Annotated in this window: 53 protein-coding genes (1 of these 53 cut by a window edge); 25 read left to right on the top strand and 28 right to left on the bottom strand. The window is 70.6% G+C overall.

All coding sequences use genetic code 11. From position 1 onward, the window contains the following. Positions 1-44: 44 nt before the first annotated feature. The 3 genes from manB to rfbD all read right to left on the bottom strand — a co-directional run bounded on the left by manB (position 45) and on the right by rfbD (position 3089). The gene (manB, locus tag B140_RS0106175; RefSeq protein WP_018118485.1) at positions 45-1124 is read right to left on the bottom strand and encodes a mannose-1-phosphate guanylyltransferase; all 1080 of its coding nucleotides are present in this window, start codon (positions 1122-1124) and stop codon (positions 45-47) included. A 181-nt stretch (positions 1125-1305) separates the two neighbouring features. Continuing rightward, entirely contained in the window at positions 1306-2214 is a 909-nt protein-coding gene (locus B140_RS0106170; RefSeq protein WP_051069264.1) for a glycosyltransferase family 2 protein, read from the bottom strand. Positions 2215-2219: 5 nt separating this feature from the next. Further along, complete coding sequence (gene rfbD, locus B140_RS0106165) at positions 2220-3089, bottom strand: dTDP-4-dehydrorhamnose reductase (protein WP_018118483.1); 870 nt, start codon at positions 3087-3089, stop codon at positions 2220-2222. A gap of 108 nt (positions 3090-3197) precedes the next feature. On the opposite strand from rfbD, the gene B140_RS0106160 reads away from it, so the two are divergent. Both B140_RS0106160 and B140_RS0106155 read left to right on the top strand, forming a co-directional pair. Continuing rightward, entirely contained in the window at positions 3198-4859 is a 1662-nt protein-coding gene (locus tag B140_RS0106160; protein WP_018118482.1) for an LCP family protein, read from the top strand. A gap of 49 nt (positions 4860-4908) precedes the next feature. After that, a complete protein-coding gene (locus tag B140_RS0106155; protein ID WP_018118481.1) occupies positions 4909-5562 on the top strand; it encodes a TIGR03089 family protein in 654 nt (217 codons plus the stop codon). 64 nt (positions 5563-5626) lie between these two features. Here B140_RS0106155 and B140_RS0106150 read toward each other — a convergent pair whose 3' ends face one another. The 3 genes from B140_RS0106150 to B140_RS12115 are packed head-to-tail and all read right to left on the bottom strand — an operon-like array spanning position 5627 to position 7903. Further along, positions 5627-6091: a YdcF family protein gene (locus tag B140_RS0106150; protein ID WP_026166060.1), complete on the bottom strand. Its 465-nt coding sequence runs from the start codon at positions 6089-6091 to the stop codon at positions 5627-5629. Between the two features lie 5 nt (positions 6092-6096). Further along, on the bottom strand, positions 6097-6597 hold the full coding sequence (gene purE / locus B140_RS0106145) for a 5-(carboxyamino)imidazole ribonucleotide mutase (protein WP_018118479.1): 501 nt from the start codon (positions 6595-6597) through the stop codon (positions 6097-6099). A 28-nt stretch (positions 6598-6625) separates the two neighbouring features. Beyond that, positions 6626-7903: a 5-(carboxyamino)imidazole ribonucleotide synthase gene (locus B140_RS12115; protein WP_083912253.1), complete on the bottom strand. Its 1278-nt coding sequence runs from the start codon at positions 7901-7903 to the stop codon at positions 6626-6628. An 85-nt stretch (positions 7904-7988) separates the two neighbouring features. On the opposite strand from B140_RS12115, the gene B140_RS0106135 reads away from it, so the two are divergent. Together B140_RS0106135 and B140_RS0106130 are read left to right on the top strand one after the other, a co-directional pair. After that, entirely contained in the window at positions 7989-9707 is a 1719-nt protein-coding gene (locus tag B140_RS0106135) for an ABC transporter ATP-binding protein (RefSeq protein WP_018118477.1), read from the top strand. A gap of 2 nt (positions 9708-9709) precedes the next feature. Further along, a complete protein-coding gene (locus B140_RS0106130; protein ID WP_083912252.1) occupies positions 9710-11749 on the top strand; it encodes an ABC transporter ATP-binding protein in 2040 nt (679 codons plus the stop codon). A gap of 36 nt (positions 11750-11785) precedes the next feature. Here B140_RS0106130 and B140_RS0106125 read toward each other — a convergent pair whose 3' ends face one another. Both B140_RS0106125 and B140_RS0106120 read right to left on the bottom strand, forming a co-directional pair. Next, positions 11786-12244, bottom strand: a complete 459-nt coding sequence (locus B140_RS0106125; RefSeq protein ID WP_026166059.1) for a hypothetical protein — start codon at positions 12242-12244, stop codon at positions 11786-11788. Between the two features lie 11 nt (positions 12245-12255). After that, positions 12256-13011: a biotin--[acetyl-CoA-carboxylase] ligase gene (locus tag B140_RS0106120; RefSeq protein WP_018118474.1), complete on the bottom strand. Its 756-nt coding sequence runs from the start codon at positions 13009-13011 to the stop codon at positions 12256-12258. Between the two features lie 93 nt (positions 13012-13104). On the opposite strand from B140_RS0106120, the gene B140_RS0106115 reads away from it, so the two are divergent. Genes B140_RS0106115 through B140_RS0106095 form a run of 5 tightly spaced genes read left to right on the top strand, consistent with a single transcriptional unit; the run spans position 13105 to position 17173 of the window. Then, positions 13105-14679: an acyl-CoA carboxylase subunit beta gene (locus B140_RS0106115; RefSeq protein ID WP_018118473.1), complete on the top strand. Its 1575-nt coding sequence runs from the start codon at positions 13105-13107 to the stop codon at positions 14677-14679. Positions 14680-14688: 9 nt separating this feature from the next. After that, a complete protein-coding gene (locus B140_RS0106110; RefSeq protein ID WP_018118472.1) occupies positions 14689-14898 on the top strand; it encodes an acyl-CoA carboxylase epsilon subunit in 210 nt (69 codons plus the stop codon). Between the two features lie 28 nt (positions 14899-14926). Continuing rightward, the gene (locus B140_RS0106105) at positions 14927-15526 is read left to right on the top strand and encodes a Maf family protein (RefSeq protein WP_018118471.1); all 600 of its coding nucleotides are present in this window, start codon (positions 14927-14929) and stop codon (positions 15524-15526) included. A 7-nt stretch (positions 15527-15533) separates the two neighbouring features. Further along, on the top strand, positions 15534-16742 hold the full coding sequence (locus B140_RS0106100; RefSeq protein ID WP_018118470.1) for a DUF418 domain-containing protein: 1209 nt from the start codon (positions 15534-15536) through the stop codon (positions 16740-16742). 20 nt (positions 16743-16762) lie between these two features. Beyond that, positions 16763-17173 carry a DUF3151 domain-containing protein gene (locus B140_RS0106095; protein ID WP_026166057.1) on the top strand — a complete coding sequence of 137 codons (411 nt, stop codon included), beginning with the start codon at positions 16763-16765 and terminating at the stop codon, positions 17171-17173. Between the two features lie 78 nt (positions 17174-17251). Here B140_RS0106095 and B140_RS0106090 read toward each other — a convergent pair whose 3' ends face one another. After that, a complete protein-coding gene (locus B140_RS0106090) occupies positions 17252-18307 on the bottom strand; it encodes a Cj0069 family protein (RefSeq protein ID WP_026166056.1) in 1056 nt (351 codons plus the stop codon). A gap of 263 nt (positions 18308-18570) precedes the next feature. On the opposite strand from B140_RS0106090, the gene B140_RS0106085 reads away from it, so the two are divergent. Beyond that, positions 18571-19458: a sulfurtransferase gene (locus B140_RS0106085; protein ID WP_018118467.1), complete on the top strand. Its 888-nt coding sequence runs from the start codon at positions 18571-18573 to the stop codon at positions 19456-19458. A 200-nt stretch (positions 19459-19658) separates the two neighbouring features. Then, positions 19659-21413 (top strand): acetyl/propionyl/methylcrotonyl-CoA carboxylase subunit alpha, encoded by a 1755-nt coding sequence (locus tag B140_RS0106080; protein WP_026166055.1) that lies wholly within the window; start codon positions 19659-19661, stop codon positions 21411-21413. Positions 21414-21434: 21 nt separating this feature from the next. On the opposite strand, the gene B140_RS12110 is transcribed toward B140_RS0106080, so the two are convergent. The 9 genes from B140_RS12110 to upp all read right to left on the bottom strand — a co-directional run bounded on the left by B140_RS12110 (position 21435) and on the right by upp (position 33685). Continuing rightward, the gene (locus B140_RS12110; RefSeq protein ID WP_051069259.1) at positions 21435-22130 is read right to left on the bottom strand and encodes an NYN domain-containing protein; all 696 of its coding nucleotides are present in this window, start codon (positions 22128-22130) and stop codon (positions 21435-21437) included. 189 nt (positions 22131-22319) lie between these two features. After that, the gene (locus tag B140_RS0106070; protein ID WP_018118464.1) at positions 22320-25727 is read right to left on the bottom strand and encodes a pyruvate carboxylase; all 3408 of its coding nucleotides are present in this window, start codon (positions 25725-25727) and stop codon (positions 22320-22322) included. 126 nt (positions 25728-25853) lie between these two features. Then, the gene (locus B140_RS0106065; protein ID WP_018118463.1) at positions 25854-26996 is read right to left on the bottom strand and encodes a bifunctional 2-methylcitrate synthase/citrate synthase; all 1143 of its coding nucleotides are present in this window, start codon (positions 26994-26996) and stop codon (positions 25854-25856) included. After that, positions 26989-27942 (bottom strand): methylisocitrate lyase, encoded by a 954-nt coding sequence (prpB, locus tag B140_RS0106060; protein ID WP_018118462.1) that lies wholly within the window; start codon positions 27940-27942, stop codon positions 26989-26991. The genes B140_RS0106065 and prpB overlap by 8 nt, the downstream gene beginning before the upstream one ends. Then, positions 27943-29457: a 2-methylcitrate dehydratase PrpD gene (prpD, locus tag B140_RS0106055; RefSeq protein ID WP_018118461.1), complete on the bottom strand. Its 1515-nt coding sequence runs from the start codon at positions 29455-29457 to the stop codon at positions 27943-27945. A 107-nt stretch (positions 29458-29564) separates the two neighbouring features. Then, on the bottom strand, positions 29565-30974 hold the full coding sequence (locus B140_RS0106050; protein WP_018118460.1) for an NAD(P)H-quinone dehydrogenase: 1410 nt from the start codon (positions 30972-30974) through the stop codon (positions 29565-29567). Positions 30975-31122: 148 nt separating this feature from the next. Further along, on the bottom strand, positions 31123-32295 hold the full coding sequence (locus B140_RS0106045; RefSeq protein ID WP_018118459.1) for an amidohydrolase: 1173 nt from the start codon (positions 32293-32295) through the stop codon (positions 31123-31125). Positions 32296-32418: 123 nt separating this feature from the next. After that, complete coding sequence (locus B140_RS12105; protein ID WP_083912251.1) at positions 32419-32871, bottom strand: helix-turn-helix domain-containing protein; 453 nt, start codon at positions 32869-32871, stop codon at positions 32419-32421. A gap of 178 nt (positions 32872-33049) precedes the next feature. Beyond that, a complete protein-coding gene (upp, locus tag B140_RS0106035) occupies positions 33050-33685 on the bottom strand; it encodes a uracil phosphoribosyltransferase (RefSeq protein WP_018118457.1) in 636 nt (211 codons plus the stop codon). A gap of 208 nt (positions 33686-33893) precedes the next feature. Between upp and B140_RS0106030 the strand changes: the two genes are divergently transcribed. The 4 genes from B140_RS0106030 to B140_RS0106015 all read left to right on the top strand — a co-directional run bounded on the left by B140_RS0106030 (position 33894) and on the right by B140_RS0106015 (position 37838). Further along, positions 33894-34187, top strand: coding sequence for a hypothetical protein (locus B140_RS0106030; protein ID WP_018118456.1), 294 nt, complete (start codon positions 33894-33896; stop codon positions 34185-34187). Continuing rightward, complete coding sequence (locus tag B140_RS14335) at positions 34184-35107, top strand: C40 family peptidase (protein WP_018118455.1); 924 nt, start codon at positions 34184-34186, stop codon at positions 35105-35107. The genes B140_RS0106030 and B140_RS14335 overlap by 4 nt, the downstream gene beginning before the upstream one ends. Before the next feature lie 22 nt (positions 35108-35129). Further along, a complete protein-coding gene (locus tag B140_RS0106020; RefSeq protein ID WP_018118454.1) occupies positions 35130-36359 on the top strand; it encodes a hypothetical protein in 1230 nt (409 codons plus the stop codon). 81 nt (positions 36360-36440) lie between these two features. Further along, positions 36441-37838 (top strand): D-alanyl-D-alanine carboxypeptidase family protein, encoded by a 1398-nt coding sequence (locus tag B140_RS0106015; protein WP_018118453.1) that lies wholly within the window; start codon positions 36441-36443, stop codon positions 37836-37838. A 10-nt stretch (positions 37839-37848) separates the two neighbouring features. Here B140_RS0106015 and B140_RS0106010 read toward each other — a convergent pair whose 3' ends face one another. Both B140_RS0106010 and trpS read right to left on the bottom strand, forming a co-directional pair. After that, a complete protein-coding gene (locus B140_RS0106010) occupies positions 37849-38916 on the bottom strand; it encodes a YhjD/YihY/BrkB family envelope integrity protein (RefSeq protein ID WP_018118452.1) in 1068 nt (355 codons plus the stop codon). 90 nt (positions 38917-39006) lie between these two features. After that, on the bottom strand, positions 39007-40050 hold the full coding sequence (gene trpS / locus B140_RS0106005; protein ID WP_018118451.1) for a tryptophan--tRNA ligase: 1044 nt from the start codon (positions 40048-40050) through the stop codon (positions 39007-39009). 103 nt (positions 40051-40153) lie between these two features. Here trpS and B140_RS0106000 point away from each other — a divergent pair, with 103 nt between their 5' ends. From B140_RS0106000 to B140_RS0105990, 3 genes are read left to right on the top strand one after another with little or no spacing between them, the layout of a single operon-like run. After that, positions 40154-40525, top strand: a complete 372-nt coding sequence (locus B140_RS0106000; protein ID WP_018118450.1) for a GntR family transcriptional regulator — start codon at positions 40154-40156, stop codon at positions 40523-40525. Beyond that, on the top strand, positions 40512-41327 hold the full coding sequence (locus B140_RS12100) for an AAA family ATPase (RefSeq protein ID WP_018118449.1): 816 nt from the start codon (positions 40512-40514) through the stop codon (positions 41325-41327). Before B140_RS0106000 ends, B140_RS12100 begins: the two co-directional genes overlap by 14 nt. A 2-nt stretch (positions 41328-41329) precedes the next feature. Then, positions 41330-41971 carry a hypothetical protein gene (locus tag B140_RS0105990; RefSeq protein WP_018118448.1) on the top strand — a complete coding sequence of 214 codons (642 nt, stop codon included), beginning with the start codon at positions 41330-41332 and terminating at the stop codon, positions 41969-41971. A 67-nt stretch (positions 41972-42038) separates the two neighbouring features. Here B140_RS0105990 and B140_RS0105985 read toward each other — a convergent pair whose 3' ends face one another. From B140_RS0105985 to B140_RS0105975, 3 genes are read right to left on the bottom strand one after another with little or no spacing between them, the layout of a single operon-like run. After that, positions 42039-42227, bottom strand: a complete 189-nt coding sequence (locus tag B140_RS0105985; RefSeq protein WP_018118447.1) for a hypothetical protein — start codon at positions 42225-42227, stop codon at positions 42039-42041. A 60-nt stretch (positions 42228-42287) separates the two neighbouring features. Further along, positions 42288-43175, bottom strand: a complete 888-nt coding sequence (locus B140_RS12095) for a trimeric intracellular cation channel family protein (protein WP_018118446.1) — start codon at positions 43173-43175, stop codon at positions 42288-42290. Next, positions 43175-44086 (bottom strand): exodeoxyribonuclease III, encoded by a 912-nt coding sequence (locus B140_RS0105975; protein WP_026166052.1) that lies wholly within the window; start codon positions 44084-44086, stop codon positions 43175-43177. The genes B140_RS12095 and B140_RS0105975 overlap by 1 nt, the downstream gene beginning before the upstream one ends. 205 nt (positions 44087-44291) lie before the next feature. On the opposite strand from B140_RS0105975, the gene B140_RS0105970 reads away from it, so the two are divergent. Further along, complete coding sequence (locus tag B140_RS0105970; RefSeq protein WP_026166051.1) at positions 44292-45221, top strand: siderophore-interacting protein; 930 nt, start codon at positions 44292-44294, stop codon at positions 45219-45221. 101 nt (positions 45222-45322) lie between these two features. Continuing rightward, positions 45323-47542, top strand: coding sequence for an NADP-dependent isocitrate dehydrogenase (locus B140_RS0105965; RefSeq protein WP_018118443.1), 2220 nt, complete (start codon positions 45323-45325; stop codon positions 47540-47542). A gap of 58 nt (positions 47543-47600) precedes the next feature. On the opposite strand, the gene B140_RS14125 is transcribed toward B140_RS0105965, so the two are convergent. Genes B140_RS14125 through B140_RS12090 form a run of 3 tightly spaced genes read right to left on the bottom strand, consistent with a single transcriptional unit; the run spans position 47601 to position 50523 of the window. Further along, positions 47601-48077: a type II toxin-antitoxin system Phd/YefM family antitoxin gene (locus B140_RS14125; RefSeq protein WP_169332531.1), complete on the bottom strand. Its 477-nt coding sequence runs from the start codon at positions 48075-48077 to the stop codon at positions 47601-47603. Positions 48078-48136: 59 nt separating this feature from the next. Continuing rightward, complete coding sequence (locus B140_RS0105960) at positions 48137-48319, bottom strand: YbdD/YjiX family protein (protein WP_018118442.1); 183 nt, start codon at positions 48317-48319, stop codon at positions 48137-48139. Continuing rightward, complete coding sequence (locus B140_RS12090; protein ID WP_018118441.1) at positions 48316-50523, bottom strand: carbon starvation CstA family protein; 2208 nt, start codon at positions 50521-50523, stop codon at positions 48316-48318. Before B140_RS12090 ends, B140_RS0105960 begins: the two co-directional genes overlap by 4 nt. 229 nt (positions 50524-50752) lie before the next feature. Here B140_RS12090 and B140_RS0105950 point away from each other — a divergent pair, with 229 nt between their 5' ends. The 3 genes from B140_RS0105950 (at position 50753) to metX (ending at position 53843) form a co-directional block, all read left to right on the top strand. Beyond that, positions 50753-52069, top strand: coding sequence for an O-acetylhomoserine/O-acetylserine sulfhydrylase (locus B140_RS0105950; RefSeq protein ID WP_018118440.1), 1317 nt, complete (start codon positions 50753-50755; stop codon positions 52067-52069). A 112-nt stretch (positions 52070-52181) separates the two neighbouring features. Next, positions 52182-52634, top strand: coding sequence for a PaaI family thioesterase (locus tag B140_RS0105945; RefSeq protein ID WP_018118439.1), 453 nt, complete (start codon positions 52182-52184; stop codon positions 52632-52634). Between the two features lie 69 nt (positions 52635-52703). Then, complete coding sequence (gene metX / locus B140_RS0105940) at positions 52704-53843, top strand: homoserine O-acetyltransferase MetX (RefSeq protein WP_018118438.1); 1140 nt, start codon at positions 52704-52706, stop codon at positions 53841-53843. A gap of 34 nt (positions 53844-53877) precedes the next feature. On the opposite strand, the gene B140_RS0105935 is transcribed toward metX, so the two are convergent. Both B140_RS0105935 and B140_RS0105930 read right to left on the bottom strand, forming a co-directional pair. Beyond that, positions 53878-54204, bottom strand: a complete 327-nt coding sequence (locus tag B140_RS0105935; RefSeq protein WP_018118437.1) for a DUF3017 domain-containing protein — start codon at positions 54202-54204, stop codon at positions 53878-53880. Further along, the gene (locus B140_RS0105930; protein ID WP_026166049.1) at positions 54194-55051 is read right to left on the bottom strand and encodes a bifunctional methylenetetrahydrofolate dehydrogenase/methenyltetrahydrofolate cyclohydrolase; all 858 of its coding nucleotides are present in this window, start codon (positions 55049-55051) and stop codon (positions 54194-54196) included. The genes B140_RS0105935 and B140_RS0105930 overlap by 11 nt, the downstream gene beginning before the upstream one ends. A 34-nt stretch (positions 55052-55085) precedes the next feature. Here B140_RS0105930 and B140_RS0105925 point away from each other — a divergent pair, with 34 nt between their 5' ends. Then, entirely contained in the window at positions 55086-55559 is a 474-nt protein-coding gene (locus B140_RS0105925) for a tRNA (cytidine(34)-2'-O)-methyltransferase (RefSeq protein ID WP_018118435.1), read from the top strand. Positions 55560-55705: 146 nt separating this feature from the next. After that, positions 55706-56377 carry the 5' portion of a MetQ/NlpA family ABC transporter substrate-binding protein gene (locus tag B140_RS0105920; RefSeq protein WP_018118434.1) on the top strand. It continues 189 nt past the right edge of the window, so the window shows 672 of its 861 coding nt (coding positions 1-672); it begins with the start codon at positions 55706-55708; the stop codon falls past the right edge of the window.

Genomic DNA, 56377 nt, shown 5'->3' with positions numbered 1-56377 from the left:
AGAAAAGCCCTCCGGGCGGCCCTTGCCCCGCCGCCCGGGCGGCGCTAGGCGTCGGTGGAAAAGCGGATTCCCCCGTCCGGGATGACCACCCCGGGCCACACCCGCATGCCGTCGAGAAGCTCGCAGCGCGCCCCCACCTGAGCGCCCTCGCCGATCACGCAGCCCTTGATCCGGGCGTTGGCCCCCACGCGGGCGCCGGAGGCGATGATCGAGTCCTCGACCACCGCGCCCGGCTCCACCGTCACTCCGTCAAAGACCACCGTGTCGTCGATCCGGCAGCCCGCGCCGATCTCGCTGCCGCGCCCCACCACGGTGCCGCCCACCAGGATCACGCCGTCGCGCACCCCGGCGGAATCGTCCACCAGGCTCTCCCCGGTGCGCCCCGCCAGCAGCGGCGAGGGGGCGATCCCGCGCACCAGGTCCGAGGAGCCGCGCACGAAGTCATCCGGGCGGCCCATGTCCCGCCAATAGGCGGCGTCCACGTGCCCGAACACCCGCCGGCCCTCCGCGAGCAGGCCGGGGAAGGTCTCGCGCTCCACGGAGACCACCCGCCCCGCCGGGATCTGCTCGATCAGCTCCCGGCGGAACACGTAGCAGCCCGCGTTGATCTGGTTGGTGGGCGGGTCCTCCGCCTTTTCCAGGAACGCCTGCACGCGCCCCTCCGCGTCCGTGGGCACGCAGCCAAACGCGCTGGGGTCGGCCACCCGCACCAGGTGCAGGGTCAAATCCGCCTGCTTCTCCTCGTGCGTGCGCAGCAGGGCGTGCAGGTCCATGCCGCTGAGCACGTCGCCGTTGAACACCATCGCCGTGTCATGCCGCAGCCGGTCGTACACGTTGCGGATGCCGCCGCCGGTGCCCAGCGCCTGCTCCTCCACCACGTACTCGATGTCCAGGCCAAAGTCCGAACCGTCGCCAAAGTACTGCTCAAAGACCTCCGCGCGGTACGAGGTGCCCAGCACCACGTGCTCGATCCCGGCGGCGCGGATGCGCGCCAGCAGGTGCTCCAGGAAGGGGTACCCCGCCGTGGGCAGCATGGGCTTGGGCGTGCTCGTGGTCAGCGGGCGCAGGCGGGTGCCCTTGCCGCCCACGAGGATCACGGCGTCGGTCTGCTGAGGATTCGGCATAGCGCTACTTGACGGTCCTTGCTATCGATAACTACGTGTAAATTACGTGTGGCCACCCCACGCGAGCGGGATATATGCGAGGATCATTCTCCCACCCCGTCCCCCTCCCACGTGGTGAGACACGCCCAAGGCGCCCACAACGCGCCGCCGCGCGGTACGCCCTCGTGAGGCGGGCGAGGCCTCAGCCCCGCAGCCGGAGCAGCCCCGCCCTCACCCGCAGGCCCAGCCACAGCGCCGCGCGCACCGGGGCCCGCCACCACCCCGGCAACCGGTCCGCGAGGAAGCGATAGGCGCTCGCGTGATGCGCGGGCACCGTCACCGCCGAGTAGCGGCGCGCCACGTGCCCCTGATCGTGCTCGATCACGGCGCTAGGGCACAGCACGTTGTCCCGACCCGCCCGCGCCAGGCGATCGCCCAGGTCCACGTCCTCCATGTACATGAAGTAGCGCTCGTCGAAGCCCCCGATCGCCTCGAAGTCCGCCCAGCGCAGCAGCACGCACGAGCCGGACAGCCAGCCGGCCCGCCGCTCCGCGCCCATCTCCTCCCCCGCCTTGTACCGCCGCGTCCAGGGGTTCCCCGGCCACACGCCCCCCAGCAGGGCGTGCCCCACGCCGGTGCGCAGGGAGGGGATCGCGCGCGCCGAGGGGTAGGCGCTGCCGTCGGACTGGCGGATCAGCGGGCCCACGGCCCCCGCGCCCGGGCGGCGCCGCGCGCAGTCCAGCAGGGCGTCGATGGCCCCCGGGGTGAACTCCACGTCCGGGTTGACCACCAGGAAAAACTCCGGGTCGATCTCCCCGCGATCCCGACGGGCCGCCAGGTGGCGCACGGCGGCGTTGATCGCGCGCCCGTAGCCCAGGTTGCCGCCGGTATCCAGCAGCTCCACGCCCGGCGCGCGGCAGGCCTGCGGGGCGCCGTCCGTGGAGCCGTTGTCCGCCAGCACCACGTGCGTGGGGCGCCGCGTGGCCTCCCCCAGCGAGTCCAGCAGCGCCCGCAGGTGCCGCCCGGGGGAAAAGGTCACGGTAATCACCGCGAGGGGGGCCGGGGACTCCTGGGGGGACGCGGTGGGCACGGTAGGCGCAGCGGGCTTCATGGTGCTCACAGTGTAGCCGCCACCGCGCGGCGCACCCCGCTGCGCCACTCGGGCAGGGGGCGGTCCGACTCCAGCACCGACCACGCCGGGCGGCGCGCCGCGGTGAGATACTCCGCCGAGGTCACCGGGCGGACCCGGGCGGGGTCGCACCCGGCCTCCTCGAAGGCGGCGCGCGCCAGCTCGCACCAGGTGGCCGCCCCCGCCCCCGCCAGGTGGATCGCGCCGCCGCGCGGCTGCCGCCCCGCCGCGTTCCACAGCTCCCGGGCGAGGTCGATGGCAAAGGTGGGGCTGCCGGTTTGATCGTCCACCACGCGCGGATCGACCCCCTCGCGCGCCAGCCGCAGCATGGTGCTCACGAAGTCCCGGTGCCCCGGCAGCACCTCCCCGCTGAACAGCCAGGCCGTGCGCACCACCGTGTAGGCCGCGCCCCAGCGCTCCTGCTCGCGCGCCACCCGGGCGATCGCGCGCTCGCCCTCAACCTTGGTGCGGCCGTACACCGTCTCCGGGCGCACCGGATCCCCGGACCGCAGGGGCCGCCGGGCCCGCGCGGCCTCGGCGCCGCCGAACACGTAGTCGGTGGACAGGTGGATCAGGTGCGCGCCCTCGCGGGCGCAGCGCAGCGCGAGGTCCCCCGGCGCGCGCGCGTTGAGCGCCTCGGCCTCCGCCACGCGCTCCTCGGCGGCGTCCACGGCGGTCATCGCGGCGGCGTTGATCACCACCTCGGCCCCGCGCAGCAGCGGGGTGCGCGCCACGGCGTCGGCGTCCGCGACGTCGAGCAGCCCGCGATCGCACCAGGTGACGCGCGCCCCCTCGGGCGCGGTCAGGCGCAGGCACCGCCCCAGCTGGCCCGAGGCGCCTGTGACAACCACCTTCACGGCGATACACTCCTTGGGGTAGGTTTTCCCTCATCTGAAACGTAGTTGCCCCGGATTTTATACCGATTGCGTACCGGCCCCACCCAGTACCTTGGAGCATGAGACACAGTGAATAAGCACTCCTGGCCCCCGCCCGCCTCGGCCCCGCGCCCCTCGCGCCACATCCAGGCGCCCCCGCGGGCGGCCGCCTCCCTCGCGCAGGCCGGGCCGCGCCCGCTGCGGACCGTCCTGGCGGTGCTCTCCGCCCTGGTGCTGCTGCTCTCCGCCCTGGGGTACTTCTCCGTGGGCCGCCTGGGCTCCCAGCTCGCCTCCGCGGGCAACCTCCAGCTCGGCGGCAACGCCTCCAAGGGCTCCGCCCCGGACGGCGCCACCGACATCCTCCTGGTGGGCTCGGACTCGCGCACCGACGCCCAGGGCAAGCCGCTGAGCCGGGCGGAGCTGGACGCCCTGCGCGCGGGCGTGGGCGACGGCGAATACAACACGGACACGATCATGCTCATCCGGGTGCCCAACGACGGCACCTCCGCCACCGCCGTGTCCATCCCGCGCGATACCTACATCCGCGACGAGACCTACGGCAACCTCAAGATCAACGGCGTGTTCAGCAGCTACAAGAACAGCAAGGAGGACGAGCTTCAGGCCCGGGGCGTGACGGACGAGAAGCGCATCGACAAGCAGTCCACCGAGGCCGGGCGCGCGGGGCTGATCTCCGCCGTCACGGACCTCACCGGCATCGAGGTGGACCACTACGCCGAGGTGGGCCTGCTGGGCTTCGTGCTGCTTACCGACGCCGTGGGGGGCGTGGACGTGTGCCTCAACGAGGCCGTGGACGACGAGTTCTCCGGCGCCAACTTCCACGCCGGGCAGCAGACCCTCGACGGCCACCAGGCCCTGGCCTTCGTCCGCCAGCGCCACGGGCTGCCCCGGGGCGACCTCGACCGCGTGGTGCGCCAGCAGGCCTTCATGGCCTCCATGGTCAACAAGGTGCTCTCCGCCGGGACGCTCACCAACCCCTCGCGCCTGGGCGACATGAGCCAGGCGGTGGAGCGCTCCGTGGTGCTCGACGAGAACATGGACATCATGAGCTTTGCCACCCAGCTCTCCAACCTGGCCGGGGGCAACGTGGTGTTCAACACCATCCCCGTGACCTCCATCGACGGCACCGGCGACTACGGCGAGTCCATCGTCACCGTGGACCCCCCGGAGGTGCACGCCTTCATGAAGAACCTGCTCGGGGACAAGGAGGGCAAGAAAGACCACGAGGAGGCCCCTCAGCCCCCCGCCGAGACCAGCGACGCTGACGCTGCGCCGGAGCACGACGCCACCGTGAGCGTGCTCAACGCCGGGTCCATCTCCGGGCTGGCCGGGTCCGTGTCCGCGCTGCTCACGCAGGCCGGCTACACCGTGGCCGAGACCACCAACGCCATGCCCGGCGTGTACTCCACCAGCCAGGTGGTGGCCCCCGCCGCCGAGGACCCGGCGGCCGAGGAGCTCTCCCGACGCCTCGGGAACCTACCGATTACCGTCAACGAGTCCCTGGAGCCGGGCACGCTCATCGTGGTCACCGCCGAGGACTACTCCGGGCCCCGCGACGACGCCGCCCTGTCCAGCGAGGACGCCACCACCCCCGCCACGGCGGCCTCGGCGGCGGCCGCTGAGGAATCGGAGCCCCAGGAGGAGCCGGTGGGCCAGCCGGGGGCCGACTTCGGCGCCGCCGAGGTGGCGCCCAAGATCGACGCGGGCGGCCACGGCCCCCGCTGCGTCAACTAGCCGCGTCGCCTCGGCGGGGCCGCCGGTTTTTGGCCTACCATCGGCGGGTATGGAACTCCTCGCGCACCTCCTCACGGAGGACCCGGCCCGCCCCCGCCTGACCGTGTACGACGAGCAGACCCGGTCGCGCCTCGACTTCTCCGCCCAGACCCTGGATAACTGGGCGGCCAAGGTGGCCAACATGCTCTACGAGGAGCTGGACCTCGCCCCCGGCGGGCGCGTGAGCATCTGCCTGCCCTGCGGGTGGCAGTCCTGCGTCGTCGCCCTGGGCGCCCTGGCCGCCGGGATCGACTACTCCTTTGCCCACGACCCGGACGCCGAGGCGGAGTTCTGCTCCGCCGACCGCGCGCCCGAGCACGGCGGCGACCTCGTGGTGGTCACCGACGACCCCTTCGGCCGGGGCGTGGTGGAAACCGGCGGGGTGCTGCCCCCGGGCACCGTGGACTTCGGCCCCACCGTGCGCCTCTACGGCGACCAGTTCCCCTCCCCCACCCCGGCGCTACGGGACCTCGCGGCGGCCAGCGGCCTGCCCGCTGGGGTCCGGGCGCTGTCCACCGGGTGGACGGACCTCGCCGGGTTCCGCCGCGCCGTGCTCGAGCCCCTCGCCGTGGGCGGCTCCGCCGTGGTGGTGGCCGGGATGTCCGCCCCGGAGCGCCTCGCGGAGATCGCGGAGGCGGAAAAAGTCTCCCTGCGGCTGGCCTAGCGGCGCGGGGCGTCTCGGGGCGCGGGGTCTCAGAGCGCGGGCACCGGGGCGTCGGCACGCGGCCCTAGCGACCCCACCGCCCCACGGCCCGGCGCCAGGCGATGCGCGCCGAGGAGTGCCCCACCGCCAGCAGCTCGCGGGCGTACATGAGCGGGCGGCGCCGCGAGGGGGTGGGCGCCGCCACCACCGTCATGGGCAGCCCCAGGTGCCACACCCACAGGCGCGTGCGCCAGGCGTGGAAGCCGTTGGTCACCACCACCCAGCGCCCGGCACCGGGCAGCAGGGCGTGGGCGTTTTCCAGGTTCTCGTTGGTGGACTCCGCGCGGTCCTCCACCAGGATGGACGCCTCCGGCACCCCGCGCCGGATCAGCCACCGCGCCATCTCGGGGGCCTCCCCCTTCCCGCTGACCACCACCGTGGCGCCCTCCCCCTGCTCCCGCAGGCAGGCCAGCGCCGTGTCCAGGCGGGCGGTCAGCATGGGGCCCACGGTTCCCTCGCGCAGCCGCGCCCCCAGGACCAAGACCGGCACGGGTGCTACTGCCCCAGGAGGCGGCGCTTGAGAGCGGCGTCCTTGCGCTCCACCTCGGCGGCCATCTTCTCCTGATACGCCACCATCTTCTCGCGCAGGGCCTCGTCCCCGGCGGAGAGGACGCGCACCGCCAGCAGCCCGGCGTTCTTGGCCCCGCCGATGGAGACGGTGGCCACGGGCACGCCCGCGGGCATCTGCACGATGGAGAGCAGGGAGTCCATGCCGTCGAGGTCCTTGAGGGCGCGCGGGATGCCGATCACCGGCAGCGGCGTGGCCGCCGCCACCATGCCGGGGAGGTGGGCCGCGCCCCCGGCGCAGGCGATGATCGCCTTGATCCCCTGCGTGTGGGCGTTCTTCGCGTAAGCCAGCATGCGCTCCGGGGTGCGGTGGGCGGAGAGCACCCCCACCTCGAAGGGCACCCCGAACTCCGCGAGCACCTCGGCGGCGGGGGCCACGGTGTCCCAGTCGGAATCGGAGCCCATGATGAGGCCAACAACGGGATTCATGCGGAGGTCCTTTCTCGTCTGCGCCGGTTTAGTCGGCGCTCTCGGTGGTCTCGGTGGTCTCGGTATTCCCGGTGGTGCCTGCCGGGGCCGCGCTGCCTGCGGGCGCGGCCCAGCCGTCGGCCCAACGGCCGTGCACCAGGTAGTGCGCGGCGAGGTCCGCCTCGCGGACGGTGGCGGCCACGTCCTCGCCGCACAGGTTGACGTGCCCGAGCTTGCGGCCGGGCCGGTAGTCCTTGCCGTACAGGTGAATCTTGGCGGACGGGAAGCGCCGCCACACCTGGGCCATGCGGTCAGGCAGCGGCTCCGCGGGGTCCTCCGGGCCGCCGAGGGTGTTGACCATCACGGTCACCGGCGCGGTGGGGGTGGTGGCACCCAGCGGCAGGTCCAGCACCGCGCGCAGGTGCTGCTCGAACTGGCTGGTGGCGGAGCCGTCCTGGGACCAGTGCCCGGTGTTGTGCGGGCGCATGGCCAGCTCGTTGACCCAGTAGGTGCCGCCCCGGTCGAACAGCTCCACCGCCAGCACCCCGGTGACGTCCAGGCGGCGGGCGATGTCCCCCGCCAGCTCCCGCAGGGCGCGGTCCTGCTCGGCGCTCATGCGGGGCGCGGGCGCGATGGCGCGGTGGCAGATGCCGTCGGTCTGCTCCGATTCCACCACGGGCCAGGCCGCCACCTCGCCGGAGGGGGTGCGGGCCACCATCGCGGAGAGTTCGCGGTCAAAGAGCACCTTCTCCTCCGCGAGCAGGTCCACGCCCCGGCCCAGCAGCTCCTCCACCAGGGAGGCAAGCCCCTCGCGGTCCTCGGGGAACCACACGCCGTGGCCGTCGTAGCCGCCGCGGCAGGCCTTGAGGCACACCCGCCCCTGAACCTCCTCGTAAAAGGCCAGGGCGTCCTCCGGGGAGGCCACCGCGCGGAACCTCGGCACTGGGAAGCCCAGCTCCTTCAGGCGGGTGCGCTGCTCCAGCTTGTCCTGTGCAAAGAGCAGGGCGTGCGGCCCGGGGTGCACGCTCGCTCCCTCCTCGATGAGGGCGCGCAGGTGCTCGCCGGGCACGTGCTCGTGGTCGAAGGTCACGGCGTCGGCCCCCCGGGCGGCGGCCCGGAGGTCCTCAAGGTCGCGGTAGTCCCCGAGGAGGACGTCGGCGGCCACCTGGGCGGCCGAGGCCTCGCGCCCCCCGGCGAGCAGGCGCACGGACTGCCCCAGCTCGATGGCGGCGGTCTGCATCATGCGGGCCAGTTGGCCGTCACCGATCACCGCCACGGTGGGCTGGCCGGGGGCGTGTGCTGCGGGGTTTCCTGATGCGTCATTCACGCCGCTTACTATAGTCGCCGCCCGGCGGGCGCCGTGTTCGATCGCCCGCCCCGGAGCGGTCCCGGGGGCTTGCTAGCCTGGCGGCGTGAACTTCTTACGCCTCGTCGGCTCGCGGGCCCGGCCCTACGCCGGAGCACTCCTCGCCATCCTCGTCCTCCAAACGGTCTCCACCCTGGCCACCCTGTACCTGCCCTCCCTCAACGCCCGGATCATCGACGAGGGCGTTGCGCGCGGGGACGTGGACCTCATCTGGCGGGTGGGCGGCATCATGCTGGGCGTGGCCCTCGTGCAGGTCCTCTCCGCCTGCGTGGCCGTGTGGTTCGGCGCGCGCACCTCCATGGCCACCGGCAGGGACATCCGCGAGGACGTCTTTTCCCGCGTGGCGCGCTTCTCCGCCGAGGACGCCGCGAGGTTCGGCTCCGCCACGCTCATCACGCGCGGCACCAACGACGTCCAGCAGGTGCAGATGACGTACATGATGATGCTCAACTTCATGGCCCCGGCCCCCATCATGATGATCGGCGGCATCGTCATGGCGGTGCGCGAGGACCCCGGCCTGTCCTGGCTGGTGGTGGCCAGCGTGATCGTGCTGTTCGCCGCCGTGGGGCTGCTCATCGCGCGCCTGATCCCCCTGTTCACCGGGCAGCAGCAGAAGATCGACGCCATCAACGGCGTGCTGCGCGAGCAGATCACCGGCATCCGGGTGGTGCGCGCCTTTGGCCGCGAGGAGCACGAGGAGGCTCGCTTCGATCGGGCCAACGCCGAGCTCACCGACCTCTCAGTGCGCATCGGCAACCTGTTCGTGCTGCTCTTTCCCATCATCATGCTCATCCTCAACCTCTCCACCGGGGCCGTGATGTGGTTCGGCGGGCAGCGCGTGGACTCCGGGGCGGTGGAGGTGGGTTCCCTCACGGCGTTCCTGCAGTACCTCATGCAGATCCTCACCGCCGTGATGATGGGCGCCTTCATGGCCATGATGCTGCCGCGCGCGCTCGTGTGCGCGGGCCGCATCACCGAGGTGCTGCGGCACGATCCCTCCATCGCGGAGCCCGCCGCGCCCCGCACCCCCGAGAGGGCCGAGGGCGTGGTGGAGTTTGACCGCGTCACCTTCTCCTACCCCGGCGCCGAGGCCCCCGTGCTGCGCGACGTTTCCTTCACCGCCCGCCCCGGCCAGGTCACCGCCGTGATCGGGGCCACCGGCTCCGGCAAGACCACGCTGCTGGGGCTGATCCCGCGCCTCTACACCGCCACCGAGGGCCGGGTGCTGCTCGACGGCGTGGACGTGCGCGAGATGGCGGGCCCGGAGATCGTGCGGCGCACCAGCATGGTACCCCAGAAGCCCTACCTGTTCTCCGGGACCGTGCGCTCCAACCTGGCGATGGGCAACCCCGAGGCCACCGAGGAACAGATGTGGGCGGCGCTGTCCACCGCGCAGGCGGACTTCGTGCGCGACCTGGACATGCCCATCTCCCAGGGCGGCACCAACGTCTCCGGGGGTCAGCGCCAGCGCCTCTCCATCGCCCGCATGCTCGTGGCCGAGCCCAGGGTGTGCCTCTTTGACGACTCCTTCTCCGCCCTGGACATGTCCACCGACGCCCGGCTGCGCGCGGCCCTGGAGCCACTGGCCCGGCGCGCGACGATGATCGTGGTGGCCCAGCGCGTCAGCTCGATCGCCACGGCCGATCAGATCCTGGTGCTGGAGGCCGGGGAGATCGTGGCGCGGGGCACCCACGCCGAGCTGCTGGAAGGCTCGGAGACCTACCGAGACATCGTCCGTTCCCAGGCCACCGAGGAGGTGCGTTGATCATGGCGCGTAATAGGAACCGACGGGGCGGCCGGGCCGTCCCCGCACGCACCGCCGGGGCGCCCGCAGCGGCGGGCGCGACCGCCCCAGAGCACCCGGAGGACCTCTCGGAGCAGGAGATCCTGGACCTGCAGGAGAAGGTCGGGGCGGACGAGTGGTCCGGCTCCGCCCCGCGCCAGGCCAAGAACTTCCGGGCGGGCGCCGCCCGCCTGCTCGGGCTGCTCTCCCCGTACAAGGCCCGGCTGGCCCTGGTGCTGGCGCTCATCTCCGCGTCCGTGGCGCTCAACGTGTACGCCCCGCGCGTCACCGGCTACGCCATGGACGCGATCTTCGCCGGGGCCCTCGGCTCCCGGCTGCCCCAAGGCGCCGCCAAGGAGGACGTGGTGACCGGGCTGCGCGCCGAGGGGCAGGACACCTTCGCGGACATGCTGGCCCGCACGGACGCTGTCCCCGGCGTGGGCATCGACTTCTCCCGCCTGGGCGCGCTCATTGCCCTGATCGCCGCCCTGTACCTCGTGGCATCGGTGTTCATGTGGCTGGAGGGGTACATCCTCAACCGCCTGGTGATGCGCGCGGTGCGCGGGCTGCGGCGCGACGTGGAGGCCAAGATCAACCGGCTGCCGCTGTCCTACTTCGATGCGAGCAAGCGCGGGGACGTGCTCTCGCGCACCACCAACGACGTCGATAACATCCAGCAGGCCCTCCAGCAAGCGCTGGCGCAGGCGCTCAACGCCCTGCTCACCGTTATCGGCATCACGGCCATGATGTTCTGGGTGTCGTGGCAGCTCGCCCTGGTAGCGCTGGTGTCCATCCCGCTGACCGGGGTGGTGCTGGCGGTCATCGGATCGCGCTCCCAGAAGCAGTTTGCCACCCAGTGGCGCTCCACCGGCCTGCTCAACGGCCACGTGGAGGAGACGTTCTCCGGGCACGAGGTGCTGCGCGTCTTTGGGCGCACGGAAGCCGCGGTGGCGGAGTTTCGGCGGCGCAACGAGGAGCTCTTCCGGTCCAGCTCCACGGCGCAGTTCCTCTCCGGCATGATGATGCCGATCATGCAGTTCGTGTCCTACCTCTCCTACGTGGGCATCGCGGTGCTCGGCGGGCTGCGGGTGGCCTCCGGCGCGATGAGCCTGGGCGACGCCACGGCCTTCATCCAGTACTCGCGCCAGTTCAACCAGCCGCTGGGGGAGCTCGGCGGGATGATGCAGATGCTGCAGTCCGGCGTGGCCTCGGCGGAGCGCGTCTTTGAGCTTCTCGACGCCCCGGAGCAGTCTCCGGACCGCGCCGCCACTCGGGTGGAGGGCCGCGCCCGCGGGCTGGTGGAGTTCGAGGACGTGGGCTTCGGCTACTCCCCGGATTCCCCGCTGATCTCCGGGCTCACGCTGCGGGTGGCCCCGGGGCAGACCGCCGCCATCGTGGGGCCCACCGGCGCGGGCAAGACCACGCTGGTCAACCTCGTGATGCGCTTCTACGAGATAGACGCCGGGCGCATCCTCCTCGACGGCGTGGACATCCGCGACCTCTCGCGCCGCGACCTGCGCTCGCAGGTGGGCATGGTGCTTCAGGACGCCGTGCTGTTCGAGGGCACGATCGAGGAGAACATCCGCTACGGGCGGCTCGACGCCACCGACGAGGAGGTCCTGGCCGCCGCCAAGGCCACCTACGTGGATCGCTTCGTGCGCTCCCTGCCCCAGGGGTATCAGACGCGGATCGACGCGGACGGGGGCTCGCTGTCCGCCGGGGAGCGCCAGTTGGTGACCATCGCGCGCGCCTTCCTGGCCCGGCCCGCGCTGCTCATCCTGGACGAGGCCACCTCCTCGGTGGACACCCGCACCGAGGTGCTGGTGCAGGAGGCCATGAGCGCGCTGCGCGCCGAGCGCACCTCCTTTGTGATCGCGCACCGCCTCTCCACCATCCAGGACGCGGACGTCATCCTGGTGATGGAGGAGGGCAGCATCGTGGAGCAGGGCACGCACGAGGAGCTGGTGGCGCGCGGCGGGGCGTACGCCCGGCTCCACGCGGCGCAGTTCGGCGCGGAATCCTAAGCCTCTGCACCGGGTAGGCCCCGCCCCCGCCGGGGCCTACCAGCCGGTGAGCCCGTCGATCGCCTGCGCCACGCGCTTGGGCCGGGGGATGCGGGCAAAGACCAGCGGGCGGTCGTACCCCATGAGGCCCAGGGCCAGGCGGCCCCGCCCCTTCTTCCGCGCCCCCCGCACGTAGCGCAGGGACATCTCGTCGGTGCGCGCGCCCAGGCCGGGTCCGCGCACGAGGATGCGCCGGGTGGTGACCATGAAGCGCTGGCGGCGGGCCCGGCACAGCGGCAGCACCAGCCGCCAGCACAGGGCCAGGGCCCACAGCCCCACGAGCGCGTTGCGCAGGTCCAGGCTGACGGCTACCTCGGGGCGGTCGAGGTAGCCGATGACGATCCACGCCACCCCGGTGAGCAGGATGGCCTCCAGCGCGGGAAGGGTCAGCGTGCTCAACGGGGCGGAGACGTCCACCACTACCCTCTCCCGGGGTTCCGGGCTAAAGCCTGCCATGACCGTCCACCCTACGTGGCGGGCCGCAGGTGGGTCACGTCCCCCGCGGAGAACTCCTCGCGGCCCCGGGGCGTGTCCACCAGCAGGGAGCCGGTGGCGGAGACGTCCACGGCGCGCCCCTCCACGATCTCCCCCCAGCGCTCCACCCGCACCTGCTGCCCGAGGGTCACGCAGCGCTCCCGGTAGTCCTTGAGCAGCGTGGGGCTGCCGCAGGTCCACTGCTGCACGCGGCGCTCCAGGGCCTCGAGGAGCCCGGCGGCGATCCGGGCCGGATCGTGGTCAATGCCCTCCAGGGCCAGGGAGGTGGCGTGGGCCACGGGAAGCTCCTCGCGTTCGAGGGCCAGGTTCACCCCGCAGCCCACTACCACGCGGGGGCGGGTGCTCAGGTCCGCGGCCTCCACGAGGATTCCGCAGAGCTTGCGGCCGTCGATGAGCACGTCGTTGGGCCACTTCAGGCCCGCCTGGGGGACCACGTCCACCACCGCCAGCCCCGCCGCCAGGGGCAGCAGCCCCAGCCGGTCCACGAGCCTGGCCGCCGGCCTGTACAGCACGGACAGCGCGAGCTGCTTGTCCGGGGTGCCCTCCCAGCGCCGGTCCAGGCGGCCCCGCCCGGCGGTCTGGTGGCGGGCGATGAGCGCGCTGCGGTCGGGGGCGTCCCCCTCTGCGAGGAGGTCCGCGTTGGTGGAGCCGGTCTGGGGCACCACGCGCAGGCGCGCGTAGGCGCCGGCCGCCGACCCCAGGCGGGTGCGAAGGGTTGGTTCATCCATGCTCCCCACTTTAGGAGCACTTTTGGCCCTCGTGGCGGCGGCGCGGGCACCGCACCCCCTGCCCGGCGCGCCCACCGCCTAGAATGTGCAACCATGACTGATCTTTCCACCACTGCCGGCAAACTGGCGGACCTCACCTCCCGCCTCGCCGAGGCGCAGGCCCCGGTGGGCGATCGCGCCATCGCGGACGCCCACGAGGCGGGCCGACTCACCGCCCGCGAGCGCATCGGGGCGCTGCTCGACGCCTCTTCCTTCGTCGAGGTGGACGCCCTTGCCCGCCACCGCGTGACGGACTACGGGCTGGACGCCACCCGCCCCGCCACCGACGGCGTGATCACCGGCTACGGCACCGTCTCCGGGCGCAAGGTGTGCGTGTACGCGCAGGACGCCAGCGTCTTCGACGGCCGCCTGGGCGAGGTGTACGGCGAGAAGATCCTGAAGATCTACCGGCTGGCCACCAAGACCGGCGTGCCCCTGATCGCCTTCATCGAGGGCGCGGGCGCCCGCGCCGCCGAGGGCACCGCCGCGCTGTCCTTCTACTCCCGCATCCTGGCCGCCGCCACGCAGGCCTCCGGGGTGATCCCCCAGATCGCGGTGCTCACCGGCGAGGCCGCCGGGCCCCACGCCCTGCTGGTGGGCTCGGCGGACCTCACCCTCATGGTGGAGGGCCAGGCGCAGTTGCGCCTGGGCGAGGCGGAGCGCCCCGGGGAGCACCGGCCCGCCCTGGGCGCCCGTGAGCACGCGGAGCGCTCCGGCTCGGCGCACCTGACCGCCACCAGCGACGCCGAGGCCGTGGAGACCCTGCGCGCCCTGCTGGGCTACCTGCCCTCCAACAACCGCGCGGAGGCGCCCCGGCCCGCGGAGGCCCGCCTCACCGGCTCCATCGCGGACAACCTGTCTGCCACGGACTCCGAGCTGAACCTGCTCATCCCGGACGAGCCGGAGGCCCCGTACGACATGCGCGAGGTCATCACCCGCGTGGCCGACGAGCGCGCCTTCCTGGAGACCCAGCCCCACCACGCCCCCAACGTGCTCACCGGCTTCATCCGCGTCGAGGGTCGCTCGGTGGGCGTGGTGGCCAACCAGCCCACGGAGAACTCCGCCTGGCTGGACTCCCGCGCCTCGGACAAGGCGGCCCGCTTCATCCGCACCTGCGACGCCTTCAACATCCCCGTGGTCTCCTTCGTGGACGCCCCCGGTTTTGTCCCCGACGCGGACGAGGAGCTGGGCGGCATGGTGCGCAGCGCCTCCAAGCTGGCCTACGCCTACGCGGAGGCCTCCGTGGGCACCATCACCGTGATCACGCGCCGCTCGATCGGCGCGGCGAGCGTGGTCATGGGCGCGAAGGACCTGGGCGCGGACCTGGTGTTCGCGTGGCCCACCGCGCGGATCGTCGCCGTGCACGCGGCGGCGGCCGTCCCGGAGATTCACGCGGCCGAGCTGGCCAAGGCGCAGCGCAAGGGCAAGGACGTGTCCGCGCTCACCGAGAAGTTCACCGCCGAGTACGAGGAGGGCCACCTCTCCCCCTACCAGGCCGCCGAGCGCGGCATGGTGGACGCGGTGATCCCCCCGGAGCAGACGCGCGGCCAGCTTGTCGAGGGCCTGCGCCTGCTGGACCGCAAGGTCACCTACCCGCCGGCCAAGAAGCACGGCAACATCGCGCTCTAAGGAGGATTCATGGCTGACGCTTTTACCCCCCGCCTGCGGGTGCTCTCCGGGCGGCCGGACGAGGTCGAGGTCGAGGCCCTGCGCCAGGCCCTCGGCGATCTCGCGCGCGCCGCCGCGCGGCGCATCGCCATCGACGACGACCGCTGGGGCCGGGCGGACGACCGCTTCTCCCCCCGCCCCTTCAACCCCCGCGCGTTTACCTCCATCCCCTACCGCTGAGCCGCCCGCCCGACCCCAAGGAGCCGCCATGCGCCTCGTCCTCGCCTCGCAGTCCCCCTCCCGCCGCGCCATCCTGCGCGGCGCCGGGGTAGACCCCGTGCTGCACCCCGCCCACGTGGACGAGGACGCGCTGCGCGCCGCCCTGCCCCCGCACGCCACCCCCGGCGAGGTGGTGGCCCACCTGGCCCGCGCGAAGGCGCTGGCCATAGCCGGTGAGCACGCCGGAGACGTGGTGGTGGGGTGCGATTCCATGCTGCTGCTGGACGGCCAGCTCCAGGGCAAGCCGCACACCGAGGCGGAGACGGTGCGCCGCTGGAAGGCCCAGGCAGGGCGCACCGCGGAGCTGCTCACCGGGCACTGCGTGGTGGGCCCCGGCGGCAACGCCGTGGTGGATACCGCCCGCACCGGGATCACCTTCGCCCGCGCGAGCGAGGCCGACATCGCCGCCTACGCCGCCACCGGGGAGTCCTGGGAATGTGCGGGCGCCTTTACATTAGAGGCCCTGGGCGGATGGTTCGTCGATCGGATCGAGGGCGACCCCTCCTCCGTGATCGGGCTTTCGCTTCCATTACTGCGCCGCGCCCTTTATTCTTTCGGCTTGACTGTCTCCGACTTCTGGGAATCCTAAACACTCCATGTCTCCCGCTCACGCGCTCACCGGCCGCCCCCGCTTTACCTATCGCACCCGGCTCAGCAGCCCCGCGCCGCACCGCCTCGACGGCATCGACCTGGCCCGCGCGCTGGCCATCGTCGGCATGTTCTACATGCATACCTGGGGGCACCTGTGGGGCGATAACGTTCTGAGGAGCGCCTTCGAGGGGCGCTCCTCCATCCTCTTCGCCGTGCTGGCCGGGGTGTCCGTGGTGCTGCTCACCAAGTCCCGGGACGCGCTCACCTCGGTGCTGCAGTTGGTGGGGCGTGGCGTCATCCTGGTGGCCATCGGCCTGGCCATCTCCCTGGACTCCGTGGGGCCCATCGTCATCCTGGTCACCTACGGGTTCCTGTACATCTGCGTCGCGCCCTTCGTGTTCCGGCTCAACCTGCTCAGCGTGGCCCTCGCGGCGGCGACCTCCGCCGTCGCGCTGCCGGTGGCCTCCTTCTACCTGCGCCGGGTGCTCCCCGACCCCCCGCAGTTCGGGGCCACCCCCACGCTCGGGCTCGTCGCCCAGGGCGAGTGGGCCCTGTTCTGGCAGTTCCTCTTCGCCACCGGCCTGTTCCCCCTGCTCGCATGGATCCCGGTGTTCCTCACGGGCGTGGCCGCGGGCAAGTTCCTCTTCGCCCACGAGCAGGCGGCGCGGTGGCTCGTGGCCCTCGGCGCCCCGCTGTTCTTCCTCGGGTACGGCGGGTCCTGGCTCTTCCTGCGCCTCAGCGACTTCGAGGCCCGCTACAGCGCCTTCCACCCGGACGGCGCGGAGGCCACCGAGTTCCTCCTGCACAACGCCTTCGGCGTCACCCCCACGGACTGGCTGTCCTGGCTGTTCATCTACGTTCCCCACTCCGGTTCCATCGCGGAGATCGTCTCCTCCACCGGCATCTCCCTGTTCATCATCGGGCTCTGCCTCATCGCCTGCCGCTCCTCCGTGCTCTTCAACGACCTCGTCTACCCGCTGCGCGACCTCGGCAAGATGCCCCTGACGGCCTACGTGGGCCACATCCTGGCCATCGGCTACCTCAACGCCCACGGCCACAACATCGCGGAGCCCGGCTTCGCGCTCGCCAACCTGCTCGGGCCCATCGTCTTTGCCATGATCTGGTTCCGCCTCTTCCGGCGCGGCCCGGTGGAGCAGCTCATGTACTGGACGCTGAAGCCGCTCTCCGCGGTGCCCGCCGCGCTGCGGCGCTAGGGATCGTTAGAGTGGTGCGCATGAAGATGAACGACATGCTTGCCCCGCCGCCGGTGCGCCTGCCCGAGGACCCCGCCCACGGCTCCGACCTCCTGGCCACGTCCACCGCCCTGGCGCACCCCGAGAGCCCCCTCGTGTGGGCCGTGCGCGCCGAGCGCGCCATCGCGGAGGCCGCCACCGACGAGGAGCGGCTCACCGCCTACGCCCTGGCCCGCACCGGCTATCACCGCAGCCTGGATCGCCTGCGCGGCAACGGCTGGAAGGGGTGGGGGCCGGTCCCCTTCGACCACGAACCCAACCAGGGCGTGCTGCGCGCCATCGCCGCGCTGGCCCTGGCCGCCCGGGCCATCGGCGAGGACTCCGAGTACGACCGCTGCCGCCAGATGCTCTCGGACGCCGACCCCGACTCCGTGCCCCGCCTGCTCTCCTAGGGCCTCCCCCTCATGCGCGAAACCGCACCCCGGCGAGGGCCGGGGCGCGGGGATCGAGCGGGCGGATAGCGGGCGAAATTACCCCTTCTTCTCCACCCGGGAGATGGCCTCGCGGGCCACCTTCTCCTGGATGCCCATGTCCAGCTCGGAGGTAAAGCCCACGCAGGAGCAGTTGATCTCGCCCAGCACGTAGGTGTCGCTGCCGTCCTCGGCGGTGTCCAGCATGAAGTCGGCGGTCCAGATCAGCGGGATGTTGTCCCCGCCCAGCTTCTCCGCGATCACGGGGCGCACCGCGGCGAAGAGGTCCACCAGCTCCTGCCACGCCTCGGGGGCGTCGTAGGTGTACTTGGCGCCGGAGAACAGGGTGGCGGAGAAGTTCTCGCCGCCCTCGGCGGGCTTCTTGTGCACCACGAACACCGGGTCCGGGCCCACCAGGAGGATGCGGATCTCCCCCTCCACGATGCGCGGCATGAAGCGCATGTCCACGAGCATGCCGTTATCTCCCACAATGTACTGGTCGCAGAAGTCCATGAACTCGCCCAGCTCGCGCTCCTCGGTGTGGTTGTCCACGGCCTCGGTGCACTTGAGCTTGGTGTCCAGCGGCAGCGCGGTGCCGGGGGTGACGGACTCGGCCACGGCGTCGTCGGCAATGCGCACGCGCCAGATGCCGGAGCCGGTGGAGCCACGGTTCTGCTTGAGCACGCGCTCCCCGTAGGAAAGGGAGGTGGGGAAGGTCTCGTGGAAGGATTCCACCTCGTAGTACGCGGCGGTGTCGGAGGGCACCAGCTCCGTGTCGTTCAGCTTGACCAGGGCGTCCTTGGCGCCGTAGGCCATCATCTCCTCCGGGGTGGACATGCCCACCAGGCCCGCCTCGGAGAGCTTGGTGAGGAGGTCAAAGTAGCCCTTCTCCCCACCGGGAACGTTGCCGGGGTTCACGCGAGAGATGTAGGCATCGAAGTTCTCGGAGACGTAGGTGAACAGGTCCTCGGCCCACTCGGGGCGGAAGTACACCACCTCGGAGTGCCAGCCGGCGCGCTTGATCGCATCGACGATGGGCATGGTGTCCTTGCGGTGCCCGTCAAAGTATTTGTCGGAGCCGCCTTCGACCTCGAATACCACAATTGCCTTATGCACGGAGGGAAACCCTTTCTGGTCCGCTACAGGGAGCGTCACCGGCAGCGCTCACCGCGGGTGACGCGGGGCCTTGACGTCTTCGGTCCCACCCGCCAGTCTAGGCCCGCCCGGTGATCGCCTCACCCACGCAGGCGTCAATGTATCCAATGCCACAATTTAGCCCCGGTGGTGACGATTAAATGCGGATACTATTATCGTGTATTCCAACAGAATCTTATCGCGGCGCATATCCGTTGAACACGAGAAACAGCCAAGGAGCCACCATGACCATTCCCGCCGATCCGCACCCCGCCTTCCAGAATTACGCGCACCCCGAGCGCGTGGTATCGGCCTCCTGGCTTTCCGCCCGCATCGGCATTCCCGGCCTGCGGATCGTGGAGTCGGACGAGGACTCCCTGCTCTACGACATCGGGCATATCCCCACCGCCGTGCGCATCGACTGGCAGCGCGACCTCAACGACCCCATCACCCGCGACTTCATCGACGGCGCCGGGTTCGCCGCCCTCATGCGCAGCAAGGGCATCTCCCGGGATGACACGGTGGTGATCTACGGGGACAAGGCCAACGGCTGGGCCGCCTACACCCTGTGGGTGTTCCAGCTCTTTGGGCACAAGGACGTGCGCCTGCTCGACGGCGGCCGCGACGCCTGGATGGCCGAGGAGCGCGATACCTCCTTTACCGTGCCCACCTACCCGCCCTCGGACTACCCGGTGGTGGAGCGCGACGACGCCGCCGAGCGGGTCTTCGTCAACGAGGTGCTCGACGCCGCCTGCTCCACCTCCACCACGCTCATCGACGTCCGAGGCATCGACCACTACACCGGGGAAAGCCACCAGCTCTCCGGCCAGGCGCACGCCGATAAGGCGGCGCTGCGCGGCGGCCACATCCCCACCGCGATCAACATCGCCTGGGAGAACGCCATCTACCCCAACAACAACTTCCGCAGCCGGGCGGAGCTGGAGCGCCAGTACCACAGCCTGGATACCGCCGCGCCCACCATCGTGTACAGCCACCTGGGCGACCGCTCCGCCCACACCTGGTTCGTGCTGAAGTACCTGCTGGGCTTCGACCGCGTGCGCAACTACGACGGCTCCTGGGCCGAATGGGGGAATATGGTCCGCATGCCCATCACCATAGGTGGGGAATCCTAATTGCGATAAAGACCTTTAGTACCGATTTTCTCCCGGACTTCCCCTTTTACACCGGCAGGTGTGTAGCATGTTCCCCTGTGCGTACACACCTGCCGGTGATTCTTCCTGGACCAAAAGATGAAGGATGAAACGCCTTCCGGAATGGCAGCGATGTACCGGAAAGTAACCCACCCCCACTAATGCAGGAGGCTCAGACCCAAGTGGCAGGAGACATATCCAAGGTTCTCGTGGCCAATCGCGGCGAGATCGCAGTGCGCGTCATCCGCGGGGCCCGCGAGGCCGGTTATTCCACCGTGGCCGTTTACGCCGAGCCCGATGCGGACGCCCCCTTTGTGGAACTCGCGGACGAGGCCTTCGCCCTGGGCGGCCAGACCTCGGCGGAGAGCTACCTGAACATCCCCAAGATCATCGACGCCGCGCACAAGGCGGGCGCGGACACGATCCACCCCGGGTACGGCTTCCTCTCCGAAAACGCGGACTTCGCCCGCGCGGTCATCGACGCCGGGCTGACCTGGGTGGGCCCCTCCCCCGAGGCGATCTCCGCCCTGGGCGACAAGGTCACCGCCCGCCACATCGCGGTGCGCGCGGGCGCCCCCATGGCCCCCGGCACCAAGGACCCCGTGTCCGGCCCCGAGGAGGTGCTGGCCTTCGCCGAGGAGCACGGCCTGCCCATCGCCATCAAGGCGGCCTTCGGCGGCGGCGGGCGCGGCATGAAGGTGGCCTACACCAAGGAGGAGGTGGCGGACCTCTACGAGTCCGCCACCCGCGAGGCGGTCTCCGCCTTCGGCCGCGGGGAGTGCTTCGTGGAGCGCTACCTGGACAAGGCCCGCCACGTGGAAGCCCAGGTGCTGGCGGACCAGCACGGCAACGTCGTGGTGGTGGGCACCCGCGACTGCACCCTCCAGCGCCGCTTCCAAAAGCTCGTGGAGGAGGCCCCCGCCCCCTACCTCAGCGACGAGCAGCGCTACGCCATCCACTCCTCCGCCAAGGCCATCTGCAAGGAGGCCGGGTACTACGGCGCCGGAACCGTGGAATACCTGGTGGGCTCGGACGGCCTCATCTCCTTCCTCGAGGTCAACACCCGCCTCCAGGTGGAGCACCCCGTCACGGAGGCCACCACCGGCATCGACCTGGTCCAGGAGCAGTTCCGCATCGCGGCGGGCGAGAGGCTGACCCTCACCGAGGATCCCGCCCCCCAGGGCCACGCCTTCGAGTTCCGCATCAATGGCGAGGACGCGGGCGCGGGCTTCATGCCCGCCCCCGGCACCATCACCCGCTACCGGGAGGCCGGCGGCCCCGGGGTGCGCGTGGATTCCGGCATCCGCGAGGGCAGCGTGATCGGCGGGCAATTCGACTCCATGCTCGCCAAGCTCATCGTGCACGGCCAGGACCGCGAGCAGGCCCTGGCCCGCGCGCGCCGCGCCCTCGCGGAGTTCGCCGTGGAGGGCATGCCCACCGTGCTCCCCTTCCACCGCGCCATCGTGGACGACCCGGCCTTCGTCGGCTCCGGCTCGGGCTTCGAGGTGTACACCAAGTGGATCGAGGAGGCCTGGGACAACACCATCGCCCCCTACGACGACTCCGAGGACCCCGACCCCGCCGAGCCCACCGCGCGCAACCGCATGACGGTGGAGATCGACGGCCGCCGCGTGGAGGTGGCTCTCCCCGCAAATTTTAGCTTGGGCGGCGCTAAGAAGCGCACGAAGCGTCGCCGTAGCAAAGGCGCCACGGCCGCGGTGTCCGGCGACGCCGTGGTGGCCCCCATGCAGGGGACCGTCATCAAGGTGGACGTGGAGGAGGGCCAGGAGGTCGCCGAGGGCGAGATCGTGGTGATCCTGGAGGCCATGAAGATGGAGAACCCGGTCAAGGCCCACAAGTCCGGCGTGGTCACGGGGCTCTCCGTGGCCGCCGGGGCGGGCGTGACCAAGGGCGAGCAGATGCTGGAGATCAAGTAAAAAGAGCCACCGAGGCGGGAATCACTCTAGCCCCGGCTTGGGTGCGCCCTGCCATATGCCGTCGGTATGCTCCCCAAGGCTCTCCGCAATGCGGGCCCACATGGGGTCTACCACAAAGTCTATTCCCAGACGGCGCGCATGCTTGGCGGCGGGAACAAAGTCGCTATCCCCGGAGATCATCACGATCTGGTTCACGAGGCGCTGCTCGGCGAGCGTCACGATGTCAATCCCCAGCTTCATGTCCACCCCCTTCTGGGTGATGGCCAGATAAAAGTCGTCTTCGGAAAGATCCGCGACGCCGATCTCCCCTCGGCATAATTTCTTCAGGGCCCGCTCGCTGAGCGCGTAATTTCCCTGGGTATGCAGCTCCTCACCGCGGCGGATCGCCACCTTTCGCTTGCTGCTTAGCTCCCGTAAAAACCGGGTCATCCATTCGTGCTGGGCGCTCTTGGAAAGATTAACCTGCCGCCGCGTGAGGGGATGATAAACCACCCTCTCCGAGGGGGCACAATCGTAATAAAATATCCGGTATAGGTTGGAGTGAAAATGCTCCACATGCCGGTGGCAATACCACAGAAGTTCCCTCGCGCGGGCCTCCGGCGGCAGCTTTCCAAAGAGAGCCGCCGCTCGTTTCCGGTAAAATCCCCCATCGACCAAGATCGCCGTCGTTACCGGGCGCAGCGGAGGCACCCGCTCCCCTCCCCTAGCGTGCGTCATGCGGAAATTATATAAAACCCTTGTCGTCGGCGCTCTCCCTATAGCGGAGGGTCAACGGCAAGGGCCTCTAAAACCAATGATACGGGCTCGCCCGCGTCCCGGTCAACCCCGGGCAAGCGGGCTTATACCTCCGGCGAGCGGGTTCGCCACAAGCCCCCGCTATGACGAACCCGCTCGCCGTTATCCCCCCTACCGGATCTCCACGATCAGGTCGCCGCCCTCGACCTTGGTGGGCTGCGTGAGCACCACGCGGGAGATCACGCCGTCGATCGTGGCGGAGATGGTGGCCTCCATCTTCATCGCCTCGATCACCGCCACCGGGTCCCCGGCGCTGACCTCGTCGCCCTCCGCCACGTTCACGGTCACCACCCCGGAGAAGGGGGCGGCCACCTGCCCGGCCACGGCGGCGTCGGCCTTTTCCGCGGAGGCCGTCACGGACTCCACGGAGCGGTCCTGCACGCGCATGGGGCGCACCTGCCCGTTCACGGTGGCTACCACGGAGCGCAGGCCCTTGTCGTCGGGCTCGCCCACGGCGTCGAGGCGCACCAGCATGTTGCGCGAGGAACCCGGCAGGGAGATGGAGACCTCCTCGCCCTCCACGAGGCCGTAGAAGAACTCGCGGTCGCCCAGCTCGGAGACGTCCCCGAAGTGGCGGCGGTGCTCCTCGAACTCGGCGGCGGGCTTGGGGAACATCAGGGCGTCGAGGGCGGCGCGCCGGTCCGCGCGGTCCGTGGAATCCAGGCGCTCCTGCTGCTCGGCGGGCACCTCGGCGTGCTCGCCCGCGCCCGGGGCGCGCCCGTCCAGGGCCTTGCTGCGCAGCTCCTCCGGCCAGCCTCCGGGCGGGGTGCCCAGCTCCCCGCGCAGGAAGGCGATCACGGAGTCCGGGATGTCGTAGGAGCGGGGGTCGGCGGCGAACTCCTCGGCGGTCACCCCGGCGCCCACGAGGGAGAGCGCGAGGTCGCCCACCACCTTGGAGGAGGGCGTGACCTTGGTGGGCCGCCCGAGCAGGGCGCTGACGTCCGCGTAGGTGTTCTCGATCAGCTCGAAGCGATCGCCCAGCCCCAGGGCGGTGGCCTGGGTGCGCAGGTTGGAGAGCTGGCCGCCGGGGATCTCGTGGTGGTACACGCGCCCGGTGGGGCCGGGGATGCCGGACTCGAAGGGCGCGTACAGGGCGCGCACCGCCTCCCAGTAGGGCTCCATGTCCCCCACCGAGTCCAGGGAGAGGCCCGTGTCCCGGTAGGTGTGGGCGAAGGCCGCCACGATCGCGGAGAGCGAGGGCTGCGAGGTGGTGCCGGACATCGGGGCGGAGGCGCCGTCCACGGCGTCGGCCCCGGCCTCCGCGGCGGCGAGGTAGGTGGCGAGCTGCCCGCCGGCGGTGTCATGCGTGTGCACGTGCACCGGCAGGTCGAACTCCTTGCGCAACGCGCCCACCAGCTTCTTGGCCGCCGAGGGGCGCAGCAGGCCCGCCATGTCCTTGATCGCCAGGATGTGCGCCCCGGACTCCACGATCTGCTCCGCCAGGCGCAGGTAGTAGTCCAGGGTGTACAGGTCCTCGGCGGGGTTGCTGAGGTCCCCGGAGTAGGCCATCGCCACCTCCGCCACGGCGGTGTTGGTCTCCAGCACCGCGTCGATGGCCGGGCGCATCTGGCTGACGTCGTTGAGGGCGTCGAAGATGCGGAAGATGTCCACGCCCGAGGAGGCCGCCTCGCGCACAAACGAGCGGCACACCGAATCCGGGTACGGCATGTACCCCACGGCGTTGCGGCCGCGCAGCAGCATCTGGATGTTCACGTTGGGCATGGCCTCGCGCAGCGCGTCCAGCCGAGCCCAGGGGTCCTCGTGCAGGAAGCGCATGGCGACGTCGTAGGTGGCCCCGCCCCAGGCCTCCACGGAGAACAGCTGCGGGGTCAGCCGGGCCACGGCCTTGGCCGCGGGCACCAGCGCGGAGCTGCGCACGCGGGTGGCCAGCAGCGACTGGTGGGCGTCGCGGAAGGTGGTATCCGTGACCGCCAGGGCGTCCTGGGCTCGCAGCTTCTCCGCGAAGCGCCGGGGCCCAAGGTGCAGCAGCTCGTCGCGCGATCCGCGCTGCAGCGGCTCGTCCGGCAGGGCGGGCAGCTTGTCCAGGGGGTTGAGGTCGGTGGGGCGCGGCCCGTGCGGCTTGTTCACGGTGACGTCGGCCAGGTAGTCGAGAATGCGCGAGGGCTCGTCGTCCGCGGGCGGCGCCTGCAGCAGCCAGGGGTGATCCGCGATGAAGGAGGTGGCGATGCGCTCGTGCTGGAAGTCCTCCTCGCGCAGCAGGGCGCGCAGGAAACCGATGTTGGTGGCCACGCCGGAGACCGTGAACTCCGCCAGGGCGCGCTGGGCGCGGGCCACGGCGGTGGCAAAGTCCGAGCCCCGGCAGGTCATCTTCACCAGCATGGAGTCGAAGTTCGGGGTGATCTCTCCGCCCAGCATGGCCGCGCCGTCCAGGCGCACCCCGGCGCCGCCGGGGCTGCGGTAGGCGGTGATCGTGCCGGTGTCCGGGCGGAACCCGTTGTTCGGGTCCTCCGTGGTGATGCGGCACTGCAGGGCCGCGCCGTGGGTGGCGATGCCCTCCTGGCTCAGCCCCAGGTCCGCCAGGGTGGCCCCGGCGGCCAGGCGGAGCTGCGCCTTGACCAGGTCCACCTGGGTGACCTCCTCGGTCACCGTGTGCTCCACCTGAATGCGCGGGTTCATCTCGATGAACACGTGGTTGCCCTGGTCATCCACCAGGAACTCCACGGTGCCCGCGCCCTGGTAACCGATGTGCTCGGCAAAGGCCACGGCGTCCGCGCAGATGCGCTCGCGCAGCTGTGGGCTCAGGTGCTGGGCGGGGGCGATCTCCACCACCTTCTGGTGGCGGCGCTGCAGGGAGCAGTCGCGCTCGTAGAGGTGGATGACATTGCCTGCGGAGTCGCCCAGGATCTGCACCTCGATGTGCTGCGGGTTGACCACGGCGCGCTCCAGGTACACCCGGCCGTCCCCGAAGGCGGCCGACGCCTCCCGCGAGGCCTCCTCCGCCAGGGCCGGAAGCTCCTCCGGGGAGGCAACGAAGCGCATGCCGCGCCCGCCGCCGCCCGCCACGGCCTTGACAAAGACGGGGAAGTCCCGGCCACGGGCCATCTCCACCAGCTCGTCGATGTCCTCGGAGGGCTCCGAATCGTCCAGGATGGGCAGGCCCGCCTGGCGGGCGGCCTCCACGGCGGCGGCCTTGTCCCCGGTCAGGTCCAGCACCTCCGGCGGCGGGCCGATGAAGGTCAGGCCATTCTCCGCGCACCGGCGGGCCAGGGTGGCGTTCTCCGAGAGGAAGCCGTAGCCGGGGTAGATGGCGTCCGCCCCGGTCTGCTTGGCCGCCCGGATCACCTCGTCGATGTTGAGGTAGGCCTTCACCGGGGAGTCCCCCGCGCCGATGCGCACCGCCTCCGAGGCAAAGGAGCGATGGAAGGAGTTGCGGTCCTCCGCCGGGTAGACCGCCACGGTCTCCGCGCCCACCTCGTAGGCGGCGCGGAAGGCCCTCACGGCGATCTCTCCCCGGTTGGCAACCAGGATCTTCTCAAAGGTGGGCAGGGAATGGGCCACGGCGGCATCCTTTCTCACAGAGTGAGTGTGAGCGGTCTTACGAGACACCTGTAGTGTAATGCACCCCCGCCGTGGCCCTGAGAAGAGGTACGGAAGAAGACCATTCCGCGCCTCCCCTTCCCCGCGTTACTCCAGCGTCTGGGTGGGCACCGCGCGCTGCTCGCTGCCGTTGTAGGCGGAGAGCGGGCGGATGAGCGCGTTGTTCTCGTTCTGCTCGATGATGTGCGCGGTCCAGCCGGTGATGCGGGCCATCACAAAGATCGGGGTGAAGAACTCCACGTCAAAGCCCAGGATGTGGTACGCGGGCCCGGCGGGGAAATCGAGGTTGGGCTTGATCCCGGTGCGCCCGGTCATGGCCTGTGCCATCTCGTCGTACATCCGGGCCCACTTCTCGCCCCCGTGGTTGACGGCCAACTCCTTAAACGCCGCCTCCATGGTGGGCACGCGGGAGTCGCCGTTTTTGTACACGCGGTGGCCAAACCCCATGATGAGCTGCTTGGCGTCCAGCTTCTCGTGCACCCAGTCGCGGGCCCGGTCGGGGTCGTCGATCTCCAGCATGGCGTGCATGACCGCCTCGTTGGCGCCGCCGTGCAGGGGCCCCTTGAGCGCGCCGATCGCGGCGGTGACGGCGGAGTAGGCGTCCGACATCGTGGAGGTGACCACGCGCGCCGTGAACGTGGAGGCGTTGAAGGAGTGCTCCGCGTACAGGATCAGGGAGGTGTCAAAGGCCTCCACGTCCGCCCTGTTACTGGCCGGGGAGTCGGGGCCGTCGCCAAAGACCATGTAGAGGAAGTTCTCCGCAAAGCCCTTCTTCACCGAGGGCTCGATGTAGTCCTCGCCCCGGCGGCGCCGGATGTCCAGGGCCACCACGGTGGGCAGCTTGGCCATCAGCTCCAGCGAGGAGCGCCGCAGGTGATCGGAGTCCCTAGTGTAGGCCTCCGGGTCCTGCGCCCCGATGTAGCTCACCGCGCTGCGCAGCACGTCCATGGGGTGACAGGACAGCGGCATAGCGCGCACGAGGTCGATCAGGCCACGGTCGATGTGGCGCAGCGCCTTCTCCCGCACGGAGAACCGGCGCAGCTCGTCCGGGGTGGGCAGCTCCTCGTTCCACAGGAGGTACGCCACCTCCTCGAACGTGCAGTAACGCGCCAGCTCCTGCACCGGGTAGCCCCGGTAGGTCAAGGAGTTGGTCTCCGGCATCACCTTGGACACGGCGGTGTAGTCCGCCACGACCCCGGCGAGGCCCTTGTACACGGTCTGGTCAGTCATGGTCCCTCCTTAGGGTGGGGGCGTCGTTGTCGGTGGAGTTCTCGGCGGAGTAGGTGAACACGCTCTGGTCAAAGGAGTTGTATTCGGCGTAGCGCAGCAGCTCGTAGAGGCGGGAGCGGTGCTGCATGCGGTCGATCCAGCCGGTCTGCGTGCCGGTCTCCGCGATGTCGCGCAGGGCGGCCTCGGCCTGGCCCATCGCCACGCGCAGGGTGGTCACGGGGTAGATCACCGCGTTATAGCCCAGGTCCTGGAGGGTCTGCGCGGACAGCAGCTCCGTCTTGCCAAACTCCGTCATGTTGGCCAGCAGCGGGATGTCCGGCACCGCGGCTCGGAAGCGCTCGAAGTCCGCCGGGGTGTGCAGCGCCTCCACGAAGATGAGGTCGGCGCCCGCGTCCGCGTAGGCCTTGGCCCTCTCGATCGCGGAGTCGATGCCCTCCACCCCGGCGGCGTCGGTGCGCGCCGAGATGACGAAGGCCGGGTCGCGCCGCTGCCCCACCGCCGCGCCGATGCGCCGCAGCATGACCTCCACCGGCACCACCTCCTTGCCGTCGAGGTGCCCGCAGCGCTTAGGATTGCGCTGGTCCTCGAGGTGGCAGCCCGCCACGCCCGCGTCCTCCAGCTCGGAGACCGTGCGGGCGGCGGACATCGGCTCGCCGAAGCCAGTGTCCGCGTCCACGAGCACCGGGAGGTCCGTGACCCGGGCGATCTGCCGGGCCCGGCCCGCCACCTCGGTCAGGGTGGTCAGGCCGATGTCCGGGAGCGCGAGGTCCGCCGCGACCACCGCGCCGGAGACGTACACGCCCTCGAAGCCGGCCTCCTGGATGGCCCGCGCGCACAGGGGAGAGAAGGCGCCGGGCAGGCGCTGGATCGTGCCCGAGGTCAGCCCGGCGCGCAACGCCTCCCGGCGCTGCGTGGGGGTGACCGCGCTGGAGTACAGGCCGCCCATTTAGAACAACCCCTCCGGCAGGCGCGGCGCGCGATCCAGGACGTCCCCGGACAGCTCGATGTTCAGCTCGGTGACGTCCTCGAGGTCCGGCAGCGACTGCGCCGCCTCGAGGAAGCGATCCTGCTCCGCCCTATCCACCACCCCCTCGGCGAGGGTGCGGAACTTCTCGATGTAGTTCTCGCGGGCGAAGGGGCGCGCGCCCAGCGGGTGAGCATCCGCCACGGCCAGCTCGTCCGCGATGACGGTGCCGTCCGCCAGGGTGATCTCGGCGCGGGCGCCGAAGGCCTTGTCCTCGGGGTCGGTGGAGTGATAGCGGCGGGTCCACTCCGGGTCCTCGGTGGTGGAGACCTTGCGCCACAGGGCCACCGTCTCCGGCCGGTGGGCGCGCTCCGGGGAATAAGAATCCTCGTGGTGCCAGGAGCCATCCTCCAGCGCCACCGCGAAGATGTACATGATGGAGTGGTCCAGCGTCTCGCGGGAGGAATCGGGGTCGAACTTCTGGGGGTCCTGCGAGCCGGTGCCGATGACGTAATGGGTGTGGTGGCTGGTGTGCAGCACGATGGACTCGATCTTGCCGAGGTCGCCGCCGGTGGCCTCCAGGACCCGCTCCCGCATGCGCCGCGCGAGGTCGATCGGCGCCTGGGACTGGTACTCCGCGGAATGCTCCTTGGTGAAGGTGTCCAGGATCGCACGCTTGGCCTCCCCCGGGCCCGGCAGCGGGACCGTGTAGCTGGCCTCCGGGCCGCCGAGCAGCCAGGCGATCACGCCGTCCTCGCCCTCCCAGATGGGGGCGGGCGCGCCCTCGCCGCGCATGGCCCGGTCCACGGACTCGATGGCCATCTTGCCCGCGAAGGCCGGGGCGAACGCCTTCCAGGAGGAGATCAGCCCCTTGCGGGACTGCCGGGTGGCGGTGGTGGTGTGCAGGGCCTGCCCCACCGCCTGGTAGATCGTCTCCACGTCCAGGCCCAGGAGGGTGCCCAGGCCCGCGGCCACCGAGGGGCCCAGGTGCGCCACGTGGTCGATCTTGTGCTCGTGCAGGCACATGCCCCTGGTGAGGTCCACCTGGATCTCGTAGCCGGTGGCGATGCCCCTGATGAGGTCCCTGCCGCTTATGCCTCGGTGCTGGGCCACCGCCACGAGGGGCGGGATATTATCGCCCGGGTGGGAGTACTCGGCGGCCAGGAAGGTGTCGTGAAAGTCCAGCTCACGCACGGCGGTGCCGTTGGCCAGGGCCGCCCACTCCGCCGAGAAACGGCCCGGCACGCCGAACACGGCGGCGCCGCCCCGGCTCACCGGGTGCGCGAGGGCCTGGGCGCGGGCCACGCTGACGGGGCGGCGCAGCGCGGAGGCCGCCGAGACGGCGGCGTTGTCGATGACGCGGTTGACGATCATCTCGGAGACCTCGCGGGGGACCTCCACCTCGTCGGCGGCGACGGCGGCGATCTTGTAGGCGAGGTGCTCGGACCGGGGGAAGTCCTCGGCGGAGCGGCGGGTTCTCACGTGGTGCTGGATCATGATGGACGGATCTCCTAACAACGGGGAATGTGAGCCACGCACCATAGTAGGCCAATTCCTATGCTGCGGGTCACATAACGATCCGCCCCTCCCCCGTCAGGGGGTGGCTACCCGAGGTCGTCGTGCGAGACCAGGCGGCGGGCCGCCTCCGTGATGGAGCCGGACAGGGAGGGGTACACCGCGAAGGAATCCGCCAGCGAGTTCACCGTGAGGTTGTTGCTCACCGCCACCGCGATGGGCAGGATCAGCTCCGAGGCCGTGGGGGCCACGATCGCGCCGCCGATGACGATGCCCGAGTGCTCGCGGCAGAAGAGCTTGACAAAGCCGTGGCGCAGCGAGCGCATCTTCGCGCGCGGGTTGGTCTGCAGGGGCAGGGTGATGCTGCGCGCGCGCACCTCGCCGGACTCGATCTGGTGCTGGGTGACCCCCACGGAGGCGATCTCCGGGCGGGTAAACACGGCCGTGGCCACCGTCTTGAGGCGCAGCGGGGAGACCCCCTCGCCCAGGGCGTGATACATGGCGATGCGCCCCTGCATGGCCGCCACGGAGGCCAGCGGGAAGAGATCCGTGCAGTCGCCCGCGGCGTACACCCCGGCCACGTTGGTGCGGGAGACGCGATCCACGTGGATGTGCCCGGAGGCGGTCAGCTCCACCCCCACGCCGTCGAGCCCCAGGTCCTTGGTGCTCGGCACCGATCCCACCGTCATCAGGGCGTGCGAGCCCTCGATCTCCCGGCCGTCGGCGGTGCGCACCACCACGCCGGAGCCCGTGTTGACTACCTCGTCCACGCGGGCGTGCTTGACCAGCTCCACGCCGCGCTCGGCCAGCACCGTCTCCAGGACGTCGGCGGCGTCGGCGTCGTCGTGCGGCAGGATGCGGTCGCGGGAGGCCACCATCGTGACCTTCACGCCCAGCTCCGCGAAGGCGGAGACGAACTCCGCGCCCGTCACGCCGGAGCCCACCACGATCAGGTGCTCCGGGAGGGCGTTGAGGTCGTAGATCTGCTGCCAGGTAAAGATGCGCTCCCCGTCGGGGCGGGCGCCGGGCAGGATGCGCGGGCGAGCGCCGGTGGCCAGCAGCACGAGGTCGCACTCCAGGATCTCCTCGGTGCCGTCCGCGTTGTGCGTGGCCTTGATGTAGTGGGTGGTCTGCTTGGGCTTATAGTCGTCAAAGCGCGCCGTGCCGTCGATCACCCGCACGCCGATGCGCTCGAGCTGCGCCCGGATGTCCCCGGACTGGTCCCCCGCCAGGGAGCGCACGCGCTTGTTCAGCGCGTCCACGTCCAGCAGGGCCTCCGTGACGTCCTTGCCCAGGCCCATGGCGTCCGCGCGGCGCAGGTCGGTCTTGATGTTCGCGCCCGCGATGAAGGACTTGGAGGGCACGCAATCGTGGATCACCGCCGAGCCGCCGGGCCCGTCGCTTTCCACCAGGGTGATCTCCGCGCCGTACTTGGCTCCCGCCAGGGCGGCCTCGTAGCCCGCCGGGCCGCCGCCGATGATGACGATGCGCTTGGACAAGGGGTAACCTCCACAGATACTTGTCGTGATTCTCGGGCAGTTCACAGGGTTCAGTGCGCCTGCAAGTCTAACCCACGGCGGCGCGAGGTTCCCCGCTCACCGGCCCTGACTATCGACGCCGCCCCCGACCCCGCCGGGAGGACCGCCGCTAGGAGGCGTGCCGCTGTGCCACGGCGGCGAAAAGCCGCACGCCCATCTCGATCGCGCGCTCGTCCACCCGCAGGTCCCCCTGGTGCAGGTCCTGGGGGGCACCCTCCCCGGACCAGCACCCCAGGCGGGCCATCGACCCCGGCACCTGCCGAAGGTACCAGGAGAAGTCCTCCCCGCCCGAGGACTGCGGGGCCTCCACCACCGCCTGCGGACCCAGCGCCTGGGCCCCCTCGGCCAGGGCGGCGGTGGCCTCGGCGTCGTTGAGCACCGGGGGCACGCCGCGCACGTAGTCGAGGCCGTGGGCGCAGCCCGTGGGGGCGAGCACCTGCGCCACCAGCTCCTCGATCAGCGGCCGCGCCGCGCTCCACACCTCCATGTCCGCGGTGCGCAGGGTGCCGCGCAGCCGCCCGGCCTGCGGGATCGCGTTGGCGGCGTCTCCGGCCCTGATGGAGCCAAAGACCAGCACCGTGCCGGTGCGCGGGTCCACCCGGCGCGAGAGCAGACCCGGCAGGTCCGTGACGAGCTTGCCCAGGGCGTAGACCACGTCGGCGGAAAGGTGCGGGCGGGAACTATGCCCGCCGGGTCCGGTGACGTCGATGGTCAGCAGGTCCGTGGCCGAGGTCATCGCGCCCTTGCGCAGGCCCACCTTGCCCACCGGGAGCTTCGGCTCCACGTGCACCGCGTAGATGGAGCCCACGGACTCCAGGGCCCCGGCCTCGATCACCTCGGAGGCGCCGCCCGCGAGCACCTCCTCGGCGGGCTGGAAGATCACCCGCACCGGGGGCACGCTGCCCTCCCCCGCGCTGCCCAGCGCGCAGGCCAGGGCCAGGGCGATGGTGGTGTGCACGTCGTGCCCGCAGGCGTGGGAGACCCCGGGAACCTCGGAGGCAAACGGCAGGCCCGTGGACTCCGCCACCGGGAGGGCGTCGATATCGGCCCGGAAGGCCACGCGCGGCCTATCCGACCGGGACTCCCCGACGTCCACCGTCAGCCCCGTGCCGGGCAGCGGGCGCGGGCGCAGGCCGTGTTCCCGCAGCACGCCCGCGAGGAAGGCGGTGGTGGCGTGCTCCTCGTGCGCCAGCTCCGGGTGGGCGTGCAGGTGGCGACGCCACGCCAGCACCTCCTCGCGGTGAGTGACCAGCCACGCATTCACGTGCTCTACGATGCGCAAGAGTATTCCGGCCTCCTTCGGGCTGCTCGGCTGCTTAGGCACTGCCGCTGCGGGATAGTGCGGGGTTATCCCCGGGGTGATCGTTCCCCGCCATAGTAGCGCCCCCGTACCCCGCCGCCCGATTTATTCCTGCTCCGGGTCCCACACCCCCTGCCTGCGGGCCTCCTCGACCCACGACTCGTATCCCCCGGAGGGATCGCTGTTCCAGCGGGTAACCAGCTCCCGGGGCCGGAAGGCCATCGTGTCCTGCTCGGTCTCCGGCCAGGTGAAGCTGATCTCGATGCCGGTGCGCTGATGGCAGATGACGTCCACCTCGTGCCCCACGCCGGGCAGCAGCACCGCGGGCGGCACCTGGAGGGCACGGGCAAGCTTGTAGACGGTGGAGAGCACGGGGTCGGAGGACTTCGTGCTGGTGTTCTCGTTGCGCTCCAGGTTGCTCACCTGATTGCGGCTGATCCCAGCCAGCTCCGCCAGGTCCTGTTGGCTCAGCCCGCGCATCAGCCGCATCTCCTTGAGATTGCGGCCCAGGGCGTGACCATAACTCGCCCATTGAACCCACGTGTGCTCACTGCTCATAGCGACCACCTTGCCCATTACACCGGGAATGGGCCGCCAATTACATTGGGCGCGATCGCCTTGCGTTCCCCACCGAACCGTACTTAGTGAGCCCGGACGCCCCGCCGCGCGACGCTGCGTGCGCGGCGGCGGACGCAAGGCCTAGCCGCGCGCCCCGCCCCGCGTGGCCCGCGCGGCCTCACAGGTTGATGTTGCGAGGACCATAGAGGCGATCCCCGGCATCCCCCAGCCCCGGGACGATGTAAGCCTGCTCGTTGAGCCCGGGGTCGATGGTGGCGGTCACCAGGCGCACCGGCAGGCCGGATTCCGCCAGGGCGTCCACGCCCACCTGGGCCGAGACCATGCACACCGCCGTGATGTCCGTGGCCCCGCGCTGCGCTAGCAGCCGCACGGCGTGCAGCAGGGAGCCCCCGGTCGCCAGCATGGGGTCCACCACGAACACCGCGCGCCCGCTGAGGTCCTCCGGCAGCGCCTCGAGGTAGGGCACCGGCTGATGGGTGCGCTCGTCGCGCGCCAGGCCGATGAATCCCACCTGGGCGTCCGGGATCATGGACAGCGCCGGGTCCACCATGCCCAGCCCGGCGCGGATCACCGGCACGATGATCGGGGGGTTCTCCAGGCGCGTGCCCCGCGCGGTGGCCACGGGGGTGGCGGTGTCGAAGTGCTCCACGGGGAGGTCGCGGGCGGCCTCGTAGATGAGCATGGCCCCCAGGTCCGCCAGCGCCGCGCGGAAGGCGGTGTTATCGCTGCGGCGGTCGCGCATGATCGTCAGCCGGGAGGCGGCGAGGGGGTGGTCAATCACGGTGATATCCATAGCCCCCATCCTAGGCAGCGGGGGTGTGCGCAAGGAACAGCGCCGGACGCCGCGACCTCGGCGGAACTCGGGTGCCGGGGAGGCGCACCATGGAGGCCCCCAGCGGCAGGTTCCCGCCGCCGGGTGCTGTGGGTTGTTGTGGGGTGCCGTGCGCCGCCGCGGGCCGCCCCGGGAACCGGGGGCGGCGCTGCCGCAGTCCAAGGGGAGTATGACCGACCTCGATATTGACTGCCCGCACGCCCGCGTCCTCGCCGCCGACCTCGCCCACTGCTGTGCTCCCCAACCCGCGCCCCCGTTCGCGCCGCCGGAGCCCGTCCCCGCCACCCGCGCCTTTCACGAGCGCCTCGCCCGCGCGGTGGGCGACCTGCACACGCGCCACGACGCCCTGTTAGAGCAGGGCCGCCGCCTGGCGGAAAACTCCCTCGCCGCCATCAACCGCATCGAGGAGGGCGACCGCTCTCTGGCCGGGGACCTCGCCGCCGCGCAGGGAGGCCTGCCGTGATCCCCCTCGTGCCGTATCTTTCCGCCATCGCCCGGCTCGTCCCCGAGCCGCTCTCGCCTCCCGGCCTGCGCACGATCCCCGATCTGGGCGCCGCCACCGCCCTCGGCGCGTACTTCCGCCCCGGCCCGGTGCCCCTCGTGGGCCGCGCCCGCGACCTCGACCGGGATCGCCGGAGCCTGCTCGACGCCACCGACGCCGCCTCCTCCCTCATCTGGGCGGCCCGGGGAGACCTGGTGGGCCTGGCGCTGGGGCTGGTACAGGAGTTCTCCGCCCTGCTCCCCCAGGCCGCCACCCACCCCGCCGCGTGGCCCGCGCTCCACCGGCAGGCCACGCTCCTGGGCGAGCGGGCCCTCGCCCAGGCGCGGCAGCGCAGCGCGCTCCTGGAGGCCGAGCTGGCCCCCGTGGCGGCGCGCCTGCCCGAGGTACCGGGAAACGCCGCGCCACCGGCGCCCGCCGAGGCCTCCGCACCTTCCGTCCCCTCAGCGCCTCCAGCGCCCTCAGCGCCGGAAGGGTCCGAGGGCCCGCCCGGGGATGACCCGGCGCGGGGCGGAGGCATGACCCCCGGTGAGGGCGGTTCCGAAGCCGGTGAGCGCGCCGTGGCGGCCGCCCGCAGCGCGCTCGGCACCCCCTACTCCTGGGGCGGGACCACCCCGGAGGGCTTTGACTGCTCCGGCCTCACGCAGTGGGCCTGGCGGCAGGCGGGACTGGAGCTGCCGCGCCTCGCCCAGGATCAGGCGGTGGGCCGCCCCGTGAGCGCGGAGGAGCTACAGCCGGGCGACCTCGCGGTGTGGGACGGGCACGTGGCCATGTACTCCGGCAACGGCATGCTCATCGAGGCCGGGGACCCCGTGCAGGAAAACCCCGTGCGGACGTCCAACATGGGCATGGCCTTTCAGGGGTTCTACCGCCCTACCGGCTAGGGCCTCGGGTAGAATTCCCGCCATGAGCATGAGAGCCATCCTCCCCGTGAAGCTATCGTTAACCGAGGGCGATTACTACACCCTATGGGCACCGGAGTGGCGCGAGCACGGCGCTAAGTGGCAGGGCTTCCTCGGCGCGGGTGAGAGGCTCTATTTCTTCGAGTCCCCCGCCGCCATGCTGGCTTTCCTGGAGACGAGCGCGGAGCACGACCTCAAGGAGCACCCGCGCTGGCGGGACTTTGCCCAGCTCGCCGAGGACCGGGTAGAGCCCACCGAGCGCGAATACTTCGACATCATTGGCCTGCCCGCCGTCCTGGCGGAGCGCCCCTCGTATGACAACGTCACCACCGCCGCCGCCACCATGCGCCTCACCCGCGCCCTGGCCGAGGTGGGCGGCGCGCGCGAGGCGGTGTCCTTCTTCTCCTCCCACTCCATCCTGGGCAACCTCGAGCGCGGCTTCGAGCACTATCGCGGCGAGAACGGCATCCAGGAGTGGTCCGGCGTGGGCCGCGTGGTGCTGCATAACTGGCAAAAGGTGGTGGGCGACCTGGACGCCACCTTCGAGGTCATACGCCCCGAGGAAACCGAGGTCGCGGGCGCCCAGGAGCGCCTGGCCGCGGCCACGAAGGCCGCCGAGGAGCGCCGCCTCCAGGAGCGGGAGCGCCAGCAGGAGGCTGCCGAAGCCGCCGACCCCTACGACGCCACCGTGTGGGCCGCCGCCGGGATCGACCCCATCAAGATCTCCATCGACGGCAGCACCCTGTACTCCCTGCGCACCTACCTCGACGGCACCCCGGTGTTCTTGGGCCGCTACGGCGAGATCTTCACCTTCAATAACCGCAAGGCCCTGGTGCGCTGGCTGGTCTCCAACGAGAACCACGACCTCGCCCGGGTGTCCACCTGGGAGGATGTGCTCTCCGCCGCCAACGCCGGCGAGCTGGAGGTCACCGTGCACGCGGATAACATCTATTCCTTCAACGGCATGGAGCGGGCCATCTCCACCAGCGTGGACGCGGTGGACACCGCCCAGATGGCGCGCTGCTACGAGCTGCTTGCCGACGCCGCCGACTGGGCCGGGGATGACTCCCTCAACTCCTTCTTCCTGGCGCACCCGCGCATGCAGGACTACATCTCCTACATGCTCGGCTCCACGGAGACGGTGGGCTACGTCCCCTCTGCCCCCTTTACCCAGCACTCCCAGGACTGGCGCGAGATGGAGCAGATGCTGGTCAAGCGGTTCTCCCGCACCTAACCGCCCCGCCCGTCTTTTTCTCTCCCCCGCCCGGCGATGGTAACCCGGGCGGGGGAGCCTGGCCGTCTAGGATGTGTCACGATGTTCAACCCCGCCCCTCGTCGCCTCCTGGCGGCCACCGCTGCGCTCGCGCCGCTTAGCCTCGGCTCCCTGGGATTCCTCGGTGTGCCCGCCTCCGCCCAGCTCCTCCCGCCGCCCTCGCCGGTGGCGCCGCCCGCGCAGCCGGAGGCTCAAGCTCCCGGGGTGGCCGCGCCTCCCGCAGCCCCCGGCGCTCCCGCAGTTCCCGAGGCCCCCGGTGTTCCGGACGCCTCCGCCGATCACGCGGACGACCTCGAGGGGGCCGAGGCCACCCCCACGCCCACCCGCACCGCGGCGCCGGACACCAACGCCTGCCCGCACGCCCTGCGCCCCGGCGAGCCCACCACCACCTCGGAGGCCCTGGCCCCCGGCCAGCAGGCCCCCACCCCGCCCCCCGTGGCCTATCAGGGCCCCTGCGGCGTCACCGCCGCGCCCGGGTACCGGGTACCCGCCGACCTGACGGCCAGCGCCTGGACGGTCTTTGACCTGGACTCCGGGCGCGTGGTGGCGCAGAAGGATCCCCACGGCCGGTATCGCCCGGCCAGCGTGATTAAGGTGCTGCTGGCCCTGGTGGCGCTGCGCGACCTGGATTACCACGCGGTGATCCCGGTGAGCGAGAGGGCCGCCGGGATGGAGGGGTCCGCCGTGGGGATCGGGGCCACGGGCAGGTACACCACGGAGGATCTGCTCCACGGCCTGCTGCTGGCCTCCGGCAACGACGCCGCCCAGGCGCTGGCGGAGGCGCTCGGCGGCGACCAGGTGGCGCTGCGCAAGGTCAACGAGCTGGCCGCGCAGATCGGCACGGTGGATACCCGCGTGGGCTCGGTGACCGGCCTGGACGCCGCGGGGCAGATGACCTCGGCCACGGACCTGGCCCGCATCTACCGCTACGCCTGGACCAACCCCACCTTTGCCCGGATCGTGAACACGGAGTTCTGGAACCTCCCCGGCTACGACGAGCACCCCGGCTACGAGGTCTGGAACGACAACGGGCTCTTTCTCAACGATCCCCACGGCATCGGCGGCAAGACCGGCTACACGGACGACGCCAACCACACCTTCGTGGGGGCCTTGGACCGCAACGGGCGCAGGCTGGCGGCGGTGATCCTGGATACCACCATCGACCAGGGGCGCCCCTGGGAGCAGGCGCAGCGCCTGCTCGACGCCGCCTACGCGCTGCCCCCGCAGGCGGGCATCGGTTCGCTGGACGATCCGGTCAACACCGGCGCTCCCCCGAGCGGCTCCCCCACCGAGCCCCACGCGGCCCCCAGCCCCGGGGCCGAGGACGGCATCCGCGATTCCTCCCCGCAGGACGGCGTGCTCGTGGGCAGCGTCGTGGCGAGCGTGGTGCTGGCGTCCGCCCTGGCCCTGACCGTGTGGACCCTGCGGCGGCGCCGCTAACTACCCCCGGCTACTTGCGCCGCCACATCCAGGCGCCCACGGCGCCGAGCGCCGCGCCCAGGCCCAGGACCTTCGGGGAGAAGGTCTCCTGGCGCACCTCGTTGCGCACGCGGATCACGGCGGGCTCGGGCGCGGGCAGGGGGGTCTGCGCCAGCGACTCCTCGGTGGTGGCCGCCCAGGCGGAGACGTAGAGCACCACGCGCCAGATCAGGTACATGAGCACCATGAGGCCGATGATGGGGCCGAAGGTCGCGCCCGCCGGGTTGCTCAGCGCGTTGGAGGCGAAGAGGGAGCCCAACTGCTTGATGATCTCGAAGGCCACCGCGCCGATCGCCGCGGCCTGGAGCCCGGAGCGTCGCGGCACGTGGGTGCGCGGCAGGAAGATAATCATCCAGGCCATGACCAGGAAGTTGGCCAGCAGGCCCACCAGGATGGCCACCGCCTTGATCACGTACTGGATGCCGGGGGCGTCGTCAACGCCCGCCACCTCCAGCAGCCGGGTGGTCACCCCGGAGGAGCCCACCGCCGTGATGCCAAAGGCCACGGCGAAGGAGAGCAGCAGCCCCAGCAGGCCCACGAGGTCGAGGATCTTCTTCACCGCAAAATTGCCGTCCGTGGGGTCCAGCCGCCACATCTTGGACACCCCGTAGCGCAGGTTGTTCATCCACCCCAGGCCGGACCACAGGGTCGTGAGCGCGCCGATCCCGGCGACGGCGCCGCGTTGCTCGATGGCGGTGTCCAGGATCTCGTTGACCATCTCCCCCATCTGCCCGTCCAGGCTGCCGGCGATCTGATCCTGCAGGCGCGCGAGCTGATCCGGGTTGGCGGCCAGCACGGCGGCGGCGATGGCCGTGGTCAGCATGAGGATGGGGAAGATCGCCAGCACGGAGAAGTACGTGATCCCGGCGGAGTACTGGTTGCCGCCCATGAGCCCGTAGCGCTCCTGCATGAGCATGATGTGATCGAACCACGCCCACTTGGCGCGGAGCTTGTCTATCGCTCCCGGCTCGTCGGCGCGGACGCGTTCGATGCCGTACTCATCCGTGTCGCGCTTGTTGGCGCTGGTAACGGTGGCCACGGTGCGGGCTCCTCTCGTTGCGGTTCAGTAAGCGGCGGGCGCGCGGCACCCACCGGAACCACAGTAAACCATGAGGAGCCGCAAAGGCCCCTAGGCGGAGCGAGGCGGCAGGAAACCGATCCTGTCGTACACCTGGGCCAGCACGGGGGCGGCCTCCTCCGAGGCGCGCTGCGCGCCCTTGGCCAGGATGTTCTCCAGCTCCGCGCGGTCGCTCATGAAGGACTCGTAGCGCGCCCGCAGCGGGGTGGTAAAGGCCTCCAGTGCCTCGGCGGTGTCCACCTTGAGCGCGCCGTAGCCCTTGCCCTCGTAGGAGGCCACCAGGTCCTCGATGCTGGTGCCGGTGAGCGCGGACTGGATGCCCAGGAGGTTGGACACGCCGGGCTTGTTCTCGCGGTCGTAGGCGATCACGCCGTCGTTGTCCGTCACGGCGGAGCGGATGCGCTTGGCGGAGGTCTTGGGGTCGTCCAGGAGGTTGACCAGCCCCTTGGGGTTGGCCCCGGACTTGGACATCTTGGAGGTGGGGTCCTGCAGGTCGTAGATCTTGGCGGAGCCCTCCGGGATGAAGCCCTCCGGGACCACGAAGGTGGGCCCGTAGCGGTGGTTGAAGCGCTCGGCCAGGTTGCGGGTGAGCTCTAGGTGCTGGCGCTGGTCCTCGCCCACCGGCACCAGGTGCGGGCGGTAGAGGAGGATGTCGGCCGCCATGAGCATGGGGTAGGCGAACAGCCCGGCGGAGGTGCGCTCGGAGCCCTGCTTGGCGGACTTGTCCTTGAACTGGGTCATGCGGGAGGCCTCGCCAAAGCCCGTGAGGCAGGTGAGCACCCAGGTCAGCTCCGCGTGGGCGGGCACCTGGGACTGCACGAAGAGGGTGGACTTCTCCGGGTCGATCCCCAGGGCCAGGAGCTGGGCCGCCCCGGCGAGGGTGCGGGCCCGCAGCTCTGCGGGGTCCTGCTCCACGGTGATGGCGTGGAGGTCCGGGATGAAGTAGAAGGCGTCGTAGCCGTCCTGGAGGTCGATCCACTGCTTGAGGGCCCCCAGGTAGTTGCCCAGGTGGTAGGAATCCGCCGTGGGCTGGATGCCGGAGAGGACGCGCTGGGGGGCGGCGTCCGCGGGGTGTGCGCCGTGCTCTTCGCTCATGTCTTCTCAGTGTAGAGGCTTCCCCGCGCGGACTCCCCCGCACCCACCTACATGGTTACCCACATAGGTGGTACACTCCTGAACCCAAGGAGGTACGCATGACATGAACACCGACCCGCGCCCCATCTACCAGCGCATAGCCGAGGAACTCCGCGAGCACATCGCCTCCGGGGCCCTCCCCGAGGGGGAGCGCGCCCCCTCCACCAACGAGCTGTCCACCTTCCACTCCGTCAACCCCACCACCGCCGCCAAGGCGCTGACCTCCCTCCACCAGGAGGGGCTGGTGGAAAAGCGGCGCGGCCTGGGCATGTTCGTCACCCTCGGGGCCCGCGAGCGCATCCTCGACCAGCGCCGCGCCCGGCTGGCGCGCGACTACATCCGCCCCCTGCTGCGCGAGGCGGCCTCGCTCGGACTCAGCACCGAGGACCTGCGCGCCGCCATCGAGAAAGAAAGGAACAACCATGAGCTCGATTAGCCTCGACCAGGCCGTAGACCGCCGCCGCGTCCTCTCCCCCACCACGTGGCGCCTTGACCCCGGCGCGCACGGCCTCATCGGACCCAACGGCTCCGGCAAGACCACACTGCTGCGCGCCATCGCGGGGCTGACCCCGCTGCGCGCGGGGAGCCGCGAGGTGGGGCGCGCGGCGATGTCCGCCACGGGCGGCGACGTCGCCTTCGTCGGGGATCGCCTCCGCGATCACTTCGCCACCGCCGCGCTGGTCCACCCCCACTTCGACCACGACCTCGCGGGGCGGCTCCTCGGCCTACTAGGTGCCTCGCCCGGCTCCAAGATCCGCTCCCTGAGCGTGGGGCAGCGCCAGCTCGCCGCCGTGGCCACCGCCCTGGCCAGTCGCGCCCCGGTGATGCTTCTCGACGAACCCTTCAACGGGCTCGACGTCACCGCCCGGGACGGCCTGCGCGCCGCCATCCTCGGACTGTTGCAGTCCGGCCCCGCGCTCACCGTCGTGCTCACCTCGCACCGCGCGGAGGACCTCGCGGGCGTGGTGGAGGACGTCACCCCCATCAGCGGGGGCGTTCTCGGGGCCACCCGGTGCCTGGACGACCTGCGTCCGCAGTTTCCCACCCTCAGCGGGCCGGAGGCCGAGGTGCGGGCGGCCGTCGGCTCCCTGCGGGTGCTCCACGAGCAGCGTCTGGGCGGCCTCCTGCGCGCCACCCTCGCGGGCAGGCCCGAGCGCATACCCCGGGGCGTCACGGTGGAGCACCCGGACGACGCCGCGCTCATCGACTCCCTCGTGTACCAGGAAAGGAATCAGTAGCCATGCTCAAGGTTTTCTCGCAGCCCTCGCGGCGGGTCTTCGTGGTGGGCACCCTGCTCGTCGCCGTGGTGGTGGGCCTGGGTAACACCTTTGCCCCGGAGGGGGACACCTGGAACTTCTTCGTGCTCCCCGCCGCCACGGTTTCGCTCTTCTTTGTATCCGGCTTCGACCTGCGGGCGCACCTCTCCCTCGGCGTGACCTGGAGGCAGTGGACCGCCAGCGCCGCGCTGACCGCCGCGGCCGTGGCCGCCGCGCTCGGGGCCGTGGCGGCGGTCACCTCGTACTTCAACGGATACTACGGCTCCTTCGTGGTGCGCGCTGTGCCCTCGAGGTTCACCCTCGAGAACACCCTTCACCCGGCCCTGGGGCTGTTTCTCACCTTCACCGTGTTCTTCGTGATGCTGTTCTTCTTTGCGGCCTGCGGGATCGCCGTGGGCGGCCTCGCCTCCACGAACATATCCGCCTTCATCGTCCTGCCTATCATCATCGCGTTGTTCTTCTTCGGGGGCGCAGTCCTCGGCGCCAGCATGTCCACGATCCACCTTGACATCCCCGCCCCCGTGCCCGGCGTGTACGTGTACCTCATCCCAGGCAGCGCCCTGGCCTTCGGCCTCACCGCCCTGGGCGCGCGCCGCGGCCTATAAAGCAACTCAGGCCCCTCCCCCGACGAACCCGTGGGGAGGGGCCTGCGTTGTGCGCTGCGCGTGCGCCCTAGAGCCTCTTCGAGGTGGGGCTGATCTTATCCGCCAGCATCGCCCAGGCGGCGGCGATCAGGGACCCACCCACCGCGATCACCAGGGCCGCGAGGATCGCGGCTACGGAGTGGCCCGCCGCCGCGGCCCAGAAGAAACCGCCGACCACGCCGGCCAGCCCGAGAACAAAGAGCACTATCGCAACCATGCAGAAATCCAATCAAACGGGAGGTTCCTTATCGGGAGCGAGTATAAGACACGTCCACAGTCATTCACCACTGGGGGCCTTCTTGCGCGCCTTCTTCGGCGGCCACACCTGGACCCTGTCCCGGGGCTCCCGGGCGTGCTTGCGCCGCTTCTTCGCGTCCAGCTCCACGTCCAGCGACCACTGAATGTCGCCGTTCTTGGGCTTGCGGTGGTGCCTCCCGGCCTGGCGGTTGAGCAGGGCGTACCGGGCGGCATCGTAGCCGGAGCGGCGCCGCGCGCTGCGCCAGCCGCGCCGCAGCAGGTGGTAGGACAGCCGCACGCGGGGGTCGATGGGCTGGTCCCGGCCCAGGTACTCGAACACCGGGAGGCCCTTGTCGTAGTAGATGGCCAGGCAGCGCGCGCCAAAACCGATCACCAGCGCGGCGATGACCACCCAGTGCTCGGTCACGCCCACCTGCAACAACCCCATATAGGTGACGGTGACCAGCACGGAGATGGAGGCGTACAGCTCGTTGGCAAACACCAGGGGCATGCGGTCGGACATCAGGTCGCGCAGGATGCCGCCCGCCACGCCCGTGACCACCGAGGAGACCGTAGCGATGACAAAGCCGTGCCCCAGCTCCAGGGCGATCCTGGTGCCCAGCACGGAGAAGGTGGCAAGGCCCACCGCGTCGAGCACCAGGAAGAGCACCCGGAAGTAGTGCATGAGGAAGGACAGGGAGATGGTCACCAGCGCGGCCACCATCACGATGATGAGGTAGATCGGGTGCTCCACCCAGGTCAGCGGGTAGTTGTTGAGCAGCACGTCGCGCACCACGCCGCCGCCCAGGGCCGTCATGCAGGCCACCATCACCACGCCAAAGACGTCCATCTTCTGCCGCCCCGCGGACAGCGCGGCGGTCACGGCCTCCGCCGTGATTCCCACTATGTACAGTACGGAAAGCAGCATTATGCGTACGCGACGTTGAGCGGCGAGTGATCGGACCAGCGCAGCTCCACCGCGTCCGCCTTGTCCACCCAGGTGCGCTGGGCGCGCTCGAGCATGGCGGCGGTGGCGGCCTGGTAGTCGATGCGCCACCCGGCGTCGTTGTTAAAGGCCTGGCCCCGGTACGTCCACCAGGTGTAGGGCCCCGGCCCCTCCGGGTTGAGGCGGCGGTTGACGTCAAACCACCTCGGCTCGGCGGCCGCCGCGCGGGCCGGGCCGCCCGGGTAGTCCACCGCGCCCATGTACTCCCCGATCCCGGCCTCCACCTGGGTGGCCTCGTCCGGGAAGGTGCCAAACACGGAGTCCATGAAGGCCCGCTCGTCCGGCAGGAAGCCGGACTTTTTCATGTTGCCCTTCCAGTTCTTCAGGTCCTCCCGGCGGTGGCAGATGTTCCAGTCCCCGCCCACGACCATGTGGGGGTACCGCTCGGCGCGCTCGTCGAGCAGGGGCCCGAACTCATCAAGGAAGCGGTACTTCTCGTCCTGCTTCTCCGTGCCCTCGGAGCCGGAGGGGAGGTAGAGGGAGGCCACGCGCACCGGGCCGAACTCCGCCTCCACCGTGGCCTCGATCCAGCGCCCGGAATCCTCGAAGGAGCCGAAGCCCACGGAGACGTCGTGCAGCGGGGTGCGGCTGAGGATGCCCACCCCCGCGCGGCCCTTGGCCGCCGCCGGGGCGCCCGCGTAGTGCCAGCCCTCCTCCAGCACGGGGGCCAGGGCGGCGTGCGTCTGCTCGACGCTGGCGCGCACCTCCTGCATGAGCACCACGTCCGGCTGCGCCCGCCGTAACCAGGCGTTCATCCCGAGGTTGTCCTCGCTGCGCTTTTTGGTGGCGGCGCGCACGCCGTTGACATTCACGGAGGTAATGGTCAGCGTCATGCGCACCACAATAGACACACATCGGGGCAAGGCCAATCGCGCCCGGCGGCGCGCGGGCGGGCCGCCGAGGGGCCTCCCGCCGACCAATCCCCACCCCGGGCCGCGCGGCGCACACGGTAGGTTAGGCTTGACTACCCAATCAGGAACGCCGCTTGAGGGAAAGGCCCGCACCGTGCCCACCACGCAGCCCACCCACCCCTACGCCGTGGCCCGCGCCCGGGTGCTGCGCGCGCGCCGCCTCTCCCCGCACTTTGTGCGCGTGGTCCTGGGCGGGCCGGGGATGGCGCGCATCGGCAACTCCGGCAACCCCGTCTACGATCAGCGCATCAAGCTCCTCTTCCCCCGCCCACCGCACGGGCTGCCCCCGTTGCCGGACTCCCCCGAGTGGTACCGCGAGTGGCTGGCGCTGCCCGCCGAGCGGCGTGGGGACATGCGCACCTACTCCATCCGGGCGCTGCGCCAGGGCGCGGCCACAGGCGGAGCGGGGGCCACCGAGCTGACCGTGGACTTTGCCCTCCACCTCGCCCCCGGCTCCTCCGGCCCGGCCGCCGAGTGGGCGCGCAGGGCGCGCCCGGGCCGGGAGATCCTGGTGGTGGGGCCGCGTCGCGGCGTGGACCGGGGCACCGGCATCGCCTTCGCACCAGGCCAGGCCCGCGCGATCACCCTGGCGGGCGACGAGACCGCCGCCCCCGCCATCGCGCGCATCCTCGAGGACCTGCCCCGGCACCACCCGGCGGCCACGGCGCGCGCCTACGTCGAGGTCCCCTCGGCAGCGGACCGACTGCCCATCGACCACGCCCCCACGGCCAGCGTGGAGTGGCTGCCGCGTCAGGGCGCGCCGCGAGGCAGCCTCCTGGACGCGGCGCTGCGCTCCCACGTCGCCGCGCGCCACCGCGACACCGCCCACGGCGACGCTCCCCTGCCCCCGCCCCGCCTCACCGGGGACGCCGCCCGCCTGGTGTGGGAGGTCCCCGAGCCCTCCGCGCCGGAGGCCCCGGCGGAGCCCTACTACTGGGTGGCGGGCGAATCCGGGATGGTGCGCGGCCTGCGGCGCTACCTGGTGCGCGAGGCCGGGGTGCCCCGCTCCCGGGTGGCCTTCATGGGGTACTGGCGCCACGGCGTGGCAATGTCCTAGCAATGGCCTAGGTAACGAATCTCCCCCGGAGCCCTCGATGGGAGTACCCTGGATAGCCGTTGAGATGACGCATCCGAGACATCCAAGAACGAGGAGTGACCATGGCTACCATCATTTGGACCCGCACCGACGAGGCGCCGCTGCTGGCGACCTATTCCCTCAAGCCCATCGTGGAGGCCTTCGCCTCCACCGCCGGCATTGAGGTAGAGACGCGGGACATTTCCCTGGCCGGGCGCATCCTTGCGCAGTTCCCGGAGCGCCTGAGCGCCGAGCAGCGCATGGACGACGCCCTCGCGGAATTAGGAGAGCTGGCCACCACCCCCGAGGCCAACATCATCAAGCTGCCCAACATCTCCGCCTCCCTGCCGCAGCTCAAGCGCGCCATCGCGGAGCTTCAGGCCGCGGGCTTTGACATCCCCGACTACCCGGACGACGCCTCCACCGACGAGGAGCGCGAGGTACGGGCCAAGTACGACGCCGTGAAGGGCTCCGCCGTCAACCCCGTGCTGCGCGAGGGCAACTCGGACCGCCGCGCGCCCAAGGCCGTGAAGAACTTTGCCCGCAAGCACCCGCACCGCATGGGCGCGTGGAGCAAGGACTCCAAGACCACCGTGGCCACCATGAGCGATAGCGACTTCCGCCACAACGAGAAGTCCGTGGTCATGCCCGCCGAGGACACCCTCTCCATCGTCCACGTGGGCGCCGACGGCCACGAGATCACCCTCAAGAAGGCCCTGCCCGTGCTCGCCGGGGAGGTCATCGACGGCACGGTACTCTCCGCCAAGGCCCTCGACGAGTTCCTCGCCGCCCAGGTGACCCGTGCCAAGGAGGAGGGCGTGCTGTTCTCCGCGCACCTCAAGGCCACCATGATGAAGGTCTCCGACCCCATCATCTTTGGCCACGTGGTGCGCGCCTACTTCAAGGACGTGTTTGCCCAGTACGGCGAGCAGCTCGAGGAGGCGGGCCTGAACGGCGAGAACGGCCTGGCCGCCATCTTCACCGGCCTGGAGTCCCTGGAGGGCGGCGCGGAGATCCGCGCGGCCTTCGATAATGCCCTGGCCGAGGGGCCCGACCTGGCGATGGTGAACTCCCACAAGGGCATCACCAACCTGCACGTGCCCTCCGACGTCATCATCGACGCCTCCATGCCCGCCATGATCCGCACCTCCGGGCACATGTGGAACAAGGACGACCAGGAGCAGGACACCCTCGCCGTCATCCCGGACTCCTCCTACGCCGGGGTGTATCAGGCCGTGATCGAGGACTGCAAGACCAACGGCGCCTTCGACCCCACCACCATGGGCACCGTGCCCAACGTGGGCCTCATGGCGCAGAAGGCCGAGGAGTACGGCTCCCACAACAAGACCTTCAAGATCCCCGCCGACGGCCGCGTGGAGGTGCGCAACGCCGCGGGCGAGGTGCTCATCTCCCACGACGTGGAGGCCGGGGACATCTGGCGCGCCTGCCAGACCAAGGACGCCCCCATCCGCGACTGGGTGAAGCTGGCCGTCACCCGCGCCCGCCTCTCCGAGACCCCCGCCGTCTTCTGGCTGGACCCCGAGCGCGCCCACGACCGCAACCTCACCGAGCTGGTGCAGAAGTACCTCAAGGAGCACGACACCGAGGGCCTGGACATCCGCATCCTCTCCCCCGTGGAGGCCACCAAGCTCAGCCTGGAGCGCCTGCGCCGGGGCGAGGACACCATCTCCGTGACCGGCAACGTGCTGCGCGACTACAACACCGACCTCTTCCCCATCATGGAGCTGGGCACCTCCGCCAAGATGCTCTCCATCGTGCCGCTCATGGCCGGCGGCGGGCTCTTTGAGACCGGCGCGGGCGGCTCCGCGCCCAAGCACGTGCAGCAGGTGCAGGAGGAGAACCACCTGCGCTGGGACTCCCTGGGCGAGTACCTGGCGCTGGCCGAGTCCCTGCGCCACTTTGCCCAGGGCGGCGGGGACAACGAGCGCGCCGCCGTGCTGGCCGCCGCCCTGGACTCCGCCACGGAGAAGCTGCTCGACGAGGGCAAGTCCCCCTCCCGCAAGGTGGGCGAGATCGACGACCGCGGCTCCCACTTCTGGCTCTCCCTCTACTGGGCGCAGGCCCTGGCCGAGCAGGGCGAGGACGCCGCCCTGGCCGAGGCCTTCGGCCCCGTGGCCAAGGCCCTGGAGGAGAAGGCCGAGCAGATCGACGCCGAGCTGATCGCCGCGCAGGGCGAGCCCGCCGACCTGGGCGGCTACTACTGGCCCGACGAGGCCAAGACCACCGCCGTGATGCGCCCCTCGGCGGCGTTCAACGAGATCATTGATGGGATTAGGGGGTAGGTAGTTCCCTCTGCCGTAAAGGGAGGGTAGCCCCAAGCGGGTACCCTCCCTTTACGCATTATTCGTAGTGGCTCCACATGCGCAGCACCAGCACGGTTTTTCTCCTCCTCAAGGATCTTATAAACCAGCCGGTGCTGAATGTTGATCCTGCAGGAGAAGTATCCGGCGAGATGACCCACCGGCCTCTCACAAGGCCGAGGAGAGCCTGCGCTTTAGACTTTAACCCCGCAGCGGAAAGGTTTCGCGCGTCCTTGCGCGCACGCTTTGAATACACAATCCGCCATTCCGGGCCTACCATTCCAGCTCCGTGGAACCCCCCCTGAACTCCTTCAGCCTCAGCCTCACGCAGGGATTCCGCCATGCCAGGAATGGATGTCAGGTACAAGGTCTCTTGAATAGCCCGCCAGTCCTCTTCACCCACCAGTACCGCGTTGTGGCGCTGTCCCGTGATGAGAAGCGCATCTGAGTGCTCGTTTACCTTGTCAATCAAGCGATACAAGTGAGCGCGGGCAGCGGTGGACGTGGTGCTTGCCATGCCACCGCAACGTACGGGATAACGTGCGTATCGGCAATGTGTATGCCCCCGGGCACCCCCTAACAACACCGCGCCCCCGGATTGGCCCCCTGCTCCGCCCAGGTCGCCCGCCAGAACTCCCGCTCGGTGGGCACCGGGGCCTCGGGGTGGTGGGCGCGCAGGTGCTCCACGTAGTGCCGGTAGGCGTTCTCCCCCATCATTTCCGCCACGTACCAGTACGCCTTGCGCAGCAGGCCCCTCACGAGCGCAGCACCTCCCTTTCAATCTCCTTCTCCGCCCTGGTGGCCACGAGCCCGGCGGGGGCGAACAGGCGGGAGGGCGCGAAGGGCTCCTCGCTGGTCTGCGGCTGCCCACCGGCGGCCCGCACCCTGATCGCCCGCGCGCAGGCGGCCACGGCGGCGGCAATCACCACGATCACCAGCGCGGCGAACACGATGGAGAGCACGCCCTGCACGGCGGTGTTGCGCACCACGGCCTCCATCGCCTCGCGGGAGGAGGCGTTGCCGAGGGAGTCGAGGCCCTGGTCCAGGGCGTCGCGGAAGCGGCGGTGCTGCGCCCAGTACCCGATGGCGGGGTCGGAGGAGAAGATCTTGTGCCAGGAGGCCGTCATGGTCACCACCAGGTCCCAGGCCAGGGGGATGCCGGGGATCCAGGCCCACGCGTACAGGCCCTTCTTCACCACCACCACGAGCACCAGGGAGAGCGCGATGGCGGCGAGCAACTGGTTGGCAATGCCAAAGAGCGGGAAGAGCACGTTGATGCCGCCGAGGGGGTCACTCACGCCCATGAGCAGGATGGAGCCCCACAGGGAGCACACGAGGAGGGTGGCGATCCAGCTTCCGGGGGTCCAGGAGGGGTCGCGGAAGCGGGCCAGGCCGGGCACGGAGGCCAGGGTGTCGGTCATCATGAAGCGCGCCACGCGGGTGCCCGCGTCCACGGTGGTGAGGATGAACAGCGCCTCGAACATGATGGCAAAGTGGTACCAGAACGCCTGGAGGGAGGCGTTGCCAAAGACCTCGGTGAGGATCTGGGACATGCCGTAGGCCAGGGTGGGCGCGCCGCCGGTGCGCGAGATGATGGTCTCCTCCCCCACGCCCGAGGCGGCGTCGAGAAGCCGCTGCGCGGTGAGGTCGGCCCCGGGCAGCCCGAGGGAGTTGACCCAGGTGGCGGCGGCGTCCGCCGAGCCGCCGGTGAGGGTGGCGGGGGCGTTCATCACAAAGTACATGTGGCGGTCGATCACCACGGCGGCGATGAGCGCCATGATGGCCACGAAGGACTCCATGAGCATGCCGCCGTAGCCGATCATGCGCATCTGCGATTCCTTCTCCACCAGCTTGGGCGTGGTGCCGGACGAGATCAGGGCGTGGAACCCGGAGAGCGCGCCGCAGGCGATGGTGATGAAGAGGAAGGGGAACAGCGAGCCGGAGAACACCGGGCCGCCGCCCTCGCGGGCGAACTGCGTGACGGCGGGCATCTGCACCTCGGGGCGCACGATGAGGATGCCCACGGCCAGCAGCGCGATCACGCCGATCTTCATGAAGGTGGAGAGGTAGTCGCGCGGGGCCAGCAGCAGCCACACCGGCAGCAGCGCGGCCACCACCCCGTAGGCGATGAGGCACCAGGCGAGCACCACGGGCGAGAGGGTGAACCACTCCGCGCCCCAGGCGGTTTCCGCCACCCAGCCCCCGGCCACGATGGCCGCCAGCAGGAGCACCACGCCGATGGCGGAGACCTCCACGATCCGCCCCGGGCGCAGGTAGCGCATGTACACGCCCATGAACAGGGCGATGGGGATGGTCATGGCGATGGAGAACACGCCCCACGGGCTGTGTGCCAGGGCGTTGACCACGATGAGCGCCAGCACCGCGATGATGATGATCATGATGGCGATGACCGCCACGATGCCCGCGGCGCCGCCCACGCGGCCCATCTCGTCGCGCACCATCTGCCCCAGGGAGCGGCCCCGCCGCCGGGTGGACACCCACAGCACCAGGTAGTCCTGCACCGCCCCGGCGAAGATCACGCCGAGGACGATCCACAGGGTGGACGGCAGGTAGCCCATCTGGGCGGCCATGACCGGGCCCACCAGCGGGCCCGCGCCCGCGATCGCGGCAAAGTGGTGGACAAAGAGCACGCGGCGGTCCGTGGGCACGAAGTCCTTGCCGTCGGCGTACTGCTCGGCGGGGGTGGCGCGATCGTCGCGGGGCCGCACCACCTTGTAGGCGATGAGCCGCGAGTACAGCGTGTAGGCGATCACGTAGGAGCCCACGGCGGCGGCCACCAGCCACACGGAGCTGATGGTCTCTCCCCTGTTCAGGGCGATCATCGCCCAGCCCAGGGCGGCGACCAGCGCGATCACCGCCATGACGGCCCTCGACGCCCCCGAGGGGCGCTGGCCCGCCACCCCCACCGGCGTGCCCGTGTCCTTGTTGCGCAGAACCTCCACCGCACCGTGCCTTCCCTGCCGCGCACCCCGGGGCGTCGGCACGCGGCCGCGCGCCTGGAGTACGCCGCCACACACCGACACCCGCGTGTGATTGCCTTAACGTTCATTGCGAATCGCCCTTGAACATACAGGGCGGGCGGTCTGAATATAAATCTTCCATATAGACAAAGCTGTTCATTATGGTGGGGTGCCAGCGACATAAGAGAGCACACGGACCGAAAGGCGAATCATGGCAACCCGATACGACAACTCCCGGGCCAGCGAGTGGAACTTTGAGACGCGCGCCATCCACGCGGGGCAGGCGGTGGATTCCGACACCGCCTCGCGCAACCAACCCATCCACCTGACCAGCTCCTATGTGTTTAACTCCGCCGAGCACGCCAAGCAGCGCTTTGCCCTGGAGGACGCCGGGCCCATCTACTCCCGCCTCACCAACCCCACCACCGAGGCCCTGGAGAACCGCCTGGCCTCCCTGGAGGGCGGCACCCACGCCGTGGCCTTCGCCTCCGGGCAGGCTGCCGAGACCGCCGCGATCCTCAACCTGGCCTCCGCCGGGGATCACATCGTGACCTCCCCGCGCCTCTACGGCGGCACGGAAACCCTCTTCCAGGTCACCCTGGCCCGGCTGGGCATCGAGGTCACCTTCGTGGAGGACCCGGACGATCCCGCCTCCTGGGAGGCCGCCGTGCGCCCCAACACCAAGGCCTTCTACGGCGAGACCTTCGCCAACCCCCAGGCGGACATCCTGGACATCCCCGCCGTGGCGGAGGTGGCCCACCGCCACCGGGTGCCCCTGATCGTGGACAACACCATCGCCACCGCCGCCGTGGCCCGCCCGCTGGCGCTCGGCGCGGACGTGGTGGTGGCCTCGCTCACCAAGTTCTACACCGGCAACGGCTCCGGGATCGGCGGCGTGCTCATCGACGGCGGCTCCTTCGACTGGACGGTGGAGCGCGACGGCGCCCCGGTGTTCCCGCACTTTGTCACCCCGGACGCCGCCTACCACGGCCTGCGGTACGCCGACCTCGGGGAGGTGGCCTTCGGCCTCAAGGCCCGCGCGGGCCTGCTGCGCGATACCGGGGCCACGCTCTCCCCCTTCAACGCCTGGGTCACCCTCCAGGGGCTGGACACCCTGAGCCTGCGCGTGGAGCGGCACAACGCCAACGCCTTCAAGGTGGCCGAGTACCTGGCACGCCAGCCCAAGGTCACCCGGGTGAACTTCGCGGGCCTGCCGGATTCCCCCTGGTACCCGCTTAAGGAGAAGCTGGGGCTGCGGCACACCGGATCCGTGCTCTCCTTCGACGTGGCGGGCGGCAAGGAGGAGGCGTGGCGCTTCATCGACGCCCTGCGCCTGCACTCCAACCTCGCCAACATCGGGGACGTGCGCTCGCTGGTGGCGCACCCGGCCACCACCACCCACTCGCAGTCCGACGAGCACGGGCTGGCCCGCGCCGGCGTCTCCCCGGCCACCATCCGCCTGTCCGTGGGCATCGAGCACATCGACGACATCCTGGCGGACCTGGACCTCGGCTTCCAGGCCCTCTAGGCCCGCCCGCCGCGCCTCACCCCGGGGATCGTCGATATCCCGCACAGCCCGCCGCCCCGCGCGGCGGGCTGCTACCATTTGACGCACATCACATCGCCGACGAAAGAACCTCATGAAGCTCAAACCTCGCACCCTCGCCCGCCTCATGCCGCTGTGGCCGCCCTTCCTCGGCGCCGGGGTACGGATCAAGGAGATGGCGGAGGACGGCTCCCGCGTGGTGGTCACCTACAAGCCCACCCGGATCACCTGCAACGCGGTGGGCACGGCCTTCGGCGGCACCATGCTCTCCATGATCGACCCCTTCTACATGCTGGTGTCCCTGTACCAGCTCGGGGAGGGCTATTACATCTGGGACGTCGGCGTGGAGGCAACCTTTGTCAAGCCGGGGCGCAGCCGCGTGAGCGCGGAGATCGCCATCGACCCCGCCACCGTGGAGCTGATTAAAGAAAAAACCGCCGACGGCTCCAAGTACCTGCACTGGTTCGAGGTGGACCTCATCGACGAGGAGGGCGACGTGGTGGCCCACATGCGGCGCCAGGTGTACTACCGAAAGAAAAGGCACTAGCCCCGCGCCCCTTCCGCTACGATAGCGAACCAAGCTGTCTATACCGAGTTGTCTAGTGGAAGGCCGATCATGAGCCAGCTCGCCCCCGAGGGCACCCTGACCGAGGTGCCCATCGGCACCTTCACCACCGAGGCCGGGGCCGCCATTCCCGGCGCGCGGATCGCCTACCAGCGCTGGGGCTCCCCCCTCCCGGACTGCTCCAACATCCTGCTCGTGGAGCACGCCCTGACCGGGGATTCCCGGGTGGACCAGTGGTGGGGCGACCTCCTCGGCCCCGGCCGAGCCCTGGACACCCGCCGCTACTGCGTGCTCAGCACCAACGTCCTGGGCGGCTGCCAGGGCTCCACCGGCCCCGCCTCCCCACACCCCGACGACCCCGGCCGCGCCTGGGGCTCGCGGTTTCCCGCCCTGTCCATCCGCGATCAGGTCCACGCCGAGCGCGCCCTGCTGAGCGCGCTCGGGATACCTCGGGTGCGCGCGATCCTCGGCGGCTCGATGGGCGGGGCTCGCACCCTGGAGTGGGCCGCCCTCTACCCGGATTTCCTGCGCGCGGCGGGGGTCTTTGCCGTCTCCGCGCGCGCGAGCGCCTGGCAGATCGGCATCCAGTCCGCGCAGATCGCGGCGGTGGAAAACGATCCCCACTGGCACGGCGGGGACTACTACTCCACCGGCGAGGCCCCCCTGGGCGGGCTGGCCACCGCGCGCCGCATCGCGCACCTGACCTACCGAGGCGAGCTGGAGCTGGACGAGCGCTTTGGCACCTCGGCCCAGCGCGGGGAGAACCCCTGCGGGGCGTACCGCAGCGCGCGGCAGCGCTTCGCGGTGGAGGGGTACCTGGATCACCAGGCCGCCAAGCTGGCCCGCCGCTTCGACGCCGGCTCGTACGTGACGCTGACGGACTCCCTCAACCGGCACGACATCGGCCGGGGGCGCGGCGGGCTGAACAAGGCGCTGGCGGCCATTACCACCCCGACCTTCGTGGCCGGGGTGGACACGGACATCCTCTACCCCTACCACCAGCAGGAACACCTCTCGCGCAACCTGGGCAACCTGCTGGGCATGGCCAAGATCGTCTCCCCGGTGGGGCACGACGCCTTCCTGGCGGAGACGCGGCAGATGGACCGGATCATCCGGGACTTCCTGGGGCGCGTCCCGGGCGATGCGCCGCGAGCCGGGGAGCCCGGCAGCGCGGCATCGCTCCCCGTCTAGCCCCCCGCTTAGCTCCCCTGTCTAGCTCCCGCGCTTAGCTCCCCAGCGCGTCCACGGAGGCCGCCAGAAAGCTCATCACGCCGCCGAGCAGGGCGCTAAAGAAGACGTCGAAGCGCCGGGAACGCACGGCGAAGATGCCCACCACGCGGGAGTCGCACAGCAGGCGCACCACCCCCAGCCAGATCATCGCCGCGCCCAGACCGAAGGTGGCGCGCCGCCAGTGCTCCGTGAAGGCGCACAGGGCGCTGACGGCGAGCACCAGGAGGAACGCCCCCATCATGGCCCGCTGCGCCCAGACCGGCAACCGGGAGGGCGGCAGGGCCACGTCGTGGGGGTTGTCCAGGTAGGAGTTAGGAGCCATCGGCCAGGCGCTCTGCCCGCTCCACGATGTTGGCCATGAGGAAGGTGCGGGTCATCGGCCCCACGCCGCCGGGGTTGGGGGAGATCGCCCCGGCGACCTCCCAGCAGTCCGGGTGGACGTCGCCGGTGGTCTTGCCGTCCACGCGGGACACGCCCACGTCCAGCAGCGCCGCGCCCGGCTTAATCATGTCCGCGGTGAGCATGTGGGGCTGCCCGGCGGCGGCGATGATCACGTCCGCCTCGCGGGTCTCCGCCGCCAGGTCCTTGGTTCCGGTGTGGCAGAGGGTCACGGTGGCGTTCTCGGAGCGGCGGGTGAGCATGAGCCCGATGGGGCGGCCCACGGTCACGCCGCGCCCGATCACCACCACCTTGGCGCCGTCAAGCTCCACGCCAAAGCGGCGCAGCAACTGAATGGAGCCGTGGGGGGTGCAGGGCAGGGGCGCGGGCTCATTGAGCACGAGCTTGCCCAGGTTCACGGGGTGGAGGCCGTCGGCGTCCTTGTCCGGGTCGATGCGCCCCAGGATGGCGTTCTCGTCCAGGTGCCGGGGCAGGGGGAGCTGCACAATGTAGCCGGTGCAGGCGGGATCGTTATTCAGCTCGTCGATCACCGCCTCCAGCTCCTCCTGGGGGGTGGTCTCCGGCAGGTCGCGGCGGATGGAGGTGATCCCCACCTCCTCGCAGTCCTTGTGCTTCATGCGCACGTAGTTCTGGCTTCCGGGGTCCTCGCCCACCAGCACGGTGGCCAGCCCGGGGGTGATCCCCCTGGCGCGCAGGGCGGCCACGCGCTGGCGCAGGTCCTCCACCAGTTCGGAGCGGTAGAGCTTTCCATCGAGTTTGATCGCAGTCACGGCACCCATTATGCCTCCCCCTAGAATGAGGGCCATGTCCGCGCCCTTTCACGTGATCTTTGATAACCCGGTGATCCCCGGCAACACCGGCAACGCCATCCGCCTGTGCGCCAACACCGGGGCGCACCTGCACCTGGTGGAGCCGCTGGGCTTCAACTTCGACGACAAGCACCTCAAGCGCGCGGGCCTGGACTACCACGACCTCGCGGAGGTGAGCATCCACCCCGACCTGGACGCCTGCCTCGCCACGCTGCCGGGCGCCCGCGTGTTCGCCTTCACCGCCGCCTCGCCCACCTGGCACACCTCCGTGGAGTACCGGCCGGGCGACGCCCTGCTGTTCGGCACCGAGCCCACCGGCCTGCCGGAGGAGCATCTCCGCCACCCCCGGATCACGCAGCGCGTGCGCATTCCCATGCTGCCCGCGCGGCGCTCGATGAACCTCTCCAACTCCGCCGCCGTGGCGGTGTTCGAGGCGTGGCGGCAGGGCGGGTTCCCCGGGGCCGCGTAGGCCCCGGCGGCGCGGGGCAGCGCCGCTGAGAAGGCCCCACCCCGCGCGCCCAGACCGTGCGAATCCCCCTTAATAGACTAAGCGGTTCGGTGGCTGCTATCGTGCAGTGAGACATTCGTAGGAACACGGGGAAAGGACCTCGCCTCATGAAGCTTCGCCGCATCATCGCCACCGGAGTTGTTGCCGCTCTTGCCACCACGGGCCTGGCAGCCTGCTCGAACTCCGACGCCATCCGCATCGGCACCACCGACTCCGCCCGGGGCGCCTGGCAGGTCTTTGAGGACAAGGCCGCCGAGGCCGGGATCAAGCTCAAGACCACCGAGTTTGGCGACTACAGCACGCCGAACGACGCCCTGGCCCAGGGCGAGCTGGACGTCAACCTCTTCCAGCACCTGAAGTTCCTGGCCAACTACAACGTGGGCGCAGACAAGGACCTCACCCCGGTGGGCTCCACGGAGATCGTGCCGCTGGCGCTGTTCTGGAAGGATCACTCCTCCCTGGACGGCATCGAGGGCCAGTCCATCGCCATTCCCAACGACGTGGTCAACCAGGGCCGCGCCATCAACGTGCTGGTGCAGGCCAACCTGCTCACCCTGAAGTCCAAGGACCTGCTCGACCCCACCCCGGCGGACATCGACGAGGCCGCCTCCAAGGTCTCCGTTACCCCCGTGGACGCCGCCCAGACCTCGGTGACCTACGGCGAGGGCCGCCCCTCCATCATCAACAACAACTTCCTGGACCGCGCGGGCATCGACCCCAACACCGCCGTGACCCAGGACGACCCCAATAACAAGCTGGCGGAGCCCTACATCAACGTC

The sequence above is a fragment of the Corynebacterium mastitidis DSM 44356 genome, assembly GCF_000375365.1.
Taxonomy (GTDB): domain Bacteria; phylum Actinomycetota; class Actinomycetes; order Mycobacteriales; family Mycobacteriaceae; genus Corynebacterium; species Corynebacterium mastitidis.
The sequence above is the reverse complement of the archived record's forward strand: the minus strand, read 5'-3'. Positions and strand labels throughout refer to the sequence as shown.

Coding starts and splice junctions, on each gene's coding strand:
- manB (WP_018118485.1), bottom strand. CDS start 1,124: ATGCCGAATCCTCAGCAGACCGACGCCGTGATCCTCGTGGGCGGCAAG.
- B140_RS0106170 (WP_051069264.1), bottom strand. CDS start 2,214: ATGAAGCCCGCTGCGCCTACCGTGCCCACCGCGTCCCCCCAGGAGTCC.
- B140_RS0106155 (WP_018118481.1), top strand. CDS start 4,909: ATGGAACTCCTCGCGCACCTCCTCACGGAGGACCCGGCCCGCCCCCGC.
- purE (WP_018118479.1), bottom strand. CDS start 6,597: ATGAATCCCGTTGTTGGCCTCATCATGGGCTCCGATTCCGACTGGGAC.
- B140_RS0106130 (WP_083912252.1), top strand. CDS start 9,710: ATGGCGCGTAATAGGAACCGACGGGGCGGCCGGGCCGTCCCCGCACGC.
- B140_RS0106125 (WP_026166059.1), bottom strand. CDS start 12,244: ATGGCAGGCTTTAGCCCGGAACCCCGGGAGAGGGTAGTGGTGGACGTC.
- B140_RS0106120 (WP_018118474.1), bottom strand. CDS start 13,011: ATGGATGAACCAACCCTTCGCACCCGCCTGGGGTCGGCGGCCGGCGCC.
- B140_RS0106115 (WP_018118473.1), top strand. CDS start 13,105: ATGACTGATCTTTCCACCACTGCCGGCAAACTGGCGGACCTCACCTCC.
- B140_RS0106110 (WP_018118472.1), top strand. CDS start 14,689: ATGGCTGACGCTTTTACCCCCCGCCTGCGGGTGCTCTCCGGGCGGCCG.
- B140_RS0106105 (WP_018118471.1), top strand. CDS start 14,927: ATGCGCCTCGTCCTCGCCTCGCAGTCCCCCTCCCGCCGCGCCATCCTG.
- B140_RS0106100 (WP_018118470.1), top strand. CDS start 15,534: ATGTCTCCCGCTCACGCGCTCACCGGCCGCCCCCGCTTTACCTATCGC.
- B140_RS0106095 (WP_026166057.1), top strand. CDS start 16,763: ATGAAGATGAACGACATGCTTGCCCCGCCGCCGGTGCGCCTGCCCGAG.
- B140_RS0106085 (WP_018118467.1), top strand. CDS start 18,571: ATGACCATTCCCGCCGATCCGCACCCCGCCTTCCAGAATTACGCGCAC.
- B140_RS12110 (WP_051069259.1), bottom strand. CDS start 22,130: ATGACGCACGCTAGGGGAGGGGAGCGGGTGCCTCCGCTGCGCCCGGTA.
- B140_RS0106065 (WP_018118463.1), bottom strand. CDS start 26,996: ATGACTGACCAGACCGTGTACAAGGGCCTCGCCGGGGTCGTGGCGGAC.
- prpB (WP_018118462.1), bottom strand. CDS start 27,942: ATGGGCGGCCTGTACTCCAGCGCGGTCACCCCCACGCAGCGCCGGGAG.
- prpD (WP_018118461.1), bottom strand. CDS start 29,457: ATGATCCAGCACCACGTGAGAACCCGCCGCTCCGCCGAGGACTTCCCC.
- B140_RS12105 (WP_083912251.1), bottom strand. CDS start 32,871: ATGAGCAGTGAGCACACGTGGGTTCAATGGGCGAGTTATGGTCACGCC.
- upp (WP_018118457.1), bottom strand. CDS start 33,685: ATGGATATCACCGTGATTGACCACCCCCTCGCCGCCTCCCGGCTGACG.
- B140_RS0106030 (WP_018118456.1), top strand. CDS start 33,894: ATGACCGACCTCGATATTGACTGCCCGCACGCCCGCGTCCTCGCCGCC.
- B140_RS0106020 (WP_018118454.1), top strand. CDS start 35,130: ATGAGCATGAGAGCCATCCTCCCCGTGAAGCTATCGTTAACCGAGGGC.
- B140_RS0106015 (WP_018118453.1), top strand. CDS start 36,441: ATGTTCAACCCCGCCCCTCGTCGCCTCCTGGCGGCCACCGCTGCGCTC.
- trpS (WP_018118451.1), bottom strand. CDS start 40,050: ATGAGCGAAGAGCACGGCGCACACCCCGCGGACGCCGCCCCCCAGCGC.
- B140_RS0106000 (WP_018118450.1), top strand. CDS start 40,154: ATGAACACCGACCCGCGCCCCATCTACCAGCGCATAGCCGAGGAACTC.
- B140_RS12100 (WP_018118449.1), top strand. CDS start 40,512: ATGAGCTCGATTAGCCTCGACCAGGCCGTAGACCGCCGCCGCGTCCTC.
- B140_RS0105990 (WP_018118448.1), top strand. CDS start 41,330: ATGCTCAAGGTTTTCTCGCAGCCCTCGCGGCGGGTCTTCGTGGTGGGC.
- B140_RS0105985 (WP_018118447.1), bottom strand. CDS start 42,227: ATGGTTGCGATAGTGCTCTTTGTTCTCGGGCTGGCCGGCGTGGTCGGC.
- B140_RS12095 (WP_018118446.1), bottom strand. CDS start 43,175: ATGCTGCTTTCCGTACTGTACATAGTGGGAATCACGGCGGAGGCCGTG.
- B140_RS0105975 (WP_026166052.1), bottom strand. CDS start 44,086: ATGACGCTGACCATTACCTCCGTGAATGTCAACGGCGTGCGCGCCGCC.
- B140_RS0105965 (WP_018118443.1), top strand. CDS start 45,323: ATGGCTACCATCATTTGGACCCGCACCGACGAGGCGCCGCTGCTGGCG.
- B140_RS14125 (WP_169332531.1), bottom strand. CDS start 48,077: ATGGCAAGCACCACGTCCACCGCTGCCCGCGCTCACTTGTATCGCTTG.
- B140_RS0105950 (WP_018118440.1), top strand. CDS start 50,753: ATGGCAACCCGATACGACAACTCCCGGGCCAGCGAGTGGAACTTTGAG.
- B140_RS0105945 (WP_018118439.1), top strand. CDS start 52,182: ATGAAGCTCAAACCTCGCACCCTCGCCCGCCTCATGCCGCTGTGGCCG.
- metX (WP_018118438.1), top strand. CDS start 52,704: ATGAGCCAGCTCGCCCCCGAGGGCACCCTGACCGAGGTGCCCATCGGC.
- B140_RS0105935 (WP_018118437.1), bottom strand. CDS start 54,204: ATGGCTCCTAACTCCTACCTGGACAACCCCCACGACGTGGCCCTGCCG.
- B140_RS0105925 (WP_018118435.1), top strand. CDS start 55,086: ATGTCCGCGCCCTTTCACGTGATCTTTGATAACCCGGTGATCCCCGGC.